At 70.8% G+C, this 41,192-nt stretch carries 36 protein-coding genes; 11 read left to right on the top strand and 25 right to left on the bottom strand.

All coding sequences use genetic code 11. The features are described from left to right. The 4 genes from ON30_RS04070 to ON30_RS04055 form a co-directional block, all read right to left on the bottom strand. Positions 1 to 411: hypothetical protein (locus tag ON30_RS04070; RefSeq protein ID WP_040704304.1), on the bottom strand; the 411-nt coding region annotated here is incomplete at its 3' end. 36 nt (positions 412 to 447) lie between these two features. Continuing rightward, entirely contained in the window at positions 448 to 864 is a 417-nt protein-coding gene (locus ON30_RS04065) for a hypothetical protein (protein ID WP_040704303.1), read from the bottom strand. Positions 865 to 1,008: 144 nt separating this feature from the next. Then, positions 1,009 to 1,401, bottom strand: coding sequence for a nitroreductase/quinone reductase family protein (locus tag ON30_RS04060; protein ID WP_040704302.1), 393 nt, complete (start codon positions 1,399 to 1,401; stop codon positions 1,009 to 1,011). A 32-nt stretch (positions 1,402 to 1,433) separates the two neighbouring features. Continuing rightward, positions 1,434 to 2,234, bottom strand: a complete 801-nt coding sequence (locus ON30_RS04055) for a transglutaminase-like domain-containing protein (RefSeq protein WP_040704317.1) — start codon at positions 2,232 to 2,234, stop codon at positions 1,434 to 1,436. Between the two features lie 99 nt (positions 2,235 to 2,333). Here ON30_RS04055 and ON30_RS04050 point away from each other — a divergent pair, with 99 nt between their 5' ends. Next, on the top strand, positions 2,334 to 2,996 hold the full coding sequence (locus ON30_RS04050; protein ID WP_040704301.1) for a phosphate signaling complex PhoU family protein: 663 nt from the start codon (positions 2,334 to 2,336) through the stop codon (positions 2,994 to 2,996). 122 nt (positions 2,997 to 3,118) lie between these two features. Beyond that, positions 3,119 to 3,325: a hypothetical protein gene (locus ON30_RS04045; protein ID WP_040704300.1), complete on the top strand. Its 207-nt coding sequence runs from the start codon at positions 3,119 to 3,121 to the stop codon at positions 3,323 to 3,325. 135 nt (positions 3,326 to 3,460) lie between these two features. Here the strand turns inward: ON30_RS04045 and ON30_RS04040 are convergent, their stop codons facing one another. The 4 genes from ON30_RS04040 to ON30_RS04025 form a co-directional block, all read right to left on the bottom strand. Continuing rightward, positions 3,461 to 3,853, bottom strand: coding sequence for a hypothetical protein (locus tag ON30_RS04040; protein ID WP_040704298.1), 393 nt, complete (start codon positions 3,851 to 3,853; stop codon positions 3,461 to 3,463). A gap of 80 nt (positions 3,854 to 3,933) precedes the next feature. Further along, the gene (locus ON30_RS04035; RefSeq protein ID WP_040704297.1) at positions 3,934 to 5,592 is read right to left on the bottom strand and encodes a TerD family protein; all 1,659 of its coding nucleotides are present in this window, start codon (positions 5,590 to 5,592) and stop codon (positions 3,934 to 3,936) included. Between the two features lie 139 nt (positions 5,593 to 5,731). Beyond that, the gene (locus tag ON30_RS04030) at positions 5,732 to 6,202 is read right to left on the bottom strand and encodes a hypothetical protein (protein ID WP_157183599.1); all 471 of its coding nucleotides are present in this window, start codon (positions 6,200 to 6,202) and stop codon (positions 5,732 to 5,734) included. 99 nt (positions 6,203 to 6,301) lie between these two features. Next, positions 6,302 to 6,733 carry a hypothetical protein gene (locus ON30_RS04025; RefSeq protein WP_040704295.1) on the bottom strand — a complete coding sequence of 144 codons (432 nt, stop codon included), beginning with the start codon at positions 6,731 to 6,733 and terminating at the stop codon, positions 6,302 to 6,304. Between the two features lie 60 nt (positions 6,734 to 6,793). Here ON30_RS04025 and ON30_RS04020 point away from each other — a divergent pair, with 60 nt between their 5' ends. From ON30_RS04020 to ON30_RS40840, 4 genes are all read left to right on the top strand, one after another. Continuing rightward, positions 6,794 to 7,336 (top strand): YaeQ family protein, encoded by a 543-nt coding sequence (locus tag ON30_RS04020; protein WP_040704294.1) that lies wholly within the window; start codon positions 6,794 to 6,796, stop codon positions 7,334 to 7,336. Positions 7,337 to 7,432: 96 nt separating this feature from the next. Continuing rightward, positions 7,433 to 7,753 (top strand): hypothetical protein, encoded by a 321-nt coding sequence (locus ON30_RS04015; RefSeq protein ID WP_040704292.1) that lies wholly within the window; start codon positions 7,433 to 7,435, stop codon positions 7,751 to 7,753. A gap of 633 nt (positions 7,754 to 8,386) precedes the next feature. Continuing rightward, positions 8,387 to 9,175, top strand: coding sequence for an HNH endonuclease family protein (locus tag ON30_RS04010; RefSeq protein ID WP_040704291.1), 789 nt, complete (start codon positions 8,387 to 8,389; stop codon positions 9,173 to 9,175). A 56-nt stretch (positions 9,176 to 9,231) separates the two neighbouring features. Next, a complete protein-coding gene (locus tag ON30_RS40840; protein ID WP_245553933.1) occupies positions 9,232 to 9,660 on the top strand; it encodes a hypothetical protein in 429 nt (142 codons plus the stop codon). Between the two features lies 1 nt (position 9,661). Here the strand turns inward: ON30_RS40840 and ON30_RS04000 are convergent, their stop codons facing one another. The 7 genes from ON30_RS04000 to ON30_RS03970 form a co-directional block, all read right to left on the bottom strand. Continuing rightward, positions 9,662 to 10,486 (bottom strand): ABC transporter permease, encoded by an 825-nt coding sequence (locus ON30_RS04000; RefSeq protein ID WP_051028909.1) that lies wholly within the window; start codon positions 10,484 to 10,486, stop codon positions 9,662 to 9,664. Continuing rightward, positions 10,483 to 11,304 carry an ABC-2 transporter permease gene (locus tag ON30_RS03995; RefSeq protein WP_040704290.1) on the bottom strand — a complete coding sequence of 274 codons (822 nt, stop codon included), beginning with the start codon at positions 11,302 to 11,304 and terminating at the stop codon, positions 10,483 to 10,485. The genes ON30_RS04000 and ON30_RS03995 overlap by 4 nt, the downstream gene beginning before the upstream one ends. Next, complete coding sequence (locus ON30_RS03990; RefSeq protein ID WP_040704289.1) at positions 11,301 to 12,275, bottom strand: ATP-binding cassette domain-containing protein; 975 nt, start codon at positions 12,273 to 12,275, stop codon at positions 11,301 to 11,303. Before ON30_RS03990 ends, ON30_RS03995 begins: the two co-directional genes overlap by 4 nt. Continuing rightward, entirely contained in the window at positions 12,272 to 25,495 is a 13,224-nt protein-coding gene (locus tag ON30_RS03985; protein WP_040704288.1) for a non-ribosomal peptide synthetase, read from the bottom strand. The genes ON30_RS03990 and ON30_RS03985 overlap by 4 nt, the downstream gene beginning before the upstream one ends. Positions 25,496 to 25,759: 264 nt before the next feature. Then, positions 25,760 to 26,200, bottom strand: coding sequence for an AMP-binding protein (locus ON30_RS03980; protein ID WP_040704287.1), 441 nt, complete (start codon positions 26,198 to 26,200; stop codon positions 25,760 to 25,762). A gap of 190 nt (positions 26,201 to 26,390) precedes the next feature. Next, the gene (locus tag ON30_RS03975; RefSeq protein ID WP_051028911.1) at positions 26,391 to 28,421 is read right to left on the bottom strand and encodes an MDR family MFS transporter; all 2,031 of its coding nucleotides are present in this window, start codon (positions 28,419 to 28,421) and stop codon (positions 26,391 to 26,393) included. A gap of 70 nt (positions 28,422 to 28,491) precedes the next feature. Next, positions 28,492 to 29,121 (bottom strand): TetR/AcrR family transcriptional regulator, encoded by a 630-nt coding sequence (locus ON30_RS03970; RefSeq protein WP_245553932.1) that lies wholly within the window; start codon positions 29,119 to 29,121, stop codon positions 28,492 to 28,494. Between the two features lie 162 nt (positions 29,122 to 29,283). On the opposite strand from ON30_RS03970, the gene ON30_RS03965 reads away from it, so the two are divergent. The 4 genes from ON30_RS03965 (at position 29,284) to ON30_RS03950 (ending at position 32,590) form a co-directional block, all read left to right on the top strand. Further along, entirely contained in the window at positions 29,284 to 30,684 is a 1,401-nt protein-coding gene (locus tag ON30_RS03965; RefSeq protein WP_245553931.1) for a lipase family protein, read from the top strand. A gap of 157 nt (positions 30,685 to 30,841) precedes the next feature. Further along, positions 30,842 to 31,717 carry an oxidoreductase gene (locus tag ON30_RS03960; protein WP_040704284.1) on the top strand — a complete coding sequence of 292 codons (876 nt, stop codon included), beginning with the start codon at positions 30,842 to 30,844 and terminating at the stop codon, positions 31,715 to 31,717. A gap of 52 nt (positions 31,718 to 31,769) precedes the next feature. Continuing rightward, positions 31,770 to 32,213 (top strand): transcriptional regulator, encoded by a 444-nt coding sequence (locus ON30_RS03955; RefSeq protein WP_245553930.1) that lies wholly within the window; start codon positions 31,770 to 31,772, stop codon positions 32,211 to 32,213. Beyond that, positions 32,210 to 32,590, top strand: a complete 381-nt coding sequence (locus ON30_RS03950; protein WP_040704281.1) for a DUF3817 domain-containing protein — start codon at positions 32,210 to 32,212, stop codon at positions 32,588 to 32,590. Before ON30_RS03955 ends, ON30_RS03950 begins: the two co-directional genes overlap by 4 nt. A 16-nt stretch (positions 32,591 to 32,606) precedes the next feature. Here the strand turns inward: ON30_RS03950 and ON30_RS03945 are convergent, their stop codons facing one another. The 10 genes from ON30_RS03945 to clpS all read right to left on the bottom strand — a co-directional run bounded on the left by ON30_RS03945 (position 32,607) and on the right by clpS (position 39,559). After that, positions 32,607 to 33,215 carry a non-canonical purine NTP pyrophosphatase gene (locus tag ON30_RS03945; protein ID WP_169334870.1) on the bottom strand — a complete coding sequence of 203 codons (609 nt, stop codon included), beginning with the start codon at positions 33,213 to 33,215 and terminating at the stop codon, positions 32,607 to 32,609. Next, entirely contained in the window at positions 33,215 to 33,985 is a 771-nt protein-coding gene (rph, locus tag ON30_RS03940) for a ribonuclease PH (protein ID WP_040704308.1), read from the bottom strand. The genes ON30_RS03945 and rph overlap by 1 nt, the downstream gene beginning before the upstream one ends. 20 nt (positions 33,986 to 34,005) lie before the next feature. After that, positions 34,006 to 34,770 (bottom strand): cyclic nucleotide-degrading phosphodiesterase, encoded by a 765-nt coding sequence (locus ON30_RS03935; RefSeq protein ID WP_083911124.1) that lies wholly within the window; start codon positions 34,768 to 34,770, stop codon positions 34,006 to 34,008. Between the two features lie 69 nt (positions 34,771 to 34,839). Further along, positions 34,840 to 35,532, bottom strand: a complete 693-nt coding sequence (locus ON30_RS03930; protein ID WP_040704278.1) for a rhomboid family intramembrane serine protease — start codon at positions 35,530 to 35,532, stop codon at positions 34,840 to 34,842. Between the two features lie 129 nt (positions 35,533 to 35,661). Then, the gene (locus ON30_RS03925) at positions 35,662 to 36,624 is read right to left on the bottom strand and encodes a PLP-dependent cysteine synthase family protein (RefSeq protein ID WP_040704277.1); all 963 of its coding nucleotides are present in this window, start codon (positions 36,622 to 36,624) and stop codon (positions 35,662 to 35,664) included. Positions 36,625 to 36,631: 7 nt separating this feature from the next. Then, complete coding sequence (locus ON30_RS03920; protein ID WP_040704275.1) at positions 36,632 to 36,904, bottom strand: MoaD/ThiS family protein; 273 nt, start codon at positions 36,902 to 36,904, stop codon at positions 36,632 to 36,634. Between the two features lie 42 nt (positions 36,905 to 36,946). After that, entirely contained in the window at positions 36,947 to 37,381 is a 435-nt protein-coding gene (locus ON30_RS03915) for a M67 family metallopeptidase (protein WP_040704272.1), read from the bottom strand. Positions 37,382 to 37,494: 113 nt separating this feature from the next. Then, positions 37,495 to 38,628 carry a P1 family peptidase gene (locus tag ON30_RS03910; RefSeq protein ID WP_083911123.1) on the bottom strand — a complete coding sequence of 378 codons (1,134 nt, stop codon included), beginning with the start codon at positions 38,626 to 38,628 and terminating at the stop codon, positions 37,495 to 37,497. 16 nt (positions 38,629 to 38,644) lie between these two features. Beyond that, a complete protein-coding gene (gene aosR / locus ON30_RS03905) occupies positions 38,645 to 39,214 on the bottom strand; it encodes an oxidative stress transcriptional regulator AosR (RefSeq protein WP_040704270.1) in 570 nt (189 codons plus the stop codon). Positions 39,215 to 39,259: 45 nt separating this feature from the next. Next, a complete protein-coding gene (gene clpS, locus ON30_RS03900; protein ID WP_040704268.1) occupies positions 39,260 to 39,559 on the bottom strand; it encodes an ATP-dependent Clp protease adapter ClpS in 300 nt (99 codons plus the stop codon). A 140-nt stretch (positions 39,560 to 39,699) separates the two neighbouring features. On the opposite strand from clpS, the gene ON30_RS03895 reads away from it, so the two are divergent. Next, a complete protein-coding gene (locus ON30_RS03895) occupies positions 39,700 to 41,013 on the top strand; it encodes a nicotinate phosphoribosyltransferase (protein ID WP_040704266.1) in 1,314 nt (437 codons plus the stop codon). Positions 41,014 to 41,192: the final 179 nt, after the last annotated feature.

The raw sequence follows: 41,192 nt of genomic DNA, 5'->3' as shown, positions 1-41,192 counted from the left end.
CGCGGGGGCCGGGGCGGCTGCGGGCGCGGAGGTGGGCGCACCCGGCACGCAGACCCAGCGGTCCACGGGGAACTGCCAGTTCGCGGCGATGCCGTCGTGGGAGCAGTCCTCACCCGGGCGGTGCATATCGCGGATCTTGTCGCGCGCCACACAGTTCAACTGACCGTCGCGCAGATCCCACTGGGCGGAGATGCCGCCCGCGGAACAGTCGCCGCCGACCTGGTAGACGGGAGCGGGCGGGTCGACCTCCAGGGGCGGGGTGGCGGGGCCGCGCGCGGAGTCGTCCAGATTGGTGCGCAGCATCAGACCTATCGCGACGATCAGTCCGAGGAAGGTGCACACGATCATCGCCGCCGCCAGCACCCGGCGGCCCAGCGGATTGTCCTCCGGTGTCGTCCTGTCGGTCTCCATCGCACCGCCTTCGCTGGTCGATCGGAACGTCGGACCTCAGCCGCCGCCCGGTGACGTGGGCGCGGACGGGGTGGGCACGGCGGCGGTGGGGACGCAGACCCACCCGCGGCCGGTCACGACATCCCACCGTCCGGGGACGCCGCCGTCGGAACAACCCTCGCCGACCTGATGCGCGGGCCGGGTCGGCAAGGGCGAAGTGTTCGGCGCGGAGAACCGTCCCGCCTCCGACGGTGGAACCGCGACGGTGGTGCGCGGCACCGTCACCGAGGCGACGGGTGCGGTCGTGGTGGTCGAGGCGGGGGCGTTCTCCTGATCGCCGTCGGCGCCGATCATCAGTCCGATCGCGACGGCGAACGCCGCCACCGCGGCGACGGCCGCCGCGATGGCCAGTACGCGCGTGCTGTTCTCTGGCCTGCCGTTCCCGGGTGGGGGACCATCGCCGGATTCCACCATCGCCTACCGCCTTCCCAGCCGGGACGCCGTCACGAAAGTTGATCCTTTTCGGAGGTTACCCGAGAGTTGCCAGGTCAAAGATCACTATTGTCCAACGATCCAGATCGCCCGCTCGACGCGCTGATCCATCCCTTAACGGGAGGTTCACTGGTCGAGATCGATCCGAATGGTCAGCAGATCGGTGCCGACCGCGCGCACCACCGCGCTGTTGCCTCGGGGCAGCGTCGCCAACCGCGCGACGGGATCGTCCTCGGGCAGCAGGACGGCCGTGCCCGTGTGCCAGCGCCCCCGCAACCGGACGCGAACCCGGTTGTCCTTGCGAATGTTGCGCACATACTGCGAGCGCTCGCCGAATTCGGAGACCAGCCAGAACGCGTCACCCTCGCGCCTGCCGCCGATCGGGGTGATCCGCGGCCGACCGCTCACCCGGCCGACGGTCTCCAGCAACTGGTGTCCGGGCAGCCTGCGCAGCAGCGGATTGCCGACGCGGCGCTGGAACGCGGTGACCACGCGATGCTGAATGTCGTTCCTGGACACCCGATGACGGTAACACCCGACCGGCGGACCCGTCAGTGCAGAACAGCCGGGGAGGTGTGGTCGTCCAGGGGCAGCATCCCCTCCACGAACGCCTTCACCCACATCGCGTTGACGTAGATCTCACCGCCGTGGTTGTCCAGGAAGGCGGTGTCGGCGGCATCGCGTCCGGTGGCGATGCGGACCAGTGTGCTGCGCGGGGCCAGGCCGCTGGCGTCGAGCACCTGCCACGCGCCGTCGACGTGCGCCTCGGCGACGGCGTGGAAATCCATCGGCCAGCACCCGGGCGCGTAGGCCGCGACCAGCCTGGCGGGCACTTTCACCGCGCGCAGCAGGGCCACCGTGAGGTGGGTGAAGTCCCGGCACACCCCGGAACCGGCGAGCAGGGTGTCCACCGCGCCGTCGGTGTGCCTGCTGACCCCCGCCGCGTAACGCAACCGCCGAGCCACCCAGGCGCGGATCGCCGCCACCTGCTCGGCGGGCGAGCCGTCGCCGAATTCGGCCGTCGCGAAGGTGTGCAGTTTGTCGGATTCGGCGTAGCGACTCGGGCGCAGGTACAGCGCCAGGTCGTAGTCGGTGGCCGGTTGCGGACGGGCATTGCCCAGGACGGTGGCGCTGTAGTCGGCGACCAAGGTGCCCGAGCCGACCGCGAGGCGATGGATGCGGGTGCCGTGCGGTCCGACGATCTCGATCGGGTCCACGGGTTCGCCGTCCAGGGCGAAGGTCAGCGACTCGTCGATGGCCAGGCCGGGCGCCCGGGCGACGGTGATCTGGAACTCCAGGTCCGCGGACGCGGAAACCGCCACTTCCAGATGGGCCGACACATCACGCTTCACCCGACAGATACTGCCCGAGGATCGCCGACTCGGCCTGTCGGATCGTCCCACGCCGGGATTCGTGTACTCGACCGGCGCGCGATAGGAGAGAATCTGCGCGTGCGGACCCAGTTCACTCACGAGCTCATCGCGTTGACGAACGACCTGACGCTGATGTGCCGAGTCGCCCACGACGCCGTCGCGCGCGTGGTCGACGCCCTCGTCGACGCCGATCTCCAGGCTACCTACGAGGTCTTCGCGCTCGACGAGCAATTGCAGAAGATGTACGGCGCGTGCGAGGCGCGCACCGTCGTGTTGCTCGCCCTCCAAGCCCCCGTGGCTCGTGATCTTCGTCACGTGGTCACCGCCATCCAGATCGTGAGCGAACTGTCCCGGATCGGCGCGCTCACCAATCGGGTCGCCGACCAGACCTACCGCGCCCACCCCGAGCGCGTCGGACCGCAGGCGATCGTGGAGATCCTCGCCGCGATGGGCCAACTCGCCGCCCAGGGCACCGCGGTCTCCGGACAGGCCGTATCCAGGGGATACGACACCGACGACACCGAATCCGCCACGCGCATGGCCGAACTCGACACCCGCCTGCGCACCGCCCTCACCGCCGCCGAACTCCCCCTCGACACCGCCGTCGACCTCGCGTTGCTCGGCGACCGCCTGCGCCGATGCATCGACCACACCGACCGCATCCACCGACTGATCCGCTTCCTCGACACCGGCATCCCGCCCACCGCCCAACTCGCCGACCTCCACACCGACGAGGACTGACCCCGCGGCGCTCGCCCGAGTTCGCGGCACCGGAATTCGGGGCCGGCAGCAGGGGATCGGATCTCCCTACGTTGATCACGCGCGCCGAGCGGGCGCGCACTCGTTCGACAGTAGGGAAACAGATGAAGAACCTCGTGCGCGGCGCGTTGTTGACGGCCGCGGCCACCGGACTCGTCCTCGGCGCGTCCTCGACGGCGACCGCGGACACCTCCACCGGTTCAGCCGGGTGCTTCGGCGACCCGGTCTGCCTGCTGAAGTCGCTGTTGACCTACGGCACGATCAGCGCGGACGCCGGGCCCACCATCCCGCAAGGGTGCACGCTCCCCTGATCCACTCGGGCGCGCGGCACTCGAAGTCCGTTGCGGGCGTGCTCATCCGGTGGCGCGCTCGCCCAGCGAATTCGGCCATGTGGTGCGCCCGTACCCGCTGGGCGCCCCGCTACCGAGTGCGTGCCGCCGGCCGGCTCAGGAGTCCAGACGTTCCAGCAGCCACCGGGGGCCGACGGTCTCGGCCCCCAACGCCTCCACCCGCGCGCGCAGTCCGCGATCCGCGGTGACCACGGTGATCGCCGCACGCCCGGACCGGGCGGCGGCGTCCACCACGTCCACGATCGCGTCGTCACCGGAACCGGCGGCCGTCACCACCCGCACCGCCGCACTCGCCGGCGCGTCACCCGCCGCGGCGTTGGCGGCCCCTTCCAACACCACCACGACCTCCCCCGGCCGCTCGGAACCCACCGCCAACCCGGTCAACGCCGCCAACAACCGCCGCGCCGCCCCCGCCCGATCCCGCCACCACCCGTCCGGCCGCGACCCCACGACATTCGCCGCGTCGACCACCACCAACTGCTCACCCATCCCCCCAGTCTGCTCCCCTCTACCACCCCCCACCCCTATTCCCCACCCAACCCCTCCCGGCCGACTCTTCGCCCGCCGGGTCACATACGCGCACCTTTCTCGAGATTGCATCGGCGACAGAGGATCTGGAGGTTGCCGACGCTCGTGGCGCCACCACGACTCAGGGGGATGACATGGTCGAACTCCAGATAGTGGGCGTCCCCGCACTGCACGCACCGGCCGCCGTCACGCTGCCAGACCTCGGCTTTCACATCCGGCGGAATCGACCGGGAATCCCGTTGTCCCGGTGCCAGTACCAGTCGTTTGGCGACTCGCAGCGCACCTTCGAGCACAGCGGCGACGTACTCCGGGTCGGGAACACGATAGGTGCCGCCACCACGAGCCGTAGAAGCCGAGACGAGGACATTCCCGTACTCGCTGGAGATCGACACGACCTTCGCCCAGGGCAGTTCGGCACCCGCGCCCGGGCTGACGAACCGCAGCTTCTTGCTGCTGCCGATCAGTCGCCCCGGAGTGTGTCGTGGGCCGGAGGCCAGGTATTTGACCTGCGCGGCGTCGACATCCACGTAAGCGATCTCGTCGGCTTCCAGATGCAGGCCCGGACGCTGGACCCTGGGCAGTTCCCCCGCCCGCACCTGGGTCAACGCGCGCCCGCGGCGCATGCGCATACTCAGTTCATCCACTCGCTGCCGAGCCGCGCCGAGGTCGACCGCGGCGGTCAGATCGTTCACCGCCGCTTGGAAGCCGTCGAGTTCGTGCTCCTCGATCTCGTCGTCGGCGAAGGCGAAGGTGACAACACGCTCCAGGTAGGCGATCGCCAGAGGGCGCAGGGCCTCACGACCGGTCGCCTCGTGGATCCGCTGGAATCGCAGCGCCACCCACAACTCCTCCCAGGCGGGGCCACGAGGGCCGGCCGTGGTCAACGTCTGCCATGCTTGCGATCGCCACGTCTCCATGAACCCGTTCACCTCGGACTCGCACCACCGGCACGGCGGCGGCGAACCGAATCGCGGCACCCGTCGGGGTCTGCCGCACCGCTCGCACACGGAGGGATCCCCACCGAAGACAGTGCGGATGTCGCCGGTCCAAGCCGTCCCGTTCCACCAGCGGATCCGACCGGGATCATCGTCGTCCGGATACCAACCGGCGGCCATCTCGGACCGAGAGCGAGCAGGCGTCGAGAACTCGGGCGCGGGTACCGGGCTGCCGACAGGTGCGGGAGCCGGGGCAGACTCCAGGTCGTCATCGATCGCGACACCGAATTCCTCGGCGAGCCCGCGCAATCCATTGGCCCAGCCCTGGCCGACGCTGCGGAACTTCCACGCCCCGTCACGGCGATAGAATTCACCGAGAACCATCGCGGTCACCGCATCCGGTTGTTCCACATCGCACGTCAGCACCGCGCTCAGCCCGTCACGGACCTCGAGCCGCAGGTCGGTGACCTCACGGAACGTATCGGTATCGACCGAGGCGGCGATGACGATCCGGGCGACATCCGTCGGTACGGTCGTCAGCGCGACCGTCAGCGCCGCACGACCGGACGCGGGTCGATCCAGTGCGACCGAACCGGACGGGTGCCTCGGCGCGTTGTAGAAAACGAAGTCGTCATCGCCGCGGATCTTGCCGTTGTCGGCCAATAGGAGCGCCTGGGTATCGACCGCGCCGCGCGTACCCCACTCGAGCACCACTGTGGCAACCGACATGTTCACCGGAGCATTCGCTCCCCTGCTGAGCCTCACGCCCCGTGACACCGCATTCGCGAGGCACCGCGTTACGCCCCGTCACATACCGGGCAATCGGTTTCTGATCCGGGAAAACATCCAGGGGCCAACAGATTCCGCTCCGGCCCTGCCCGCAGATGGAACACCCCGCGCCTTCTCAGCGAATGCGACCCTCGCACACCTCGAAGTCTTCGCCCGATTCGAAACATTCCGCGAGACCGCTCTGCACATCACCACTCGTAGGCGGTTCGCCGCACAGGATGCCGCACCGTTGGTAGCCCGGCACCTCGCTGCCGTCGGGAAAGCGGCACCCGTTGTCACCACAGCTGTATCCCCGCTGATTGGGGTCGTGAGTCAGATTTCCTCGCTGATAGGACCAGACGTAGGCGTCGGTTCTCTCGACCCGGACACAATAGACGGTCCTGCCATCGGCCAAGTGCGCGACGGCGCCCGGGACCTCGCAGTAGTCGTTCAACTGCGTCACCTGTTGAACACGCGCCGCACCGCTTCCCGAGGAAGCATGTGGAGCGGCGGCCACCGATGACGCCGTGACCGCGAGCAGCGCTGAGCCGATGACAGCTGCCGCCGCCGTGCGACGGGTAGTTCGACGAGCGAGAGAGCGGGCCATCGTCGACTCCTTCCGGTCGGGCCGAAAGCCTACCCGCGCAGGTCACATCACGAAGGCGTTTTCCCAGCTGGTTGCATATTTCAGCAACCTGATCGGAGATCAGAGGCGGAGGAGGGCCAGGTCCCATTGGCCGTGGGGGTCTTCCCAGGTGGTGTGGATTTCGCCGATCGGGAGGGGGTTGGTGGCCGGGTCGGGGTCGCGGTAGAGATCGGCTTGTTCTTCGAGAATGGTGGCCAGACGTAAGGCCGCGTCGAAAGTGCCGTCGGATTCGAGGCGCAGGTAGTAGGCGCGCCACGGGGCATCGGTGGGCGTGAAGTCTCGGCCGAGGACGAAATCGCCATCGACCAGGTAGAGGGAGATGCTCGCGTCCACGCGCAGGGGCTCGCCGTCGTAGATGGTGAGGTCGGGGTCTTCTAGGACACGGTCGCCGCGCAGTACGGCCGGATCGAGCCAGGTTGGGCGGCGGTCGATTTCGCACTCCTGGATCCAGTTGCCCCAGGCGTAGAGCGCGTAGGTGTTCGGGTTCGGCACGGCGGACACCGTAACCGGGGCGGCGGGGGCCGGCGGGCGGTGGTCTAGGCTTCGGCGACTATGGCTCTGAGCGCGACCGTGTATACCGTGAACATTCAGGTGGCCGATGTCGATCGCGGCGTCTACGAGGACCTGTCGCTGCGGGTGGCGCGGCATCCGTCGGAGACCGCCGAGTTCCTGGTGACGCGTCTGCTGGCCTACTGCTTGGAATTTCGCGAGGGGATCGCGTTCAGTGAGGGCGGGGTGTCCTCGACCGACGAACCCGCCGTGTTGGTGCGTGACCTCACGGGCAGGTTGACGGGGTGGATCGAGATCGGCGCGCCGGACGCCGAGCGGGTGCATCGCGGCAGCAAACTGGCCGAGCGGACCGCGATCTACACCCATCGCGACCCGGAGCGGGTGTTGGCGCAGTTGTCGGGCAAGCGGATCCACGAGGCGCGCACGATTCCGCTCTACGCGTTCGATCGCGAATTCGTGGACACGGTCGCTTCGGCGCTGGAGCGGCGCACGACCGCGAGTCTGTCGGTCACCGAGGGGCAGTTGTTCCTCGAGGTCAACGGGGTGCACGCGAGTTCGACGGTGACGGAGTACCGCCTCGCCTGATCTCCGCTGCGCGCCAGCGATTTTCGATGCCCACCCCGCGCGCGGCGGGCGGTGGTCCGCCGGTACCCTTTCGGCCGTGGAGAGAAGACGCGACTGATGTCGCTGCACGCGATCGAAGATGTCGTGGAGTGGTCGATCCGGGCACTGCACGCGCGATATCCCGACGAGGACCCGTCCGTCCGTGACGCCATCGCCGCGCTGTACGCCTTCCAGAACGGCCACGACTGCTCGTTCACCCAGCCGGATCCGCCGGTGGTGGCGGCCGTGCGCGCGATTCGGGAGGCGACGATCCGTTCGGGCGCGTTGTCCCACGACGCGCCGGGCGAATATCGCCTTCCGCCGGAGGCTTTCGACGAGGGTGGATTGGATGCCTGGTGGGCGGGGCGGGAGGACCACGACCTCGAATTCCTGCGGTGACCGGCCGGCCGGGTTGTGACGCTCGCCACGAGAGCGACCCCCGACGCGGCGGTCAGCGTGGCGATGAACCGTGCTGTCGACCTGCGATTCCGTAGCTATCCCGTAGATCTCCGGCAACCTTTCGTTCGGTTAACCACCTTTTCGCAGATAAGTAACGTGGTTGCCACATCGGCGACATCTATCTACTATTCGAGTACGTAGATCGCAGCGGATCGGACCGGCCCGAACTCCCCGGACCGACACCGCATGACCTTCCAGAACTTCACGCACGAGATCCATCGGCGCGCGGTGCCACCTCGGGACGTCCCCCTCATCAGCCCCGTGGTGGCGCGCGTTCGCGGTCGGCCTGGACACCCGCCCGCACGCACGCGCCGACGACGGTCTCGTCGTGATCCACCGCCCCCGAGTCGGCGCCGGCACGGCGACTCGGGGGCGGACCGGACTTCGCCGGACTTTCGATCCGAGTGCGCTTGCCCCACAATGGTGGCCACCGTGATTGTGCCGAATCTCATACGTGGCGCGGCCATTCCGTCGGCCTGTGTCCAGGTAGCTTGACGCCGATTCGGTAACCGAACGAATACAGCATTCCGACGCAGCGCGACATGGTTGCGGTCCTGTTCGATGGAGTTCGTAGTGAAGTGGTTTTCCCCCCGCGGCCCGCGTCGGTCCCTCGCGGTGTACGCCCCGCTCTGCCTGGCCGCCACGGTGCTCACCGCCTGTGCGGGCACCGAGAAACCCGCGGTCATCGACAGCGGCGGGGCGGGCGGTCCGGCGGCCTCGGCGCAGACGAGCATGTCGGCGGCCGAGATCCGCGCGAAGGCGGGCGCGCTGGTCGACGGGGCCGAGGCGTCGATGTCCGGCTACAGCCGAGAGAAGTTCCCGCACTGGGACACCAACAAGCCCGAACACGGATTCGGCACGGAATACGCGCAATACGCCAAGTGCACCAGTCGCGAGGTGATGATGCTGCGCGACGCCACCGGCCCGGTCACCCTCGACCCGAAGACCTGTGACCTGAAAGTCGGTGCGGGCGGCGGCTGGCAGGACGCCTACGGCTTCCTCGACTCGAAGACCGGACAGCTCAAGCCCTACAAGTTCATCACCGATCCGGCCGACGTCGACGCCGAGCACATCGTGGCGCTGGCCGAGGCGTGGCGGTCCGGGGCGAACAAGTTGGACGAGGACACCCGCCGCCGCATCGCCAACGACGCGCTGAACCTGGAAGCCAGCGACCCGTCGGCGAACCGCTCCAAGGGCGACCAGGACGCCGCCAACTACCTGCCGCCGGGCAGCTTCCGGTGTGTCTATCTCGAACGCTACGTCACGGTCAAAGTAAAGTACGGGCTGACCGTCGATCCCGCCGAACGTACGGCGATCCTTGCCGCGATCGACGACTGCGCAGGCCGAGGAGAATTCAGATAAACGACATCGTCGAGCTCACCGTGAAAACATCGGTCCTCACCGAAGAGGAGGGCACGATGTCCGGTGAGCTCGACGTCACCGTCGACGACACCGGCAAGGGCCTGGTCCGCTACCGCGAGACCGAGGACTGGTTCACCATCGGCAATTTCGACGCCGAACCCCCGCGCACCTGGGGTTCGGTCGCCGAACTCGCCGCCGCCATCGAAGCGGCGGCCGGCACGAAGGACGCGGCGGGCAACACCGTGCCGTTCGAAGCGCCGCCCGCGTCGGCGGCGGACACGGCATCCGAACCCCCGACCTCGGCACCCTCCCCGGGCGCGTCTACGACCGGCCGCACGGAGGCACAGCCCGGCGGCGCTGCCGTGCCCGACGGTCCGGCCGGCGACGCCCCGGAATCCACAACTCCCACCACCGACGGCGGCGCTTCGTCTCCGAACACCGCGCCGGGGGGCGAGGCTCCGCCTCCACCCTCTCCGGCGACCTGATCTACCGCCGACTGGCCCGCCGGTATCCGATGGCCGCGGGAATCGCGAACACCACGAGCGCGCCGATCGACCACATCAGGGTCAGGCGGAGCGGGTGCGCGAGCGGCCCGCCCAGCGACAGCGCCTTCATGGTGTCCACCGCGACCGACATGGGCTGGTTGCGGACCAGCGGCTGGATCCATTCGGGGTAGGCGGCCAGCGGCACGAATCCGGTGCTGAAGAACATGAGCAGCGAACTGAGGATCATCACGCCTTCGACCAGGGTCGCCTTGGCCGAGAAGACCGCGATGGCGGTGACCATGGTGGCGAAGCCGAGCCCGAACAGCACGGGGATCGCGATGAACAGCAGGGCGGCGGCGGGGCCCTGCTGGAAACGGAATCCGAGCAGGTAGCCGACGAGCACCACGGCCAGCGTGCCCGCGAGGATGCGGCAGCCTTCGGCCAGGACGCGGGCGAGCAGTCCGGAGCCGCGGTGCACGGGCAGCACCCAGAACCGCGCCAGCAGCCCTTCGTCGCGTTCGCGGCCCAGCATGACCCCGCTCGCCACCGCGCCGGACAGCGCGCCGACGATGGCGACCATGGGCACCGACCCGTAGAGGGCGTTCGTGCCGACGAACTTCTGGATCTGGTTGCCGACGACGATGTCGAGCATCAGCAGCAGCAGGCACGGGATGATCAGGGTCTCGAGCAGCGCGACCGGACTGCGCGACCAGCGCAGCAGCAGCCGTTGGGTCTGGATGGCGGTGTGCCGGACCAGGGTGGCGGGTCCGGCTTCGCCCGCGCCGCGCACGCCGACGCTGCGGACGACGCTCTGTGCGAGGGTCATCGGGTCCTCCTCGAACTCAGTCGCAACGCGAGCGGGAAGCAGATCAGCAGGATGCCCAGCGCCCACAGCAGGGGCGGGATCATCAGCGACCAGGTGACCGGGTCGGCGTTGCCGCTGGTGTCACCGGCCAGCGCGCGCAGCGCCGCGACCCACTGGGAGATGGGTTGGTTGCGCACGAACGGTTCGATCCAGTCGGGGAATTGGCTCGCGGGCGCGAGTCCGGTGGAGAGCATGCCGAAGATCAGCGGCGGCAGCACCAGGGCCTGGGTAGTGGCCTCGGGACTGCGCGAGACGGTGCCGATGACGTCGGCGGCCAGGGTCAGGGTGATGCCGATCAGCAGGGAGAAGGCCAGGAATCCGAGGGTGTGGGCGGTGTCGAGGCAGAAACGGAAGCCGATGACGTGGCCGCAGATCAGCGCGGCGATCAGGGCGATGACCAGTCGGAAGACGTTGCCGGACATGCGTGCCGCGACGGGGACGAACGCGCCGATGGGCATCGCCCCGAAGCGGCGGTCCAGGCCCGCGACCGCGTCGGTGGCCGAGCGGAACGCCGCGCCGACGGAGGTGAACGCCGCGCCTTGCAGGATGACGATCGGCATCATGTATTGCGCGTAGCTGCTGAACCCGTTGCCGGAGAACATCATCACGGTCTTGAGCGGGATGTAGAAGCTGGCGGTGAACGCGATGGGCGCGAACACCGAGGTCAGCACCTCGCCGCTGCGGATCGCGGGGGCGATCAGCCGGGAGGTCAGCACCCACCACTGTTGGGCGCGGACCGGGGCGGCCGGTCCTTCGGCCAGCCAGACGCCGGTGGTCATGTGCGTGCCTCCTCGGGGGCGGTTTCGGCGGGGCGGCCGGTCAGGTGCAGGAACACTTCGTCGAGCGAGGGGCGGCGCAGGGCGATGTCGACCAGTTCGACGCCGGCGGCGTCGAGTCGGCGCAGCGCCTCGGCGAGGGTCTTGGCCCCTTCCGGGGCGGGGATGGCGAGTCGGTCGGCGTCGGGCGCGAGGTCGACGCGGGTGTCCTCGGGCAGCAGCGGTCCCAGCGCGGTGGCGACGGCGGGCAGGTCTTCCATGCGCAGCGGCACCACTTCGCAGTAGCTGCCGCCGGTGCGGGATTTGAGCTGGTCGGCGGTGCCCTCGGCGATGACGACGCCGTGATCGATGACGATGATGCGATCGCACAGGGCGTCGGCTTCTTCGAGGTACTGGGTGGTCAGCAGGGTGGTGATGCCGTGTTTGCGGAAGCCGGTCACCAGATCCCAGACGCCCTGCCTGCTGCGCGGGTCCAGACCGGTGGTGGGTTCGTCCAGGAAGACGACGTCCGGGCGCACGACCAACCCGCAGGCGATGTCGATACGCCTGCGCATACCGCCGGAGTAGGTGCCGACGCGGCGGCCCGCGGCGTCGGTGAGGTCGAATTCGCCGAGCAGTTCGTCGGCGCGGGCGCGGGCCGCGCGTTTGCGCAACCCCATCAACCTGCCGAACATGACCAGGTTCTCGTGGCCGGTGAGCATGTCGTCCAGGGCGGCGAACTGTCCGGTCAGCATGATCGCGCGGCGCACCGCGGCCGGGTCGGCGACCACGTCGTGCCCGGCGACTACCGCGCGGCCGCGGTCGGGCGGGATGAGGGTGGACAGGATGTTGACGGTCGTGGTCTTGCCCGCGCCGTTGGGGCCGAGGATGCCGAGCACCTCCCCCTGCGCGGCGGCGAAGTCCACGCCGCGCAGGGCGTGGACGTCGCCGAAGGATTTCTCGACGCCCTCGACCACTACTCCGGTATCGCTCACTGCTGTGCCTCCTGTGTCGGGCGGGCTTCCCGCGCGGTCATGTGGTCGTCCAGTGCCCGCGCGATCAGCGGCAGCACGTGCGGCGCGGTCAGTTCGTCGTGGGTGGTCTCGATCTCGACGACGTCGATGTCCCCGGTGACGTGCGGCCGCCAGCCCTCGGGGTCGAAGATCTCGGAGGTGTCCACGGTGGCGCTGACGAACAGCACGTCGCCGCGGTAGGTGGGTCGCCGGTAGCCGGTCCTGGTGCGCGCGGAGGCGTTGTAGGAGCCCGCCATCCGTTCCAGGGTGTCGGCGTCGACCAGCGCGGCGCCGCCCATCCGGGCGCGGATCAGGTCGGCGGCCTGTGCGGCGGTGGCGTCGGCGGGGACGTCGTCGATGCCGAAGACCGCGCCGAAGGTGCTGATGAACGCGCCCGCGGTGAGGGGTTCGATGCTGTCGCCGTCGATGTCGGCGGTGTCGGCGTCCAGCAGGGCCAGCACCCCGACCTCGTGGCCGTCGCGTTCGAGTCGGGTCGCGATGGCGTGCGCGATCAGTCCGCCGAAGGACCAGCCCATCAGGTGGTAGGGGCCGTGCGGTTGGACGGCGCGGATCTCGCGGACGTAGCGGTCGGCGAATTCCTCGATGCTGCGGGCCGAGGGTTCGCGCCCGCTCAGGTCGGGCGCTTGCAGACCGTAGACCGGGCGGTCGGGCGCGAGGGCTTCGGCCAGACCGAGGTAGGTCCAGGCCATCCCCGAGGACGGGTGCACGCAGAACAGCGCGGGCCGGTCGCCGTCGGCGCGGATCGGCAGCAGGACGTCCAGTCCCAGGCCGCCCGATCCACGGGTGCGCGCCGCCGCCTCGGCCATCGCCCGTTCCTCCGCCGCGCCCGCCTCCCGGGCGGCCGGGGTGTGCGCGTAGTCGGCGACGGCGGTCAGGGCGTCGACCCAGCCGCGGGCCAGGTCGGCGACGTCCTCACCGTCGAGCAGCGTGGCCGGGTAGCCGAAACTGGCCTGCAACCGCTCGCCCACGACGACCGCGTTGACGTCGATCTCGGCCTGGGCGGGCACATCCGGGCATTCGTCGGTGGGCAGGTCGCCGAATTCGTCGGTGGGCAGCCAGCCCAGGCCCTCGAGCCCTTCCGGGATGTCGCCGGTGGAGTAGCGACCCAGGTAGTTGAACGCGATTCGGCCCGGCAACCGCGCGGGCAGGGCGCGCGCGGTCTCCTCGTTCAGGTAGCGCAGCAGTCCGTAGCCGATGCCCTTGTCCGGCACGGAGAGCAGGGCGTGCTTGGCGGCGCGGATCGCGTCGCCGGGGTCGGCTGCCCCGGACACCGGCACCCGGACGGGGTAGATGGTGGTGAACCACCCGACGGTGCGCGACAAGTCCGCGCCGGGCACGATCTCCTCTTGGCGACCGTGGCCTTCCATGCGGATCAGCACGCTGTCGTCGGTGCGTGCCCGCCACTCGCGCACGGACTGGGCCAGGGTCGCGACCAAGGCGTCGGCGACGCCGCCGTGGAACAGACCGGGCAGGGTGGTCAGCAACGTCGCGGTGACGTCCGCGGGGACCTCCACCTCGACGCGTCGCAGGGTGTCGGCCCGGTCGACGGCGGGATCGAGGTCGCGTGCGGCGAATCCGGGATCGGGGCCGTCCAGCAGGGCGCGCCAGTGGTCGAGTTCGCGGACCCGCTCCGGCCGGTGCGCCTCCTCGACCAACGCGTGCGACCAGCGCCGCACGGAGGTGCCGGTATCGGCGAGGACGGGTGTGGCGTGCGCGGAGACCTGCGCCCAGGCCGCCATGAGATCCGGCACCAGGATGCGCCAGGACACCCCGTCGACCACCAAGTGGTGGGCCAGCACGATCAGGCGACCCGCGCGACTACGACTGCCCGCGTCGCCGACCGGGTCCAGCCAGAGGAAGCCGAGCACCGTGCCGTCGGCGGGACGCAGTCGGTTCATCGCCGCGTCGGTTTCGGCGGCGGCGAATTCGCGCAGGTCGACCGCGTCGGCGTCGGCCGCGAATTCGACCCGGTGGATCAGCGCGGCCACGTCGACCGAGCCGGGTTCGGCGACCTCCAGGCGGTATTCGCCGGTGTGGTCGCGCCGCAGCCGCGACCGCAGCATGTCGTGGCGGTCGACCACCGCACCCAGGGTGGCGGCCATCTGTTCGTGGGTGATGCCGACCGGCAGTTCGAGGACGGCGGTCTGGGCGAAGCGGTCGTGGTCCCCGCCGCGGTCGAGCATGTAGCGCACGATCGGCGGCAGCGGGATCTCGCCGACCCCGCCGCCGGGCAGTTCCTCGAGCACCGCGGTCGCGCCCGCGGCGTCGGCGGCCGCCGCCAGGGCGGCGACCGTGCGGTGCTCGAACACTTGCAGCGGGGTGACGGTCACGCCTTCGGCGCGGGCCCGCGACACCAGTTGGATGGCCAGGATGCTGTCGCCGCCGAGGGCGAAGAACGAATCGTCCACACCCACCCGTTCGCGGCCGAGCAGGGCGGCGAAAACGGTGGCCAGAACATGTTCGGTCGGCGTGGACGGCGCCACGTACGGGGTGGTGTCGTCGGCGAAGACCGGTTCCGGCAACGCCTTGCGGTCCAATTTGCCGACGGCGTTGAGCGGGAGGGCGTCCAGGACGGTGATCGCGGCGGGCACCATGTAACCCGGCAGCGCCTGCGCGGCGTGCGCCCGCAGCGCGGCGATCTCGGGATCGGCGCCGGGTTCGCGCACCACGTAGGCGGCCAGCGCGGTGGACCCGGTCGGGCCGGGAACGCCCAGCGTCACGGCGAAGTCGACGCCCTGCGCGCGGCCGAGCACGGCGTCGATCTCGCCGAGTTCGATGCGCTGTCCGCGCACTTTCACCTGGAAGTCGGTGCGGCCCAGGTAGTCCAAGCGCAGCTCGCCGCGCACCCTGATCCAGCGGACCAGGTCGCCGGTGCGGTACATCCGCTCCCCCGGTTCGCCGTAGGGGTCGGCGACGAAACGGGCCGCGTCCAGGTCGGGACGCGCGTGGTAGCCGCGGGCCAGCGCCGGGCCGCTCAGGTACAGCTCACCGGCCATGCCGACGGGCACCGGGCGCAGCCGATCATCGAGGACCAGGACCGCCGCGCCGCGGATCGGCGTGCCGATGGTGACCGGTTCGTCGGGCCGCAGCGGCGCGGAACCGGTGGCCCAGATGGTGAATTCGGTCGGCCCGTACAGGTTGACCATGGTCCGGCCGACCGCCCACCGCTGCACCAGTTCGGGGCCGACGGCTTCGCCCGCCACCGCCAGCACCCGCACACTCGACACCCGTTCGGGGTCGACGGTCGCCAGCGCGGACGGGGTGATGACCATGTGGCTGACCCGCCGCGCCTCGATCAGGTCGGCGAGCGCGTCGCCGCCGAACACCTCCGGCGGCGCGACGACCGCCGTCGCGCCGGACCCGAAGGCCATCAGCGCCTCGAAGATCGAGGCGTCGAAGCTCGGGGAGGCGACCTGCAGGACGCGCGCGTCCGCGTCGAGTCCGAGCGATTCCTGTTGCGCCGTCACCAGATCCGCGAGACCGCGGTGGGTCACCGCGACGCCCTTCGGCGTGCCGGTCGACCCGGAGGTGTAGATCATCCAGGCCGGATGGTCGGGACGGATGGGGGCGCGCAGGTCGGTGGAGCGCAGCGTGTGCGCGCCGATTCCGTGTGCGGCGGCGAGGAATTCGGGGTCGTCGAGCGCCAACCACCGCGCGTGCTCGGGCAGGGCGTCGCGGTGGGCGAGCGTGGTCAGCCCCAGTGCCGCACCGGAATCGCGCACCATGTGTTCGATGCGGTCGGCCGGGTGGCGCGGGTCGACCGGCAGGAAGGCCGCGCCCGCCTTCGCGACGGCCCACAGGCCGATCAGCAGGTGCGCGCCGCGGGTCAGGCCCAGCGCGACGACCGTCTCCGGTCCCGCGCCCGCCGCGATCAGCAGTCGGGCCAAACGGTTGGATCGCGCTTCCAGTTCGCCGTAGGTCAGGGTCGTGTCGGCGAAGACGATCGCGTCCCGTTCGGGGTGGGCCAGCGCGGATTCGGTGAGCAGCCACGGCAGCGGGACGGTGCCGCCGCCGCGCGGGCCGCGCACCGGGACCAGGTCGACGCGCTCCTCGGGCGCGAGGACGTCGATCGCCGCGAGCGCCAGGTCCGGGTCGGCGACCACCGCGGCCAGCACCCGCCGCCAGCGGGCGACCAGCGCGGCAGCGCTCGCCGGATCGAACAGGTCGGTGGCGTAGGTCAGCACGCCGTCGATCCCGTGCGCCCCCGTCTCGGACCGGCGTTCGCGCAGGTCCAACGACAGGTCGAACTGGGCGGCGTCGCGTTCGAGATCCTCCACGCGCACGGTCAGACCGGGCAGTTCCAAGGTCGGCTCGACGAAGTTCTGCAACGACAGCGACACCTGGAAGACCGGGTGGTGCGCGGTCGAGCGGGCTGGGTTCAACACCTGCACCAAGCGCTCGAACGGCACGTCGACGTGGGCGAATGCGTCCAGATCCCAGGCACGGACCCGGGACAGGAATTCTCGGAAGCCCAGGTCGGGGTCCACGGGGGTGCGCAGGGCGACGGTGTTGACGAACATGCCGACCATCGGGTCGAGCGCGGCCTCGCCGCGCCCGGCGACGGCGGTGCCCACCACCACGTCGGGCGTGCCGCCGAGGCGGGCCAGCAGGATCGCGAGCGCGGCGTGCGCGACCATGAACAGGCTGACGTCGTTCGCGGCGGCCAGTTCGGTGACGCGCTCGTGCAGGGCCGGGTCGACGGTGAAGTCCAGGTCCGCGCTGCGCAGCGACTGCACGGCCGGACGCGGGCGGTCGGCGGGCAGTTCCAGCAGGTCGGGCGCACCGGTGAGGGTGCGCGTCCAGTGGTCGAGTTGCCGCGCCGCCAGGGAATCCGGATCGGCTTCGTCGCCGAGCAGTTCGCGATGCCACAGCGCGAAATCCGCGTACTGCACGGGCAGGGCGGGCAACGCGGCGTCGACGCCGGCGACGCACGCGGCGTAGGCGGTCATGAGATCACCCGCGAGCGGGGCCATCGACGCGCCGTCGGCGCTGATGTGGTGCACCACCAGGACGACGACGTGTTCGGGCGCGGCCCCGTTGCCCGAGGGCGGCGCGGCGACGCGGAACAGGCCGACGCGCAGCGGCGCCTCGGTGGTCAGATCGAAGCCGACGCCCGCGAGGTCGGCGATGCGGGCGCGCAGCGGAGCGCCGTCGGCGACCTCGACCACCGCGAGCGGGGGCGCGGCGACAGCGGTCGCGACGACGACCTGCCGGGGGCCATCCGCGTCGGCCGGATACATCGTGCGCAGACTCTCGTGCCGGTCGACCACCCTGGTCAGCGCGGTCCGCATGGCCGCGACGTCCAGGTCGCCGGTCAACCGCAGCGCGACGGCGATGTTGTAGGCGGGCGAGGACGGTTCGAGCCGGTTGAGCACCCACATGCGCTGCTGGGCGGGCGAGAGCGGGACGCGGTCGGGGCGGATGCGGCGCGCGAGCTCGAACCGGGCGCGCGTCCCCTCCCCGGCGGGCACCACGCGCGCCGCCAACTGGGCGACGGTGGGCGCGTCGAACAGGTCGCGCAGCGCGATCGTCGACCCCAGGGCGGCGTTGATCCGCGCGACCACCTTGGTGGCGCTGAGCGAATTGCCGCCGAGTTCGAAGAACGAGTGGTCGGCCCCGACCCGTTCGGTGTCGAGGACTTCGGCGAAGACGTCGGCTACCGCGGCTTCCACGGGCGTGCGCGGGGCGAGGTAGGGCCGCTGGAACGCCGCGAAATCCGGGACCGGCAGCGCCTTGCGGTCGAGTTTGCCGACCGGGGTCAGCGGGACGTCGGCCAAGGTCACCACGGCGCTGGGCACCATGAATCCCGGCAATTTGCCCGCCACCCGCGCGCGCAGTCGTTCGGTGTCGAAGTCGGCGTCCGCGCCGTGGGATTCGCGCCACCGTGCGGTCGGGACGACGTAGGAGACCAGCACGATCTCCCCGCTCGGACCGGGGCAGCCGAGGGTGGCCGCGTAGTCGACGTCGGCGTCGGCGCTCAGCACGGCGTCGATCTCGCCGAGTTCGATCCGCAGGCCGCGGATCTTGACCTGGAAATCGCTGCGACCCAGGTATTCCAGTTCCAGCACACCGTCACGGTGCACCCAGCGGACCATGTCGCCGGTGCGGTACATCCGCTCCCCCGGCGCGCCGTGCGGGTCGGCCACGAAGCGCGCCGCCGTCATCCCGAAGCGGTTGAAGTAGCCGCGGGCGATCGCCGGACCCGCCAGATACAGTTCGCCTTCCACGCCGACCGGCACCGGACGCAGCCAAGCGTCGAGGACGGTCACCGCCGCGCCGCGCAGGGGCGCGCCCATGGTGATCGGCGCGCCGGGACGCAGTTCGCCGGGACCGCTGGCCCAGATGCTGAATTCGGTGGGGCCGTACAGGTTCGCCATGCGGCGTCCGCGCGCCCACTGGTCGACCAGTTCGGGGCCCGCGGCCTCACCGGCCACCGACAGCACCCGCAGGTCCGGCAGACCGTCGGGGTCCATGGTGGCCAGCACCGAAGGCGTGATGACCGCGTGGGTGACCCGCTGCTCGCGCAGCAGCGCTTCCAGTTCCGCGCCGCCGTAGACCTCCGGCGGGGACAGCACCAGGCGCGCGCCGTGCGCGTGCGCGGTGAGCAACTCGAACACCGAGGCGTCGAAGCTGGGCGAGGCCACTTGCAGGGCGCGCGCGCTCGGGTCCAGGTCCAGGGTCTCGCGTTGCGCGGTCACCAGATTCGCGATGCCGCGATGGCCGAGCAGCACGGCCTTCGGCTTGCCCGTGGAACCGGAGGTGTAGATGAGGTAGGCGGTCTGGTCGGTGCGGATCGCGCCGCCGCGTTCGGCGTCGGTGATCGGGGCGTCCGAGACGGTCATCACCCGGCGGATGGTGTTGAGGTCGTCGAGCAGCAACCAGTCGATGGTGCCGGGCAGGGTCTCGCCGGTCGCGCGGACCGTCACGCCGATAGGCGCTTTCGAATCCGAGAGGATGTGCTCGATCCGCTCCACCGGATAGTTCGGGTCCAGTGGCGCGAACGCCGCGCCCGTCTTGGCCAGCGCCCACACCGCGACCACCGACTCCACCGAGCGGGTCAGCGCCAGCACCACGAACACCTCCGCGCCGATGCCGCGCCGCAGCAGCACCCGGGCGAAACGGTTGGACCAGGCGTCGAGTTCGCGGTAGGTCATGGACTGTTCGCCCGCGCTCACCGCGAGCGCGTCCGGATCGATGGCCGCGCCCGCGACCAGCACCTCGGGCAGGGTGCGCGAGGCCACCGATTCCGGGCCGCGCACCGGCAGCAGGGCGGCCCGTTCCGCGTCGTCGCAGTGCTGGAGAGCGGCGATCCGGGCCTCGGGCCGTTCGGCCAGTTGGGTCAGCAGCAGCACGAAACGGTCCAGCAGGCGCGTGGCCGAGGCCGAATCCAGATGATCCACCAGGTATTTGACCGAGACCCGCAAGGTGTCGCCCTCGGAGCCGCGCAGCGGGATCACCATGAGATTGAGCGGGTACGGGGTGGCGTCGGTGCCGGTGACGTCCACGACGCGCATGCCCGCCACGTCCATCGACTGCGACAGCGCCTCGCGATCGATGGGGTAGGACTCGAACACCGTGAGCGTGTCGAAGAGTTCGGCCAGACCGACGGCCTGGTGGATGGCGGCCAAGCCGATGTGCTGGTGGTCCAGCAGCGCGGCCTGTTCGGCCTGCACCCGCGCGAGCAGGTCCGCGACCCGTTCGGCCGGGTCGAGGCGGACCCGCACCGGCAGGGTGTTGATGAACAGCCCGACCATGTCCTCCACGCCGGGCAGTTGCGGCGGGCGACCGGACACCGTGCCGCCGAACACCACGTCGGTGCGACCCGTCAGCATGACCAGCAACAGCGCCCACGCGGCCTGCACCGCCGTGTTCACCGTCGCACCCGCGGCGCGGGTGGTGGCTTCCAGGCGCGCGATCAGGTCGGCGGGCAGGTCGATCGAGACGGTCGCCGACTCGGTGGTGGTGATGTCGGCCAGCGTAGCGACGGCCCGGGTGGGCGCGTCGATCCCGGCCAGCGCCGCCCGCCACACCTCGGCCGACTCGCGCGCGTCGTCGCGGTCGGCCAGCCAGGACAGGAATCCGCGATAGGAGGGCGCGGGGGCCAGCACGTCGGCGACCTCGGCGCCCGCGCCGGTGGCGATGTAGACGGTGAGCAGTTCGCGCACCAGCAGCGGCGTCGACCACCCGTCCAGGACGACGTGGTGGTTGGTCATCAGCAGGGTCCAGCGCTGGGCGTCGGTGCGCAGGCACAGGAAACGCAGCAGCGGCGGACGGGTCAGGTCGAAGCGGGTCGCCGCGTCCACGGCGATGCGGCGGGCGAGTTCGCGCTCGCGCTCGGCGGGATCGGCGATACCGGTGAGATCGATGTCCGCCCAGCGCACCTCGGCGCTGGCCGGCACGAGTTGCCGCGGGCCGTCGGCGGTCTCGACGAACGCGGCGCGCAGATTGTCGTGCCGGTCGACCACGGTCTGCGCGGCGCGGCGCAACCGGGCCGAATCCACGCTGCCCGCCAGGTCCAGGCGGGTCTGCACGGTGTAGCCGTCGGCGGTGTCGGTGTCGTACCAGGCGTGGAAGAGCAGGCCGTATTGCAGCGGCGAGAGCGGCCACACGTCGCGCAGGTCCGGGTAGGCGCGCGACCAGGTGTCGATGTCGTCCTGGGTGACGGCGGTCAGCGGGAAATCCGACGGGCTGTGGCCGCCCGCGTCGGGGGTCGCGGCGTGGGCGGCGAGGGCGGACAGCGCGGTCGACCACGCCTCGGCCAGTTCCGCGACACGGTCGGCGTCCAGGACACGCGAGGCGTAGGCCCAAGTGGTCTCCAGGCCGTCCGCGCCCATGATCGCGTTGATGTCGAGCACGGCGGGCAGCGGGGCGCGGTCGTCGCGGGTGGCGGCGAAACGGCGCGGCAGCCACGGGCCGTCCCCGGTTCCCGCCCGGCCCAGGTAGTTGAAGCTGACCTGCGGTGCGGCGGTTCCGGCGAGCTCGGGCGCCTCGTCCAGGTAGCGCAGCATGCCGTAGCCGACGCCGCGATCGGGAACGGCGCGCAGTTGTTCCTTGACCGCGCGCAGGGCGATGCCCGCGGACGGGCCACCCGCGAAGGCGTCGTCCACGTCGACGCCGGTCAGATCGAGGCCGACCGGGTAGACCGTGGTGAACCAGCCCACCGTGCGGGCGACGTCCGCGCCGGGCAGCACCGATTCCTCACGGCCGTGCCCCTCGACGGTGATCAGCGCGGCGGTCGTGCCGCGCACGCGCGCCAGGGCCAGCGCGAGCGCCGTCAGCAGCACGTCGTCCGCGCCGCAGTGGAATCGGGCGGGTACCGCGTCGAGGACGGTGTCGGCCAGGTCGACGGGCAGGGTCGTGCGCAGTTCGGCGAGGGTGGCGACCACATCGAGCTCGGGATCGGCGTGCCGGTCCCCGAGCGCGGGGTCCGGGGTCGCGATGATGCGTTGCCACAGCGGGAGTTCGGCGCGGCGGTCGGGGGCCTGCTCGACGAGGGCGTGCGCCCAGCGGCGGTAGGACGTGCCGACCGGGTCGAGTTCGCCGCCGAACCAGGCGGTCGCCAGATCGGGCAGCAGCGTCCGCCAGGAGACGCCGTCGGTGACCAGGTGGTGCAGCACGATCCACAGGTGCGGGGCCGATTCCGTTCCGGCTTCGGGCAGGACGAGCACGAACCGGGCCATCACCCCTTCGGCGGGATCGAGGTGGTCGGCCGCGCGCTGCAGCGCCGCTTCGCGGAAGGTCTCCGGATCGCCGGTCGCGACGCACACCTCGATCAGCGCGTCGGCGTCGAGGGCGCCGGGCGCGTCGACGGTCCAGTCCCAGCGCGAATCCACCCGGCGCAGTCGGGAGCGCAGCAGGTCGTGATGGTCGAGCAGCGTCCGCACCGCGGCGGGCGCGGCGGCGGGATCGACCTCGGCGGGCAACCTCACCAGGACGGCCTGGGCGTAACGCCGCCAAGTGTCGCCGTCCTCGAGCATCGCGTGCACGATCGGGGTCAGCGGCACCGGACCGACACCGCCGCCGGGCAATTCGGCCACGGTGTCGACCACCTCGGTCGCGACCGCGGCCAGCGCCGCCACCGTCTTGCGCTCGAAGACGTCGCGGGCGCTGAGGTGCAGTCCGGCGGTGCGGGCACGTGAGACGAGTTGGATGGAGACGATGCTGTCGCCGCCGAGGGCGAAGAAGTTCTCGTCCACGCCGACCGCGTCCAGGCCCAGCACCTCGGCGAACAGCGCGGCGAGGGTCTGTTCGCGCGGGGTCGACGGCGCGCGCCGCTCCCGCTGCGGCGCGGCGAAGTCCGGTGCGGGCAGCGCGCGGCGGTCCACCTTGCCGACCGGGGTCAGCGGCAGATGGTCGAGCACCGTGATCACCGTCGGCACCATGTAGGACGGCAGATGTTCGCCGACCGCGACGCGCAGCGATTCGCCGACCAGGTCGACGCCGGGCACCGCGAGGACGTAGGACACCAGCGCGGTCGCGCCCGCCGGGGTGCTCGCCCCCAGGGTCAGCGCGAAGTCGACGCCGGGCAACCGTTGCAGGGCCGCGTCGATCTCCCCCAGCTCGATGCGGTAGCCGCGGATCTTGACCTGGAAATCGCCGCGACCGGCGTAATCCAGTTCCCAGCCGCGGTCGGTGCGCAGCCAGCGCACCAGATCGCCGGTGCGGTAGAGGCGCTCGCCCGCGGCGAACGGATCGGCGACGAAACGGCTCGCGGTGAGTCCGTTGCGTCGGTGGTAGCCGCGCGCCACCGCCGGACCGCCGAGGTACAACTCCCCCGCGACGCCCGGCGCGACCGGGCGCAGCCACGGGTCCAGCACGACCGCGCGCACCCCGCGGGTGATGCCGCCGATGGTGATCGGTGCGTCCGGGGTCATCGGCGCGCTGAGCGTCACGGTGATCGTGGTCTCGGTGGGGCCGTACCCGTTCAACAGGGTGCGGCCCGCCCATTTGGCCACCAGTTCCGGCGGGCAGGCGTCGCCGCCGACGACGACCGTGCGCAGGTCCGGCAGCGTCGCCGGGTCCAGCGAATTCACCACGGCGGGCGTCACGTTCAGGTGGGTGACCCGATGCGCGCGCAGCAGGCGGGCCAGATCCTCACCCGCGTAGGCGGCCGGCGGGACCACGGCGACGGTAGCCCCGGCGGCCAGCGCGACCAGCAGTTCCTCCACCGAGATGTCGAAACTCGGCGAGACCGCGTGCGCCACCACCGACTCCGCGTCCACCCCGAACCGCGAGCCGGAACTGGCCACCAGATTCGCCAGGCCGCGATGGGAGACCATCACGCCTTTGGGCAGACCGGTGGACCCGGAGGTGTAGATGAGATAGGCGAGTTGGTCGACGTGCGCGGCACGCGGCAGGTCCGCGGCGGTGATCGGGGCCGCGTCCTCGGCGGCGATCGCCGCGGCTGTCGCGGGGTCGTCGAGCACGGTCCAGGAGACGGTGTCGGGCAGCGCTTCCCGCGCCGCGGCCACGGTCAGGCCCGCCACCACGCCGCTGTCGCCGATCATGTACTCGACGCGGTCGGCCGGATAGCCGGGGTCGATGGGGACGAAGGCCGCCCCGGTCCGCGCGACCGCCCACATGGCCAGCACCGAGTCCACCGAGCGGGGGATCGAGATCGCCACCGCGCGTTCGGGTCCGGCCCCGGCGGCGAGCAGGGTACGGGCGAGGCGGGCGGTGTACTCCTCGGCCTCGCGGTAGGTCAGGGTCCGTCGCTCGTCCCGCAGCGCGACCGCCTCCGGAGCACGCGCGGCCCCGTCGGCGAGGATCTGCGCGAAGGTGCGCGCCGGCAGGCCCTCGACACCGCGCGCGGGAGCCAACTCGGCGGCCTCCGCGGGTGAGAGCACCGGAATCGCCCCCGCCCGCGCGTCCACGCCCGCGGCCAGGAAGGCGTGCAGGAACTCCAGGAAGCGGCGGTGCTGACCGGCGAGTTCGACCTCGCCGTAGAGATTCGGGTTGGCCTGGAAATCGATGTGCGAACTCGCCGCGCCCGCACCGGGATACAGATTCAGGAACAGGTCCTCGATCAGGCCCGAGGTCAGCACGTGCATCCGACCCACCACCGACCCCAGCGTCAGGCGGGTGTCGACCATCATCAGGTTGACCGTCGGCCCGAACGAGACCGCCTCGTCCACCGGCAGGCCCAGGTCACGGACAATGTCCTCCTGGCGGTAGCGCTGGCGGCGCAGCGCGCCCGTCAACTCGCCCTGCGCGGCCCGGATCAGCGCGCCGACGGTCGCGGTCGGATCTACGCGCAACCGCAGCGGCACCACATTGGCGACCATCCCGCCGGAGCGGCGCAGCGACGCCGTGGTCCGCCCCGAGACCGGCAGACTCAACACCACTTCCGGCGTCGCGGTCATCGCCGACAGGTAGGCGGCGAAGGCCGCGACCACGACCGGGGCGACACTCGAGTTCTCCGCGCGGGCCACCGCGTCGAGCAGGGCGGCGGTATCGGCGGGGACCTGACCGGCGGCCAGGCGCGGATGCGCCTGCGCGGGCGCGGAATGCCCCGCCAACCCCACCGGCTCGGCCATCCCGGACAGGTGCGCGCGCCAGTGCTCGCCGTCGGCGACGAAGCGCCGCGAGGCGCGGTAGGCGGTGTCGGCCTCGACGATGTCCCGCAGGTCCTCGGCCCGGCTCGGCGGCGCGTCGACACCGTCGACGGCGGCGTTGTAGAGCTCGGCGACGCGCTGCAACATCGTCATCGCGCCGAACCCGTCCAGCACGATGTGGTGGATGCGCTGATACCAGAACCAGTGCCGGTCCCCGATCCGCAGCATCGTCGTCGCGGCCAGACGATCGGTGAGCAGATCCAAGGGCGCGGAATACTCCGCGCGCATCCACGCGTGCGCGGCGGCGACCGGATCGGCCTCGCCGCGCAGATCCACCACGCCCAGCGTGTCGTCCAACGTGGGATCGACGCACTGGTGCGGAATTCCGTCGATCTCGACCAAGCGCAGATATCCGGTGCCGAATTCCCGGCCCGCCCGCCGCGCGGCGTCGGCGAGCACGTCCAGATCTATCGGACCGTCCAATTCCGTATATTGCGCGATGGAAATCGGCGTCGCGCCCGCGAAATGTTGCGCGAACCAGATTCCGCGCTGCGCGGCGGAGAGCGGGAAGGCGTCGACGGACGGGGCGGAGTCCGGGACGAGCGACGTGACGGAACGCTGTGGCATGGATGATTCCTGCGTGGCGAGGTTCTACGGGAGTGAGACAGGCGGCGCGGCGGGCGCGCGGATACGGCTCGAACAGGGGAACGAGCTCTCGGCGGGTGAAGCGACCAGCGTGCGCATAATTCTTTCCCGGGGAAATACTATCTCCGGGTCCGGTCGCGATATCCGGGAATTCGAGGGAGCGCTACGCGATTGTGGTACCGGTGCGTACCGGCCGAAATCGGAATCGGCGGAGAGGGGTGCCGCCGATTCCGATCGGGTCCGCCGTCAGGACGCGTTGGCCATCGGCATCCGGTCGGCGTCGGTGAGCGGCGCGTCCGAACCGGTCATGTAGCGGACCAGGGTGGAGCGGTCGTCCAGGACCAGCCAGCGCACCGAATTCGACAGCCGCACCCGGGTCGCCTCGGTGGTGACGCCCAGTTCGACGCCGAAGGGCGCCAGATCGCCGTCCACCGCGTTCGCGCCGATCTTGGCGATCGCCAGGCGGGTGACCTCGGCTTCGATGGCGGGCTCGACGGCCACCGCGATGCGCATGTCGGGGCGGGCGCCCATGGCCAGCAGCACCCGCGCCAACCGGTTGGACCAGGCGTCGAGTTCGCGGTAGGTCAGTGCGCAGTCGCCGACCGACACCGCGACGGCGGTCGGATCGCTCGCCTCGACCAGGGCCAGGTCGGTGGTGCGGGCGGTGGTGTCGGTGGTCGAGTACATGGTGGGCTCCCTCGGGATGTGTCCTTCGGTGATCGGGTCTGTCACTACTTTCGCCCGAAAACCGGACACCCGACAGCAACCCCAGTGCTGCCGCACCACCCACCGAGGGTGCACGAATCCCCACCTTTGGTCCCCGCCGCCACCTGGGGAAATACGCGGAACCGGGAGGGGGTGAGCCGTCCCGGCACCCTCACGCCACCGTGACGGTGTCCTCCTCGTGCAACTGCTCCTCGAGCACCTTCGCGGCGATGTTGGCCAGCGCACGGTCCAGCAGGGCCCGGTCGGCCGGGTCGCGGTCGTCGACGGTGTCCAGGCGCGCGCCGAGCCAGTGCCGCCACGCCGCGAGCACCCGGTCCACCTCGGCCTGCCCCGCCACCGTCAGCCGCAGCAGTCCGTCCTCGGCCTCGACGAAACCGCCCCCGATGACGCGCACGAAGATCGGTTCGATGACCTCCTCGGGCACCCGGTGCGCCCGCGCGATCGAGTCCACGGTGGCCGCGCCGCGGAACTTGTCGTGCAGCAGCACCTGCCCGATCGCCCACGCCTCCCCGCGGCTGAGTCCGCTGCCCGCGTCGGCCAGCATGCGCGGCATCACCGGACCGTCGCGGCGCGCCCGGCGCAGGGTCGCCGACACCGACCGTTCCAGCAAGGCCAGGCGGTCCGAACTCGACGGCACCGAGAAGCCCTCCCCGACGTCACCGGCCCCGGCCCGCGCGCTGTCGCGCAGCGGGACCTCCTTCAGGAACCAGGCCACCACGAACCCCAGCAGCGCGACCGGCACCACCCACAGGAACACGAAGTCGATCGCCTCGGCGTAGGCGTCGATGATCGGGGCGACCTGCGCCTCGGGCAGGGCGCGCAACGCGTCGGGGTTCTCCGCGACCTGCGGCGGTACCTGCGCCCGCGGGATCGCCTCCTCGAGTCCCGGGGTGAGCTGACTGCTGTAGAGGGTGCCGAAGACCGCCGTGCCGAAGGCGCTGCCCAGCGTGCGGAAGAAGGTGACCCCGGAGGTCGCGGTGCCGAGATCGGCGTACGGGACGGTGTTCTGCACGACGATGGTGAGCACCTGCATGGCCAGACCGATGCCCAGGCCCAGGATCAGCATGTACAGCGATTCCAGCCAGACGCTCGTCCCGCGTCCCATGGTCGACATCAGGTACAGGCCCAACGCCATCACGGCGGTCCCCGCGATCGGGAAGTACCGGTAGCGGCCGGTCCGGCCGACGATCTGTCCCGACAGGATCGAGGTGAGGAACAGTCCCGCCACCAGCGGCAGCGTGCGCACGCCGGACGCGGTCGCCGAGATGCCGTCCACGTATTGCAGGTAGGCGGGCAGATAGGTCATCGAGCCGAGCATGGCGAAGCCGACGATGAAACTCAGGATCGAGCAGACCGTGAACACATTGCTGCGGAACAGTCGCATCGGCAGCGTCGGTTCCTCGGCGCGCAGTTCGATCGCGACGAAGGCGGCCAGGAACACGGCCGCGGCCAGGAACAAGCCGATGACCTGCCAGGACGCCCACGGATACTCCTGGCCGCCCCATTCCAGGCCCAGGATCAGACACGACACGCCCAGCGCCACCGCGCCGATGCCCGCGTAGTCGATGATCGGTTTGGCCATCGCCCGCACGTGCGGGATGGTGCGCGCGGCCATCAGGATCATGATCACCGCGACCGGGACGTTGACGTAGAAGCACCACCGCCAACTCGCGTGGTCGGTGAACAGTCCGCCCAGCGTCGGCCCGATCACGGTGGTGACGCCGAAGACCGCGCCGAGCGCGCCCTGGTACTTACCGCGATCGCGCAGCGGGATGGTGTCGGCGATCAGCGCCATGGAGGTCACCATGAGCCCGCCCGCGCCGACGCCCTGGATCGCGCGGGCGATGATCAGCAGCAGCATCCCGTTGGACAGGCCGGCCAGCATCGAACCCGCGATGAACACCACGGCGCTGATCTGGAAGATCAGCTTCCGCCCGAACAGGTCGCCGAGTTTGCCGACCAGAATGGTCGAGACCGCCTCGGCCAGCAAGTAGGCGGTCACCACCCAGGCCATGTGGCCCGCGCCGCCGAGGTCGGCGACGATGGTCGGCAGCGCCGTGGACACGATGGTCTGGTCGAGTGCGGCCATCAGCATGCCGAGCACGATCGTGACGAACACGATGTTGGTGCGGGCCTTGCTCAGCGGTTCTGGCGACTTCTCGACATCCACCGCACCGGTCATCGGTTCAGTATCGTCCGCCACTCTGGGCACGGGTGGGCAAAACGGTGGCTAATTCACCGATGTGCTGCCGTCAGGGCTTCTCCACCAGGGAGAGCGCCAGCGGAACGAGGAGTTCCACCAAGCCGTCGAGGGAGGGGCGCGGCTGGGCCAGCAACCACTCCTGCGCGAGCCCGTTGATGGCGCCGATCAGGGCGCTGGCGGCCATACCCGGCAAACCCCGGACGCGCCCGCCGGGCAGCACCATGGGCACCACGGTGGACTCGATGACCGAAGCCCAGGCGTGCCTGCGTTCGCGGCGGTGCCGCTCCATGCGTTCGCTGACGCCGACGACCTCGGTGAAGGCGAGTTTGGCGCGATACGGGTCCGACCCGATCGACCCGACGTAGGAGGTGACGATGGCCCGGATCGCGGTCTCCGGGTCGAAGCGCGGATCGAGGTCGGCGAGGCTGCCGAGCACCGCGGCGGCGGCATCGTCCTGGACACGGTCGTAGGCGGCCGCGAGGACGTCCTCGCGGGTCTCGAACTCCTCGTAGAACTGCCGTTTGGAGAGTCCGGCGGCGGCGCAGACATCGGCCAGCGAACAGTCGGTGTACCCGCGTTCGGCGAACAGGCGGGTGGCCGCGTCCAGGAAACGGACCCTGCGCTCGGCCTTGCGTTCGGCGACGGCGCGCCCGCCGTACTGCCTGCCCACGATCGTCACCACTCCACGGTATCGGAGCCGGACCCACCTGGACGGATCGCGCACGTACCGCGCACGACAGCGGGGGGCGGTTGTGATCGAGGTCATGTTCGGGGCATACTCCGGTCCATTCTGAAACCGATCGGGCTCACTAATGGGGGTCCGTCAACGATCGAGGTTCCCTTGGCAAAGCACGCATCGAAGCTGCTGGCGGCGCTGGTCGCGCTCGTCGCCACCGTGCCGTTCGTCCTCGCCGCACCGACGGCCGCGCAACCCACCGGCGACACCGCCGTGCAACCGGCGCTCCCCTTCCCCGTCCCGCCCCTTCCGCCCGCGTTCGACCCGGCCTTCTACCGACCCGCCCCGCAGACCTACGCCGACCGCGCGCCGGGCGAGATCATCGCGGCGCGCCAGGTCAACCTGGCGAACCTGTCGCTGCTGCCGGTCAATGTCGACGCCTGGCAACTGTCCTACCGCTCCACCGACACCCGCGGCGAACCGATCGCGGCGGTCGCGACGGTGATCAAACCGCGCGGCCACGTCCCGGACCGGCCGCTGTTCTCCTACCAGATCGCCGAGGACTCCACCGGCAACTACTGCATGCCCTCCTACCAGTTGCAGATGGGCTCGATCCCGGCGCCGCTGACCGGATCGATCCTGGTGGCGGCGCAATTCCTGGAGGTCCAGGCCGCGCTGGCGCAAGGCTGGGCCGTGGTCGTTCCCGACCACCAGGGCCCGGATTCGGCCTACGCCGCCGGACCGCTGGCAGGTCGGATCACCCTGGACGGCATCCGCGCCGCGGAGAACTTCACCCCGATGGCACTGTCCGGCACACCCACCAGGGTCGGCCTCATGGGCTACTCCGGCGGGGCGATCGCGACGGGCCACGCCGCCGAACTCGCCGCCGACTACGCGCCCGAACTGAATATCGTCGGCGTGGCCGCGGGCGGCATCCCCGCCGATCTGGAGGCCGCCCTGCGCCTGGCCAACGGCAACCTGTCCTCCGGCCTGATCATGGCGGGCGTGCTCGGCGTCTCCCGCGAGTACCCGGCGCTGCGCGAGTTCCTCGAACGGCACGCCGACCCGCTCGGCCGGTTCATGATGGCGGCCAAGGACCAACTGTGCGCGGCCTACCAGTCGGCGCTGTTCCCGTTCGGCGACAACCTGGGCATGCTCGACGCCGACCCCTTCGCCGATCCCGGCGTGCGCGAAACCCTCGCGAAAACCCGGATGGGACAGCGGGTTCCCACCGTGCCGCTGTTCCTGTTCCAGGCCAACATGGACTGGCTGATCCCGGTCGGGCCGGTGAACACCTTGGTGGACACCTACTGCGCCGATCCCGACGCGCGGGTCACCTACACCCGCGACCACTTCAGCGAGCACCTGACGCTGGACCCCATCGGCGCGCCGCGCGCGATGCTGTGGCTGCGGGACCGATTCGACGGCGTGCCCGCGCCCGCGGGCTGTTCGACCACCGACGTGGGTTCGATGGCCCTGGATCCGGCGACCTGGCAGGTGTGGGGCGAGGTCGTCGGCGTCACGGTGGCCGCCGCGTTCGGCGCGCCTCTCGGCGCGGGCCGCTGACCCGGCGCGCGCGGGATGTCCCGTCCGGTGGGTGTCGGGCGTCCCGCGCGCGTATTCTCTGGGGCGATCACGCTGTCACGACGGCCGCCGACAGATTGTCTGAGCCAATTCGGCCCGCTGTCTTCCGCCACAACTTACTCCGAAGTAAGGTTGCCGCATGGCGTGGAAACCTACTGAGATCCCGGACCAGACCGGGCGCACCTTCGTGATCACCGGCGCGAACGGCGGCCTCGGCGCCGAGACGACCAAGGTGCTGGCGAGCAAGGGGGCCACCGTCATCATGGCCTGCCGCAACGTCGCCAAGGCCACCGAGGTCGCGGCGGGCATCCCCGGCGACGTGCGCACGGCCGCACTGGATCTCGCCGACCTGTCCTCGATCCGCCGCTTCGCCGAGGAAGCCCCCGCCGTCGACGTGCTCGTCAACAACGCGGGCATCATGTACGTCCCGTTCTCCCGGACCAAGGACGGGTTCGAAACCCAGTTCGGCGTCAACCATCTCGGTCACTTCGCGCTCACCGGTCTGCTGCTGGACCGCATCACCGACCGCGTGGTGACGGTGTCCAGCATCGCCCACAAGCAGTTGCCGAAGTTCCACGTCGACGACCTGAACTACGAGAACCGGCGCTACCAACGCAATTTCGCCTACGCGCAGGCCAAACTGGCGAATCTGATGTTCGCGCGCGAACTCCAGCGCCGCCTGTCCGAGGCCGGATCGACCAAACGCTCCTACGGCGTGCACCCCGGCGTCTCGGCCACGGACCTGTTCGCCCACTCCGAGACCCCGCTCGACCTCATCAGCAAGCCCTTCATCAAGATCGTCGGCCACTCCCCCGCCAAGGCCGCGCATTCGAGCCTGTTCGCGGCCACCATGCCCGACGCCGACCCCACCAAGTACTGGGGGCCGACGCGACTCATGCAGAGCCAGGGCCCGGTCGAATCGGCCCCGTCCACCAGGCTGTCGCGCGACAAGGACCTGTGGCTGCGGCTGTGGACCGAATCCGAGCGGATGACCGGCGTCACCTACCCCCTCTGAGCCCGGCGACCTGCTCCTACGGTCGCTGTAGTAGACGGGTACCGTGGTAGGCGTGCCCGCCCCTCATCGTCGCCCGGCCCCGATCGCCCTCGTGGTGGTGGCCGCGCTCGCCTTCCTGGCCCTGGGCTGGTGGCAGTGGGAGCGCTTCGAGTCGGCGAGCGGCACCGCGCAGAATCTCGGCTACGCCCTGCAATGGCCGCTGTTCGCCGCCTTCGCGGTCTTCGCCTACTTCCGCTTCGTGCGCCTGGAGAGCGAAGCCGAGGAGTCCAGCGAGGAGTCGCGGCCCGCCCGCCCCTCGCGCGTCGCGACGCCGAGCGAGATCCCGGCGGGCCTGCTGCCCGAACGACCGAAGGCCGCGCGCGCGGACGACCCGGTCCTCGAGGAGTACAACCGCTACTTGGCCGCGCTGCACGCCGAGGACACCGCCGCGCTCGCCGAGGGCAGCGGCCACCGTGCGGGTCCGACCACCCGCGACACCGAGAGGAGCGCCGGTTGAGCGCCACCGACAACCCGGCCCAGGCCGCGTCCGCCGCCGGGGCGGGCCCCACCGCGAAACCGGCCGCGAACCCGAAGATCGCGGGCGCGCTGCTGCGCTACCGCGCGCTGGCCTGGTTCACCGGTCTGTGGCTGCTGCTGCTCACCGGCGAGATGATCGCCAAATACGGCTTCGACATGAACCCGCCGAGCTGGATCGCCATGGTGCACGGCTGGGTCTACTTCGTCTACCTGCTGGTCACCGCCGACCTCGCGGTCAAGGTGCGCTGGAGCAAGCTGCGCACCGCGGGCACGCTGCTCGCGGGCACCGTCCCGCTGCTGTCGTTCTACGTCGAACACGTCAACGCCGCGAAGGTCAAGCGGGAGTACGGGCTCTGAACCGGACGGCCGGGCCTCAGTTCCCGGCCAGCGCCGCCAACTCCGGCAGCAGCAACCGCAGCGCCCGACCGCGATGCGAGGCGGCGTCCTTCTCCGCGGGGCTGAGCTGCGCCGCCGTGACCGTGCCGCCGTCGGGCACGAACAGCGGGTCGTAGCCGAAACCGCCCTCCCCGACCGGGTTACGCAGCAGCGTGCCCGGCCATTCGCCGCGCACCACCGTCTCCCGACCATCGGGCGTCACCAGGGCGCAGGTGGACACGAACCGCGCGCCGCGCCGCTCGTCGGGAACGTCGCCGAGCTGACCCAGCAGCAGGGCGTTGTTGGCGGCGTCGTCACCGTGGCGGCCCGACCAGCGTGCCGAGAGCACCCCCGGCATGCCGTTCAGGGCGTCCACCTCCAGGCCGGAATCGTCGGCCACACAGGCCAACCCGGTGGCCGCCGCGCCGTCGCGGGCCTTGGCCAGCGCGTTCTCCTCGAAGGTCGCCCCGATCTCGGGGGCCTCCGGATAGGTCGGGACGTCGTCGAGGCCGACGACCTCGATCCCCGCCACACCCGCGTCGTCCAGGATGCGGCGCAACTCCACCAGTTTCTTCGCGTTGCGGCTGGCGACCAGCAGGCGAACCATCACTTGCGCTTCGCGGCGCCGGGCTCGGGCAGCACGCCGGGATAGGGCAGCGCCAGCGCCTCCTTCTGCACCGCGAACAACCGCTCGCAGCCGGCCAACGCGGAATCGAGCAGCTTGTCCAGGGTGGAGCGCGGGAAGGTCGCGCCCTCGCCGGTGCCCTGCACCTCGACCAGGGTGCCGGTGTCGGTGGCCACCACGTTCATGTCCACCTCGGCGCGCGAATCCTCCTCGTAGGGCAGGTCCAGACGCACCCGCCCGTCCACCACGCCGACGCTCACCGCGGCGATCGCGCACGAGATCGGCTGCGGATCGGCGAGCCTGCCCGCCGCGCCCAAGTAGGTGACCGCGTCGACCAGCGCCACGTACGCGCCCGTGATCGCCGCGGTGCGGGTGCCGCCGTCGGCTTGCAGGACATCGCAGTCGACGGCGATGGTGTTCTCGCCGATGGCCGCCAGGTCGATACAGGCCCGCAGCGAGCGCCCGATCAGCCTGCTGATCTCCTGGGTGCGGCCGCCGACCTTGCCCTTGACCGATTCGCGGCCGGAACGGGTGTGGGTGGCGGCGGGCAGCATCGCGTATTCGGCGGTGAGCCAGCCCAGCCCGGAATCGCGCCGCCACGGCGGCACGCCCTCGGTGGCGCTGGCGGTGCACATCACCCGCGTCTGCCCGAACTCCACCAGCACCGAACCGGCTGGATGCGTGGTGAATCCACGGGTGATCCGTACCTCGCGGAGCTCATCGTCCGCCCTGCCATCGGCTCGTCTCGACACGGGCACAGCGTAGCGGGTGCTCAGATCTCGAAGGTCTCCCCCGGGGCCACGGCGTGTACCGGGCCGGAGAACACGGCCTTCGCCTCGGCGATGACGTCCTCGCGCGAAGTCCACGGCGGAATGTGGGTGAGCAGCAGTTCCTTGACCCCGGCGGCCGCCGCGATCTGCCCGGCCTCGGTGCCCGAAAGGTGGATGCCCGGAGGCCGATTGGCCGGATCGTGGGTCCAGGACGCCTCCGACATCAGGATGTCGGCGCCCTGGGCGAGTTCGGTGACCGCGTCGCACATGGCGGTGTCGCCGGTGTAGACGAAGGTGCGGCCCGCCGCGGTGACGATGCGCAGCCCGTAGGACTCCGGCGGATGGAACATCCGCCGCGCCAGCACGGTGTGCCCGGGCCCGAATTCGACCGTCTCGCCCTCGACCCACGCGCGGTGGTCGATCACGTCGGACCAGTCGTCGCATTCCCCGCCGACCTCGGCGGAGGCGTTGCCGATGCGCAGCGCCGAATCCGACGGCCCGCGCACGATCGCCCGGCCGACCGGCGGGGTGGGGTGGTAGCGCCGCCACACCAGCAGACCCGGCAGATCCAGGCAGTGGTCGGCGTGCAGGTGGGTCAGGAAGATGTCGACCTCACCCGGGTCGGCGTGACGCTGCAACGCGCCGAGCACGCCGGGACCGAAATCGATCACGACCGGTGTCATGTCCGGACCGGTCAACAGGTATCCCGACGCTGGGGAGTCCGGGCCGGACACACTGCCCGAGCACCCGAGGACGGTAAGGCGCATTCCCCCATGCTGCCACGACGAATTCTCGGTCACGAAAGGATCCCCCAAATTGCCGATCGGGGCGCACGCTCAACGTGGCGACACGAACTCCGGTACTTCATCCCCGCGACGTTTACGGCGTGCATCACCAGAGAGTACCCAGCCGGCGACCACTCCACCCATCGCCCCGAAAAGATGGCCCTGCCAAGATATTCCGGTCTGGCCCGGCAGGACACCCCACAGCAACGACCCGTAGAGCACCAACACGACCAGCCCGAGCAGGATCTGCCCGACGTTGCGGGCGAACCAGCCGCGGCAGATCAGATAGGTCAACCAGCCGAACACCAGCGACGACGCGCCGATGTGGGTGGTGCCCGTCCCGCCGGTCAGCCAGGTGCCGACACCGGCGACGCCCCAGATCACCGCGGTCGCCAGCAACCCGCGCTTGACACCGGAGAGCAGCACCAGGAACCCCAGGACCAACAGCGGCAGGGTGTTGCTCATCAGGTGGTCCCAGCCGCCGTGCAGAACGGGAGCCCAGACGATGCCGGACAGGCCGTCGACCGTGCGCGGCTCGATGCCCGCGGTGTCGAGTTCGCGGGCATCGATCTGGTCGAAGCCCTCGATCAGGTACAGCAGGCCGACGAAGCCGAGGATCGTGGCCGCGGCGCGCGCCCACAACGCGGCGAACCACGCCGGCCTGCGCGCGCCCGCGCCCACCGGGCGGCCCGCGGCGATCCGGTTCGGGTCGAAGGACGGCCCGAGGCCCGCACCTCCGGTCATGGCGAAACCTCCTCGTCGGCGGCGTGCACCGCTGTCATCGAGGGTACCGACCCACCGGGCCGGTCCGCCGGATACGAAACGGCCTCCGTCGCGCCCACCGCGTGACAGAGGCCGTGCGTACTCGGGAACTCAGGCCCAGAGCTGACCGTCCAACCGCTCCTCGGCCTCCTCGAGGGTGCCGTCGTACGCGCCGGTCGACAGGTACTTCCAGCCGCCGTCGGCCACCACGAAGGCGATGTCCGCGCGCAGGCCCGCTCGGTGGACCTTGCGCCCAACGCCGAGCGCGGCGTGCAGGATCGCGCCGGTGGAGATGCCCGCGAAAATGCCCTCCTCCAGCACCAATTCGCGGGTCCGCTTGACCGCGTCGTACGGGCCGACCGAGAACCGGCTGGTCAACACGGTCTCGTCGTAGAGTTCCGGGATGAATCCCTCGTCGATGTTGCGCAGGCCGTAGACCAGTTCGCCGTAGCGCGGCTCGGCGGCGACGATCTCGATCCCCGGCACCTTCTCGCTCAGGTACCGGCCGGTGCCCATGAGCGTGCCCGTCGTCCCGAGCCCCGCCACGAAATGGGTGATCTCCGGTAGGTCGGCCAGGATCTCGGGACCGGTGTTCTCGTAGTGGGCCAGCGCGTTGGCGGGGTTGCCGTACTGGTAGAGCATCACCCAGTCCGGATGCTCCGCCGCGATCTGCTTGGCCAGCGCGACCGCCTGGTTCGAGCCGCCCGCCGCGGGCGAGTCGATGATCCGCGCGCCGAACATGGTGAGCAGCTGACGTCGCTCGACCGAGGTGTTCTCCGGCATCACGCAGACCAGCGAATAGCCCTTGAGCTTGGCCGCCATCGCCAGCGAGATCCCGGTGTTGCCGCTGGTCGGCTCGAGAATCGTGCAGCCGGGGGTCAGTCGGCCCTCGGCCTCGGCCTGCTCGATCATCCGCAGCGCGGGCCGGTCCTTGATCGACCCGGTCGGGTTGCGGTCCTCGAGTTTGGCCCACAGCCGCACGTGGTCCTCGCCGTCCCACTTCGGCGACAGCGTCCGCAGACCGACCAGCGGGGTGTCGCCGAGGGTCGCGATCAGTGATTCGTAGCGCGCCACGCGGGAATCAGCCTCCGGCGACGGCGGGCAGGATGGTCACCGACGCGCCCTCGGGCACCTCGGCCTCGAGGCCGCCGGCGAAGCGCACGTCCTCGTCGTCGACGTAGATGTTGACGAACCGGTTCAGCTTGCCGTCCTTGAGCAGCCGCTCGGACAGGCCGGGATGGTTGGTCTCCAGGTCCGCGATCAGCGCCGACAGCGTCGCGCCGTCGGCCTGCACCCGCTTCTCGCCTCCGGTGAGGCCGCGCATGATGGTCGGGATGGACACGGTTACCGACATGGGTACTCCTCGATTTCGACCGTGGTGGCCGGTGGGTGGGGACTAGGCGGGGGCGGCGGCCGCGTCGTAGGACTCGACGATCCGCACCGGTTCCTCGGTGACCTCGCCCGCGACGATCCGATAGCTGCGCAGTTCGTGCCGTTCGGGATCGCGGGTGGAGATCAGCACGTAGTGGGCCTCGGGCTCGGAGGCGTAGGAGATGTCGGTGCGGCTCGGATATGCCTCGGTGGCGGTGTGCGAGTGGTAGATGACCACCGGGACCTCGTCGGCGTCGTCCATCGCGCGCCAGACCTTCAGTTGCTCACCGGAGTCGAACCGGTAGAACGTCGGCGACCGCTCGGCGTTGACCATGGCGATGAACCGCTCCGGGCGGTCCGATCCCTCGGGACCGGCGATGACGCCGCACGCCTCGTCGGGGTGATCGGCGCGGGCGTGGGCCACCATCGCCTCCACGAGCTCGGATCTGATCACCAGCACGAGTCCACCCTTTCACCAACCGGCGCGCGTCACGGCTCCCGACGTACGCAACTCAGGACAATATTCGCGTATTCCCCCCGGACCGCGCCCGGTCCCCGCCGGAGAGAAACCGGTCACACCCGCGCGTCGGGGAACAGGTCGCCCCCCGCGTCGGGGAACAGGTCGCCCCCCGCGTCGGGGAACAGGTCGCCCCCCGCGTCGGGGAACAGGTCACGGTAGGCGGGAATGCCCGCGACCGAGCGCGCGGACAGGATCGCGTCGACCACCGCGCGCTCCACGCACACCGCCGCGGCCGTGCACAGCGCGTCCAGCACCAGCAGGTCCGGCGGGAAGGCCGGCGGCAGCGGCGGACCCGGCGTCGTGCGCGTCCCGGTGGCCAGCGCGAACAGGGTGTCGCCGTCGAGCGGGGAATGCGCGGGGCGGATCGCGCGGGCCAGACCGTCGTGGCCCGTGGTGGCCAGCCGATGACAGCCGGCCGGATCCAGCGCGGCGTCGGTGGCGATCACGCCGATCGTCGTGTTCAGGACCGTGCCCTTGACCGGCAGCGCGTTCGCGGCGGCCAGCGCGTCGGCGGCGGGCGGGCGCAGGCCGAAGAATTCGGGACCGTCGGTCCCCGTCCCCCAGGGCAGACCGGTGCGCGGATCGAAGACCGAGCCGACCGGATTGGCGACGATCAACGCCGCCACCGTCACGCCCGCGGCGGGACCCTCGCCCAGGACGACGCTCGCGCTGCCGACCCCGCCCTTGATCGCCCCGGCCCTGGCCCCGACGCCCGCGCCGACCGAACCGCGCGCGAACTCCGTCCCCGCGGCCGCGGCCGCCGCATAGCCGAATTCGGCGGTCGGGCGGAGATCCCACGCGCCGACCGGCAGGTCGAAGATCACCGCGCCGGGCACGATCGGCACCACCCGACTCGCGTCGGACGGGTCCATCGGGATGCCCTCGCCGTGCTCCTCCAACCAGCGCATCACCCCGTCCGCGGCCGCGAGACCGTACGCGCTGCCGCCGGTGAGCAGAATCGAATTCGCCCGGCGCACCGTGTTGCTCGGCGCGAGCAGATCGGTCTCCCTGGTGCCGGGACCGCCGCCGCGCACGTCCACCGCCGCCGTCGCGCCGCCGGGGACGTGCACCACCGTGCACCCCGCCGCCGCGCCCGCCCCGAGGGTGACCTCGGCGTCGAGCACATGGTGGTGGCCGACCGACACACCCACCACGTCGGTCACCGAACCCGATCGGACCTCGGCCATCGACGACACCTTCCGATCAGGGCGCGAGCGCCTCCAACAGCGAATCCTGGATCCACGTCAACCAGTGGTAGACGTCGAGATGCGGACCGCGCGGGTCGTCGGGCTCGAGATGATCCGGGGTGTCGGCGTCCACGCCGAGCACGGTGCCCAACGCCAACCGGACATCGGTCAGCGCGGTCAGCCACGCGTCGGCCTGCTCGGGGGTCAGCACCACTTTGCCGCCCTCGTCGGGCAGCGTGTCCAGCACGACCGCGCCCGCGGCCAGTTTGGCGTCGATGATCTCCGGTTCGTGCAGACCGCGCAGCGCGCTGTTGAGATCGGCGCGCTCGGCGTCGGGCGAACCCGGTTCGCTGTGGTGGAAATCGGGCAGCAACCGCCGCAGGCGCGGATCCTCCGGCGGAGTGACGTTGCCGGTGCGCAGACCCGTCAGCGCCGCGAGTTCGTCCTCGGGCGCCGAACTCGCGCGTTCGGTCAGCAGACCCGACACCGCGCCTACCAGCGACCGCAGCACCCCGGCCTCGCGCGCGTCCATCTCGGTGCGCAGCTTGAGGCCGCCCAGGGAATTCTTCCTGCTCCACTTACGCACGGCGTCGGCTCCAGTTCGGCACGGCGTCGAGGGTAGTCCTACCGGTCAGTCGTCTCGCTGCATGGTCGCCCACAGCCCGGCGGCGTGCAGCCTGCGCACGTCCTGCTCCATCTTGTCGCGCGAGCCCGAGGACACCACGGCCTTGCCCTCGTTGTGCACCTGCAACATCAGCTCGGTGGCCTTCGCCTTCGTGTAGCCGAAGAGCTTCTGGAAGATGTAGGTGACGTAGTGCATCAGGTTGACCGGGTCGTCCCAGACCACCGTCACCCACGGACGGTCCTCCGCCTCCAGGATCTCGGTGTGCTCGACCGTCTCCGGCACCGCCTGCGGCACCGAGAGCGTCATACCTGTTTCGCACGAGCCCATGGGTTCCAGGGTACGACTCGCCCCCGGATTCTCAACACCCGGACCGGTCCCGCGAACACGTTCGCGCTGGTCGGCCCCACCGCCCCGCGACCGGCCCGTTCGCGGCCTAGAGTGACGCCGTGGAGATCGACGAGGGCCGCGTCAGCACCGCGTTGCTGACCGACCAGTACGAACTGACCATGCTCGCCGCCGCGCTGGCCGACGGCTCGGCACACCGCCGCTGCACCTTCGAGGTCTTCGCCCGACGTTTGCCCAACGGTCGCCGCTACGGCGTCGTCGCGGGCACCGGCCGCCTGCTCGAAGCCTTGACCCGATTCCGGTTCGGACCGGCCGAACTCGCGGTGATCGACTCGCTGCTGGACGCGAAGACCGTCGACTGGCTGCGCGAATACCGCTTCACCGGCGAGATCGACGGCTACCCCGAAGGCGAGCTGTACTTCCCGGGTTCACCGATCCTGTCGGTGCGCGGCGGCTTCGCCGAATGCGTCGTCCTGGAGACGCTGATCCTGTCGGTGCTCAACCACGACAGCGCCATCGCCTCGGCCGCGGCCAGAATGGTCAGCGCCGCCGCCGGGCGCCGCATGATCGAGATGGGGTCGCGGCGCACCCACGAACTGGCCGCACCCGCCTGTTCGCGCGCGGCCTACCTGGCCGGATTCGACGCCACCTCCAACCTCGCGGCGGTGCGCGAGTTCGGTGTCCCCGGCGCGGGCACCAGCGCGCACGCCTTCACCCTGCTGCACAGCGGCGCGGACGGCGCGCACGAGGCCGAGGCGTTTCGCAGCCAGGTCCGCGCGCTCGGCGTCGGCACCACGCTGCTGGTCGACACCTTCGACATCACCGAAGGCGTCGCCACCGCCGTCGAGGTGGCCGGACCGGAACTGGGCGGCGTGCGCATCGACTCCGGCGACCTGGGCGTGCTCGCCCGCCAGGTCCGCGACCAACTCGACGCGCTCGGCGCGCGCAACACCCGCATCGTGGTCTCCGGCGATCTGGACGAATACGCCATCGCCGCACTGCGCGCCGAACCCGTCGACCTATACGGCGTAGGCACCTCGCTGGTCACCGGTTCCGGCGCGCCGACGGCGGGCATGGTCTACAAACTGGTCGAGGTCGACGGCGTCCCGGTCGCCAAGCGCAGCAGTCACAAGCAGTCGCGCGGCGGCACCAAGACCGCGGTGCGCCTGGCCCGGCCGACCGGCACCGTCGTGGAGGAGATCGTCCACCCGGCCGGCGCACCGGCCCCCGACGGCGGCGTCTTCGAGGTCCGCCCGCTGCCCGTCCCGTTGGTGCGCGACGGCGAAGTGGTCGACGGTCTGCCCGATCTGGCCCAGAGCCGCGAACTGGTGGCGCGGGGGTTGGTCAGTCTGCCGTGGGAAGGGCTGAAACTGTCCGCGGGCGAACCCGCGATCCCGACCACCTTCCTGCCCTGAGCGCGGTTCAGCGGTCGCGACCGGCGCGACGGCGGGCCACCCACTCCACCGCGGCCACCGACAGCGCACCGACCAGGAATCCCTTGATCGCCACCGAGATCCAGTCGTCGATGCTGTCGAACTCCGCGCCCAACGCCAGACTCGCCAAGGCGTAGGCCACGTAGGCGACGAACACCGCG

It is taken from the genome of Nocardia takedensis NBRC 100417 (assembly GCF_000308695.1).
Classification (GTDB): domain Bacteria; phylum Actinomycetota; class Actinomycetes; order Mycobacteriales; family Mycobacteriaceae; genus Nocardia; species Nocardia takedensis.
The sequence above is the reverse complement of the archived record's forward strand: the minus strand, read 5'-3'. Positions and strand labels throughout refer to the sequence as shown.

Excerpts from the sequence above, each read along its gene's own strand:
- ON30_RS40840 (WP_245553933.1), top strand. The coding sequence starts at position 9,232 with ATGTCCGGTGAGCTCGACGTCACCGTCGACGACACCGGCAAGGGCCTG.
- ON30_RS03910 (WP_083911123.1), bottom strand. The coding sequence starts at position 38,628 with ATGGCCGAGGTCCGATCGGGTTCGGTGACCGACGTGGTGGGTGTGTCG.
- ON30_RS03935 (WP_083911124.1), bottom strand. The coding sequence starts at position 34,770 with ATGCGCCTTACCGTCCTCGGGTGCTCGGGCAGTGTGTCCGGCCCGGAC.
- ON30_RS03995 (WP_040704290.1), bottom strand. The coding sequence starts at position 11,304 with ATGACCACCGGCGTCTGGCTGGCCGAAGGACCGGCCGCCCCGGTCCGC.
- ON30_RS04030 (WP_157183599.1), bottom strand. The coding sequence starts at position 6,202 with ATGGCCCGCTCTCTCGCTCGTCGAACTACCCGTCGCACGGCGGCGGCA.
- ON30_RS03930 (WP_040704278.1), bottom strand. The coding sequence starts at position 35,532 with ATGACCGGAGGTGCGGGCCTCGGGCCGTCCTTCGACCCGAACCGGATC.
- ON30_RS04015 (WP_040704292.1), top strand. The coding sequence starts at position 7,433 with ATGTCGCTGCACGCGATCGAAGATGTCGTGGAGTGGTCGATCCGGGCA.
- ON30_RS03920 (WP_040704275.1), bottom strand. The coding sequence starts at position 36,904 with ATGTCGGTAACCGTGTCCATCCCGACCATCATGCGCGGCCTCACCGGA.
- ON30_RS04000 (WP_051028909.1), bottom strand. The coding sequence starts at position 10,486 with ATGACCCTCGCACAGAGCGTCGTCCGCAGCGTCGGCGTGCGCGGCGCG.
- ON30_RS03985 (WP_040704288.1), bottom strand. The coding sequence starts at position 25,495 with ATGCCACAGCGTTCCGTCACGTCGCTCGTCCCGGACTCCGCCCCGTCC.
- ON30_RS04020 (WP_040704294.1), top strand. The coding sequence starts at position 6,794 with ATGGCTCTGAGCGCGACCGTGTATACCGTGAACATTCAGGTGGCCGAT.
- clpS (WP_040704268.1), bottom strand. The coding sequence starts at position 39,559 with ATGACGCTCTCGGTGCCGCAGGCGGTGCCGGAGACGGTCGAGCACACC.
- ON30_RS03945 (WP_169334870.1), bottom strand. The coding sequence starts at position 33,215 with ATGGTTCGCCTGCTGGTCGCCAGCCGCAACGCGAAGAAACTGGTGGAG.
- ON30_RS03980 (WP_040704287.1), bottom strand. The coding sequence starts at position 26,200 with ATGTACTCGACCACCGACACCACCGCCCGCACCACCGACCTGGCCCTG.
- ON30_RS04040 (WP_040704298.1), bottom strand. The coding sequence starts at position 3,853 with ATGGGTGAGCAGTTGGTGGTGGTCGACGCGGCGAATGTCGTGGGGTCG.
- ON30_RS03975 (WP_051028911.1), bottom strand. The coding sequence starts at position 28,421 with ATGACCGGTGCGGTGGATGTCGAGAAGTCGCCAGAACCGCTGAGCAAG.
- ON30_RS04065 (WP_040704303.1), bottom strand. The coding sequence starts at position 864 with ATGGTGGAATCCGGCGATGGTCCCCCACCCGGGAACGGCAGGCCAGAG.
- ON30_RS03960 (WP_040704284.1), top strand. The coding sequence starts at position 30,842 with ATGGCGTGGAAACCTACTGAGATCCCGGACCAGACCGGGCGCACCTTC.
- ON30_RS04045 (WP_040704300.1), top strand. The coding sequence starts at position 3,119 with ATGAAGAACCTCGTGCGCGGCGCGTTGTTGACGGCCGCGGCCACCGGA.